At 71.4% G+C, this 55,444-nt stretch carries 59 protein-coding genes (1 of these 59 cut by a window edge); 24 read left to right on the forward strand and 35 right to left on the reverse strand.

Translation table 11 applies throughout. The features are described from left to right. Positions 1–126 precede the first annotated feature (126 nt). Positions 127–1,035, reverse strand: a complete 909-nt coding sequence (gene rpsB, locus AB0N03_RS22335) for a 30S ribosomal protein S2 (protein ID WP_364374805.1) — start codon at positions 1,033–1,035, stop codon at positions 127–129. Positions 1,036–1,619: 584 nt separating this feature from the next. Between rpsB and AB0N03_RS22340 the strand changes: the two genes are divergently transcribed. Beyond that, a complete protein-coding gene (locus AB0N03_RS22340; RefSeq protein ID WP_364374808.1) occupies positions 1,620–2,069 on the forward strand; it encodes a M23 family metallopeptidase in 450 nt (149 codons plus the stop codon). On the opposite strand, the gene AB0N03_RS22345 is transcribed toward AB0N03_RS22340, so the two are convergent. The 17 genes from AB0N03_RS22345 to ffh all read right to left on the reverse strand — a co-directional run bounded on the left by AB0N03_RS22345 (position 2,070) and on the right by ffh (position 17,104). Continuing rightward, the gene (locus AB0N03_RS22345; RefSeq protein ID WP_364374810.1) at positions 2,070–2,918 is read right to left on the reverse strand and encodes a FliA/WhiG family RNA polymerase sigma factor; all 849 of its coding nucleotides are present in this window, start codon (positions 2,916–2,918) and stop codon (positions 2,070–2,072) included. It abuts the gene before it with no gap. Between the two features lie 109 nt (positions 2,919–3,027). Beyond that, on the reverse strand, positions 3,028–4,011 hold the full coding sequence (locus AB0N03_RS22350; RefSeq protein WP_364374813.1) for a tyrosine recombinase XerC: 984 nt from the start codon (positions 4,009–4,011) through the stop codon (positions 3,028–3,030). Between the two features lie 103 nt (positions 4,012–4,114). After that, a complete protein-coding gene (gene dprA, locus AB0N03_RS22355) occupies positions 4,115–5,254 on the reverse strand; it encodes a DNA-processing protein DprA (protein ID WP_364374816.1) in 1,140 nt (379 codons plus the stop codon). A 431-nt stretch (positions 5,255–5,685) separates the two neighbouring features. Further along, entirely contained in the window at positions 5,686–7,197 is a 1,512-nt protein-coding gene (locus AB0N03_RS22360; protein WP_364374819.1) for a YifB family Mg chelatase-like AAA ATPase, read from the reverse strand. Next, positions 7,197–7,574 carry a YraN family protein gene (locus AB0N03_RS22365; RefSeq protein ID WP_364374822.1) on the reverse strand — a complete coding sequence of 126 codons (378 nt, stop codon included), beginning with the start codon at positions 7,572–7,574 and terminating at the stop codon, positions 7,197–7,199. Before AB0N03_RS22365 ends, AB0N03_RS22360 begins: the two co-directional genes overlap by 1 nt. A gap of 354 nt (positions 7,575–7,928) precedes the next feature. Continuing rightward, positions 7,929–8,252 carry a DUF2469 domain-containing protein gene (locus AB0N03_RS22370; protein WP_003096226.1) on the reverse strand — a complete coding sequence of 108 codons (324 nt, stop codon included), beginning with the start codon at positions 8,250–8,252 and terminating at the stop codon, positions 7,929–7,931. Beyond that, entirely contained in the window at positions 8,249–9,091 is an 843-nt protein-coding gene (locus AB0N03_RS22375; protein WP_364375337.1) for a ribonuclease HII, read from the reverse strand. Before AB0N03_RS22375 ends, AB0N03_RS22370 begins: the two co-directional genes overlap by 4 nt. A 91-nt stretch (positions 9,092–9,182) precedes the next feature. Next, on the reverse strand, positions 9,183–10,121 hold the full coding sequence (lepB, locus tag AB0N03_RS22380) for a signal peptidase I (protein ID WP_364374825.1): 939 nt from the start codon (positions 10,119–10,121) through the stop codon (positions 9,183–9,185). A 31-nt stretch (positions 10,122–10,152) separates the two neighbouring features. Then, entirely contained in the window at positions 10,153–10,521 is a 369-nt protein-coding gene (rplS, locus tag AB0N03_RS22385; RefSeq protein WP_086680529.1) for a 50S ribosomal protein L19, read from the reverse strand. Between the two features lie 122 nt (positions 10,522–10,643). Continuing rightward, positions 10,644–11,423, reverse strand: a complete 780-nt coding sequence (trmD, locus tag AB0N03_RS22390; protein ID WP_364374828.1) for a tRNA (guanosine(37)-N1)-methyltransferase TrmD — start codon at positions 11,421–11,423, stop codon at positions 10,644–10,646. 1 nt (position 11,424) lies between these two features. After that, positions 11,425–11,937 carry a ribosome maturation factor RimM gene (rimM, locus tag AB0N03_RS22395; RefSeq protein WP_364374831.1) on the reverse strand — a complete coding sequence of 171 codons (513 nt, stop codon included), beginning with the start codon at positions 11,935–11,937 and terminating at the stop codon, positions 11,425–11,427. Positions 11,938–11,956: 19 nt separating this feature from the next. Further along, on the reverse strand, positions 11,957–12,196 hold the full coding sequence (locus tag AB0N03_RS22400; protein WP_003103110.1) for an RNA-binding protein: 240 nt from the start codon (positions 12,194–12,196) through the stop codon (positions 11,957–11,959). Continuing rightward, a complete protein-coding gene (rpsP, locus tag AB0N03_RS22405; RefSeq protein WP_364374834.1) occupies positions 12,193–12,636 on the reverse strand; it encodes a 30S ribosomal protein S16 in 444 nt (147 codons plus the stop codon). The genes AB0N03_RS22400 and rpsP overlap by 4 nt, the downstream gene beginning before the upstream one ends. Before the next feature lie 183 nt (positions 12,637–12,819). Then, positions 12,820–13,623 (reverse strand): type II CAAX endopeptidase family protein, encoded by an 804-nt coding sequence (locus AB0N03_RS22410; RefSeq protein ID WP_155545315.1) that lies wholly within the window; start codon positions 13,621–13,623, stop codon positions 12,820–12,822. Between the two features lie 102 nt (positions 13,624–13,725). Beyond that, positions 13,726–14,451, reverse strand: a complete 726-nt coding sequence (locus AB0N03_RS22415; protein ID WP_364374837.1) for a type II CAAX endopeptidase family protein — start codon at positions 14,449–14,451, stop codon at positions 13,726–13,728. Positions 14,452–14,495: 44 nt separating this feature from the next. After that, positions 14,496–15,572 (reverse strand): amidohydrolase family protein, encoded by a 1,077-nt coding sequence (locus tag AB0N03_RS22420; protein ID WP_364374840.1) that lies wholly within the window; start codon positions 15,570–15,572, stop codon positions 14,496–14,498. After that, the gene (gene ffh / locus AB0N03_RS22425) at positions 15,569–17,104 is read right to left on the reverse strand and encodes a signal recognition particle protein (protein ID WP_364374843.1); all 1,536 of its coding nucleotides are present in this window, start codon (positions 17,102–17,104) and stop codon (positions 15,569–15,571) included. The genes AB0N03_RS22420 and ffh overlap by 4 nt, the downstream gene beginning before the upstream one ends. A gap of 218 nt (positions 17,105–17,322) precedes the next feature. On the opposite strand from ffh, the gene AB0N03_RS22430 reads away from it, so the two are divergent. Next, positions 17,323–19,113, forward strand: coding sequence for an ABC transporter ATP-binding protein (locus AB0N03_RS22430; RefSeq protein WP_364374846.1), 1,791 nt, complete (start codon positions 17,323–17,325; stop codon positions 19,111–19,113). Positions 19,114–19,123: 10 nt separating this feature from the next. Further along, on the forward strand, positions 19,124–19,588 hold the full coding sequence (locus AB0N03_RS22435) for a MarR family transcriptional regulator (protein WP_364374849.1): 465 nt from the start codon (positions 19,124–19,126) through the stop codon (positions 19,586–19,588). A 279-nt stretch (positions 19,589–19,867) separates the two neighbouring features. Here AB0N03_RS22435 and AB0N03_RS22440 read toward each other — a convergent pair whose 3' ends face one another. Together AB0N03_RS22440 and AB0N03_RS22445 are read right to left on the reverse strand one after the other, a co-directional pair. Continuing rightward, entirely contained in the window at positions 19,868–20,743 is an 876-nt protein-coding gene (locus tag AB0N03_RS22440; RefSeq protein WP_364374851.1) for a Ku protein, read from the reverse strand. Positions 20,744–20,796: 53 nt separating this feature from the next. Next, complete coding sequence (locus AB0N03_RS22445) at positions 20,797–21,156, reverse strand: hypothetical protein (protein ID WP_364374854.1); 360 nt, start codon at positions 21,154–21,156, stop codon at positions 20,797–20,799. A 120-nt stretch (positions 21,157–21,276) separates the two neighbouring features. On the opposite strand from AB0N03_RS22445, the gene AB0N03_RS22450 reads away from it, so the two are divergent. The 6 genes from AB0N03_RS22450 to AB0N03_RS22475 all read left to right on the forward strand — a co-directional run bounded on the left by AB0N03_RS22450 (position 21,277) and on the right by AB0N03_RS22475 (position 27,399). Beyond that, complete coding sequence (locus AB0N03_RS22450; protein WP_364374857.1) at positions 21,277–21,864, forward strand: TetR/AcrR family transcriptional regulator; 588 nt, start codon at positions 21,277–21,279, stop codon at positions 21,862–21,864. Between the two features lie 22 nt (positions 21,865–21,886). Continuing rightward, positions 21,887–22,639, forward strand: a complete 753-nt coding sequence (locus AB0N03_RS22455; RefSeq protein WP_364374860.1) for a glucose 1-dehydrogenase — start codon at positions 21,887–21,889, stop codon at positions 22,637–22,639. Positions 22,640–23,400: 761 nt separating this feature from the next. Further along, the gene (locus AB0N03_RS22460) at positions 23,401–24,705 is read left to right on the forward strand and encodes a GGDEF domain-containing protein (protein ID WP_364374863.1); all 1,305 of its coding nucleotides are present in this window, start codon (positions 23,401–23,403) and stop codon (positions 24,703–24,705) included. A gap of 69 nt (positions 24,706–24,774) precedes the next feature. Then, positions 24,775–25,377 carry a TetR/AcrR family transcriptional regulator gene (locus AB0N03_RS22465; RefSeq protein ID WP_364374866.1) on the forward strand — a complete coding sequence of 201 codons (603 nt, stop codon included), beginning with the start codon at positions 24,775–24,777 and terminating at the stop codon, positions 25,375–25,377. Further along, positions 25,374–26,036, forward strand: a complete 663-nt coding sequence (locus AB0N03_RS22470) for a VC0807 family protein (RefSeq protein ID WP_364374869.1) — start codon at positions 25,374–25,376, stop codon at positions 26,034–26,036. Before AB0N03_RS22465 ends, AB0N03_RS22470 begins: the two co-directional genes overlap by 4 nt. Then, a complete protein-coding gene (locus tag AB0N03_RS22475) occupies positions 26,029–27,399 on the forward strand; it encodes an FAD-dependent oxidoreductase (protein WP_364374872.1) in 1,371 nt (456 codons plus the stop codon). Before AB0N03_RS22470 ends, AB0N03_RS22475 begins: the two co-directional genes overlap by 8 nt. Before the next feature lie 46 nt (positions 27,400–27,445). Here AB0N03_RS22475 and AB0N03_RS22480 read toward each other — a convergent pair whose 3' ends face one another. Genes AB0N03_RS22480 through AB0N03_RS22490 form a run of 3 tightly spaced genes read right to left on the reverse strand, consistent with a single transcriptional unit; the run spans position 27,446 to position 31,496 of the window. Continuing rightward, complete coding sequence (locus AB0N03_RS22480) at positions 27,446–29,761, reverse strand: [protein-PII] uridylyltransferase (RefSeq protein ID WP_364374875.1); 2,316 nt, start codon at positions 29,759–29,761, stop codon at positions 27,446–27,448. 11 nt (positions 29,762–29,772) lie between these two features. Beyond that, a complete protein-coding gene (locus AB0N03_RS22485) occupies positions 29,773–30,111 on the reverse strand; it encodes a P-II family nitrogen regulator (RefSeq protein ID WP_086677886.1) in 339 nt (112 codons plus the stop codon). Then, positions 30,108–31,496, reverse strand: a complete 1,389-nt coding sequence (locus AB0N03_RS22490; RefSeq protein ID WP_364374878.1) for an ammonium transporter — start codon at positions 31,494–31,496, stop codon at positions 30,108–30,110. The genes AB0N03_RS22485 and AB0N03_RS22490 overlap by 4 nt, the downstream gene beginning before the upstream one ends. 174 nt (positions 31,497–31,670) lie before the next feature. On the opposite strand from AB0N03_RS22490, the gene AB0N03_RS22495 reads away from it, so the two are divergent. Then, a complete protein-coding gene (locus AB0N03_RS22495; RefSeq protein WP_364374881.1) occupies positions 31,671–32,522 on the forward strand; it encodes a putative RNA methyltransferase in 852 nt (283 codons plus the stop codon). A 24-nt stretch (positions 32,523–32,546) separates the two neighbouring features. Further along, positions 32,547–33,287 (forward strand): (2Fe-2S)-binding protein, encoded by a 741-nt coding sequence (locus AB0N03_RS22500; protein WP_364374883.1) that lies wholly within the window; start codon positions 32,547–32,549, stop codon positions 33,285–33,287. A gap of 6 nt (positions 33,288–33,293) precedes the next feature. On the opposite strand, the gene AB0N03_RS22505 is transcribed toward AB0N03_RS22500, so the two are convergent. From AB0N03_RS22505 to AB0N03_RS22525, 5 genes are all read right to left on the reverse strand, one after another. Then, a complete protein-coding gene (locus tag AB0N03_RS22505; protein WP_364374886.1) occupies positions 33,294–34,151 on the reverse strand; it encodes a sigma-70 family RNA polymerase sigma factor in 858 nt (285 codons plus the stop codon). A gap of 113 nt (positions 34,152–34,264) precedes the next feature. After that, positions 34,265–34,678: a PPOX class F420-dependent oxidoreductase gene (locus AB0N03_RS22510; RefSeq protein WP_364374889.1), complete on the reverse strand. Its 414-nt coding sequence runs from the start codon at positions 34,676–34,678 to the stop codon at positions 34,265–34,267. A 62-nt stretch (positions 34,679–34,740) separates the two neighbouring features. Then, positions 34,741–35,154, reverse strand: a complete 414-nt coding sequence (locus AB0N03_RS22515) for a VOC family protein (RefSeq protein WP_364375340.1) — start codon at positions 35,152–35,154, stop codon at positions 34,741–34,743. A gap of 20 nt (positions 35,155–35,174) precedes the next feature. Continuing rightward, positions 35,175–36,473 carry a serine hydrolase gene (locus tag AB0N03_RS22520; RefSeq protein WP_364374892.1) on the reverse strand — a complete coding sequence of 433 codons (1,299 nt, stop codon included), beginning with the start codon at positions 36,471–36,473 and terminating at the stop codon, positions 35,175–35,177. A 40-nt stretch (positions 36,474–36,513) separates the two neighbouring features. Continuing rightward, positions 36,514–37,041, reverse strand: coding sequence for a DUF3887 domain-containing protein (locus tag AB0N03_RS22525; RefSeq protein WP_364374895.1), 528 nt, complete (start codon positions 37,039–37,041; stop codon positions 36,514–36,516). A 278-nt stretch (positions 37,042–37,319) separates the two neighbouring features. Between AB0N03_RS22525 and AB0N03_RS22530 the strand changes: the two genes are divergently transcribed. The 4 genes from AB0N03_RS22530 (at position 37,320) to AB0N03_RS22545 (ending at position 40,137) form a co-directional block, all read left to right on the forward strand. Beyond that, positions 37,320–38,606: an O-acetylhomoserine aminocarboxypropyltransferase/cysteine synthase family protein gene (locus tag AB0N03_RS22530; protein ID WP_364374898.1), complete on the forward strand. Its 1,287-nt coding sequence runs from the start codon at positions 37,320–37,322 to the stop codon at positions 38,604–38,606. Then, positions 38,603–39,079, forward strand: coding sequence for a CoA-binding protein (locus tag AB0N03_RS22535; protein WP_364374901.1), 477 nt, complete (start codon positions 38,603–38,605; stop codon positions 39,077–39,079). Before AB0N03_RS22530 ends, AB0N03_RS22535 begins: the two co-directional genes overlap by 4 nt. Before the next feature lie 35 nt (positions 39,080–39,114). Continuing rightward, positions 39,115–39,870 (forward strand): MBL fold metallo-hydrolase, encoded by a 756-nt coding sequence (locus tag AB0N03_RS22540; RefSeq protein ID WP_364374904.1) that lies wholly within the window; start codon positions 39,115–39,117, stop codon positions 39,868–39,870. Between the two features lie 93 nt (positions 39,871–39,963). Continuing rightward, positions 39,964–40,137: a hypothetical protein gene (locus AB0N03_RS22545; RefSeq protein WP_364374907.1), complete on the forward strand. Its 174-nt coding sequence runs from the start codon at positions 39,964–39,966 to the stop codon at positions 40,135–40,137. Positions 40,138–40,227: 90 nt separating this feature from the next. On the opposite strand, the gene alc is transcribed toward AB0N03_RS22545, so the two are convergent. Further along, positions 40,228–41,259 (reverse strand): allantoicase, encoded by a 1,032-nt coding sequence (alc, locus tag AB0N03_RS22550; RefSeq protein WP_364374910.1) that lies wholly within the window; start codon positions 41,257–41,259, stop codon positions 40,228–40,230. A 1-nt stretch (position 41,260) separates the two neighbouring features. Further along, a complete protein-coding gene (gene allB / locus AB0N03_RS22555) occupies positions 41,261–42,589 on the reverse strand; it encodes an allantoinase AllB (protein ID WP_364374913.1) in 1,329 nt (442 codons plus the stop codon). Positions 42,590–42,720: 131 nt separating this feature from the next. Here allB and AB0N03_RS22560 point away from each other — a divergent pair, with 131 nt between their 5' ends. The 6 genes from AB0N03_RS22560 (at position 42,721) to AB0N03_RS22585 (ending at position 47,481) form a co-directional block, all read left to right on the forward strand. After that, entirely contained in the window at positions 42,721–43,230 is a 510-nt protein-coding gene (locus AB0N03_RS22560) for a helix-turn-helix domain-containing protein (protein ID WP_364374916.1), read from the forward strand. 79 nt (positions 43,231–43,309) lie between these two features. Then, positions 43,310–43,789, forward strand: a complete 480-nt coding sequence (uraD, locus tag AB0N03_RS22565; RefSeq protein WP_364374919.1) for a 2-oxo-4-hydroxy-4-carboxy-5-ureidoimidazoline decarboxylase — start codon at positions 43,310–43,312, stop codon at positions 43,787–43,789. Beyond that, the gene (gene uraH, locus AB0N03_RS22570) at positions 43,786–44,103 is read left to right on the forward strand and encodes a hydroxyisourate hydrolase (protein ID WP_364374922.1); all 318 of its coding nucleotides are present in this window, start codon (positions 43,786–43,788) and stop codon (positions 44,101–44,103) included. Before uraD ends, uraH begins: the two co-directional genes overlap by 4 nt. A 3-nt stretch (positions 44,104–44,106) precedes the next feature. After that, positions 44,107–44,988: a factor-independent urate hydroxylase gene (gene pucL, locus AB0N03_RS22575; protein WP_364374925.1), complete on the forward strand. Its 882-nt coding sequence runs from the start codon at positions 44,107–44,109 to the stop codon at positions 44,986–44,988. A gap of 217 nt (positions 44,989–45,205) precedes the next feature. Further along, positions 45,206–45,766, forward strand: coding sequence for a TetR/AcrR family transcriptional regulator (locus AB0N03_RS22580; RefSeq protein WP_364374928.1), 561 nt, complete (start codon positions 45,206–45,208; stop codon positions 45,764–45,766). A 128-nt stretch (positions 45,767–45,894) separates the two neighbouring features. Next, on the forward strand, positions 45,895–47,481 hold the full coding sequence (locus AB0N03_RS22585) for a ricin-type beta-trefoil lectin domain protein (RefSeq protein WP_364374931.1): 1,587 nt from the start codon (positions 45,895–45,897) through the stop codon (positions 47,479–47,481). Here AB0N03_RS22585 and pucD read toward each other — a convergent pair. The 4 genes from pucD to AB0N03_RS22605 are packed head-to-tail and all read right to left on the reverse strand — an operon-like array spanning position 47,468 to position 52,378. Next, entirely contained in the window at positions 47,468–49,723 is a 2,256-nt protein-coding gene (pucD, locus tag AB0N03_RS22590; protein WP_364374934.1) for a xanthine dehydrogenase subunit D, read from the reverse strand. The two genes, AB0N03_RS22585 and pucD, sit on opposite strands and share 14 nt — an antisense overlap. Beyond that, the gene (locus AB0N03_RS22595; RefSeq protein WP_364374937.1) at positions 49,720–51,060 is read right to left on the reverse strand and encodes an 8-oxoguanine deaminase; all 1,341 of its coding nucleotides are present in this window, start codon (positions 51,058–51,060) and stop codon (positions 49,720–49,722) included. Before AB0N03_RS22595 ends, pucD begins: the two co-directional genes overlap by 4 nt. Continuing rightward, complete coding sequence (locus AB0N03_RS22600) at positions 51,057–51,524, reverse strand: (2Fe-2S)-binding protein (protein ID WP_364374940.1); 468 nt, start codon at positions 51,522–51,524, stop codon at positions 51,057–51,059. Before AB0N03_RS22600 ends, AB0N03_RS22595 begins: the two co-directional genes overlap by 4 nt. After that, positions 51,515–52,378 carry an FAD binding domain-containing protein gene (locus AB0N03_RS22605; protein WP_364374943.1) on the reverse strand — a complete coding sequence of 288 codons (864 nt, stop codon included), beginning with the start codon at positions 52,376–52,378 and terminating at the stop codon, positions 51,515–51,517. The genes AB0N03_RS22600 and AB0N03_RS22605 overlap by 10 nt, the downstream gene beginning before the upstream one ends. Positions 52,379–52,502: 124 nt before the next feature. On the opposite strand from AB0N03_RS22605, the gene AB0N03_RS22610 reads away from it, so the two are divergent. Continuing rightward, positions 52,503–53,834 carry a PucR family transcriptional regulator gene (locus AB0N03_RS22610; protein WP_364374945.1) on the forward strand — a complete coding sequence of 444 codons (1,332 nt, stop codon included), beginning with the start codon at positions 52,503–52,505 and terminating at the stop codon, positions 53,832–53,834. 8 nt (positions 53,835–53,842) lie between these two features. Continuing rightward, positions 53,843–54,331, forward strand: a complete 489-nt coding sequence (locus AB0N03_RS22615) for a MarR family transcriptional regulator (RefSeq protein ID WP_364374948.1) — start codon at positions 53,843–53,845, stop codon at positions 54,329–54,331. Here the strand turns inward: AB0N03_RS22615 and AB0N03_RS22620 are convergent. Beyond that, complete coding sequence (locus AB0N03_RS22620) at positions 54,328–54,654, reverse strand: DoxX family protein (RefSeq protein WP_364374951.1); 327 nt, start codon at positions 54,652–54,654, stop codon at positions 54,328–54,330. The two genes, AB0N03_RS22615 and AB0N03_RS22620, sit on opposite strands and share 4 nt — an antisense overlap. Before the next feature lie 56 nt (positions 54,655–54,710). Between AB0N03_RS22620 and AB0N03_RS22625 the strand changes: the two genes are divergently transcribed. Further along, positions 54,711–55,444, forward strand: partial view of a DUF2786 domain-containing protein gene (locus AB0N03_RS22625; RefSeq protein ID WP_364374954.1) — the 5' portion only. It continues 475 nt past the right edge of the window; 734 of the gene's 1,209 nt are visible here — the first part of the coding sequence; it begins with the start codon at positions 54,711–54,713; its stop codon lies off the right edge, out of view.

Here is a 55,444-nt window from a genome sequence, read left to right on the forward strand (position 1 = left end):
GCGATACTGCTCCGGGCCGTTTTATTACCAAATGATCAAAACACCCTCCTTTTCGTTTATTTAAATCCCGGGGGGTACCCCCGCCGGCCGGCGGGGGCCCCCCCCCCCCCCACGGACGCGGTGACATCAGGAGGAGGCGGTGGCCTGCTCGGCGGGAGCCTCGGCGGGCGTCTCGACCGGCGTCTCGACCGGCGTCTCGACCGGAGCCTCGACGGCCGCGGCGGCCTCGGTCGCGTCGGCGGCGGCGGTCTCGGAGCCGGCGAGCAGCTCCTTCTCCCACTCGGCCAGCGGCTCGTCGGTGGCGACACCCGGCTCCGGCTTGGAGTCGGCCGAAGCACCGTTGCGGCTGGAGCGCTGCATGAGACCGGCGGCCGCGGCCTCGGCGACGACCTTGGTCAGCAGCGCGGCCGACCGGATGGCGTCGTCGTTGCCCGGGATCGGGTAGTCGACCTCGTCCGGGTCGCAGTTGGTGTCCAGGATCGCGACGACCGGGATGTTCAGCTTCCGAGCCTCGCCGACGGCGATGTGTTCCTTCTTCGTGTCGACGATCCACACGATGCTCGGCACCTTGGCCATGTCGCGGATACCGCCGAGGGTCTTCTCGAGCTTGTCCTTCTCACGGGTGAGCGTGAGGATCTCGCGCTTGGTGAGACCTTCGAAGCCGCCGGTCTGCTCCCGCGACTCGAGCTCCTTCAGGCGGAGGAGGCGCTTGTGGACGGTCTGGAAGTTGGTCAGCATGCCGCCGAGCCAGCGCTGGTTCACGTAGGGCATGCCCACGCGCGAGGCTTCGGCCGCGATGGCTTCCTGAGCCTGCTTCTTGGTGCCGACGAACATGATCGTGCCACCGTGCGCGACGGTTTCCTTGATGAACTCGAAGGCACGGTCGATGTAGGTCAGCGTCTGCTGCAGGTCGATGATGTAGATGCCGTTGCGCTCGGTGAAGATGTAGCGCTTCATCTTCGGGTTCCACCGACGAGTCTGGTGCCCGAAGTGCACGCCGCTGTCGAGCAGCTGCTTCATGGTGACGACGGCCATTGCCGGAATCAACCTCTTCTGTGTCGTGCGCGCTCGCGGTGGTTCACCGCTGACGCGCTACTCGGTTTTGTCGCTCGCGGCCGGGTGGCCGCTCGCCCTGGTGCCCGTGGCGGTGTCCGGACCCTGAGGAGTGACGAACCCCAGGGACCGCCGGACATCGTGCGACTCGCCGGCACATTTCGGCCGGGGATCGCGCACGTGCACGCGAAGTCAGCCCGCTCACGCGGACCGCGGAAAAGATTCTACCCCCTGCCACCAGCCCCTCCCCCACCGGCGGCCGCGGACGCACGGAGTTGTCCACATCGGGTCCGGTTGTCCACAGATTCAGCTTCGGCTCCCCACGCGGGTCGTCGGTACCGCAGGGTGGAGGGATGGAGTTGATCAGTGGTTTCCGGAGCCGGGCGGCGAGTAGCCGCGTGGCCGTAGTCGTGCTGGTCACGGCCGTTTTCGCGGCCGTTTTCGCGGCGGCACCGGTCGGGGCCTCGGGGCGGGTCCGACCCGAGGATGAGGCCGCGGGGGCGGCAAGACCGGGTGCACCGCCACCCCTGAGGACTACTCCCGCACCCGGCCCCTCACCGCCGCCGGTGGGAGAGTGGGCGGCCGTGCGGCAGGCGCGGTTGTCCTGGCCGCTGTCACCCGTTCCGGTGGTCACGAAGTACTTCGACGCCCCGGAAACGCCCTACGGCGCCGGGCACCGCGGTGTCGACCTCGCCGCCGCTCCCGGGCAGGAGGTGCTGGCGGCCGATGCCGGGGTCGTCGTCTTCGCCGGGCTCGTCGCCGGGCGGCCCATCATCTCCGTCGACCACGACGGCGGCCTGCGCACCACCTACGAGCCCGTCGAGCCGAAGGTGGCCGTCGGCGACCAGGTCTACCGGGGGCAGGTGCTCGGGTACGTCCTCGCCGGGCACCCCGGCTGCGCGATCGCCGCCTGCCTGCACTGGGGCGTGCGGCGAGGCGACGAGTACGTCGATCCCCTCGCCCTGACCGGTGAGATGGGCGAGTTCCGGCTCAAGCCGTGGGGAGGTGGTCCCTGATCAGGCGCCGGTCTGCTCGACCAGCTTGGCGCGCAGCCGCATGACCGCGCGCGTGTGCAGCTGACTGACCCGCGACTCGGTGACGCCGAGGACCTTCCCGATCTCGGCGAGGGTCAGGCTCTCGAAGTAGTAGAGGCTGACCACGATCTTGTCGCGCTCGGTCAGCTGCGCGATGGCCTGCGCGAGCTGGCGGCGGTTGTCCTGGTCGACGAGCACGGCGACCGGGTCGACCGCGTCGTCGTCGGGAATCGTGTCGACCAGCGAGCCGCTGTCCTTGCCCGCGGCCACCAGGTCCTCCAGCGCGACGACGCTGGTGAGCTGCAGCTGGCCGTAGAAGTCGCGCAGGTCGTCGAGGCCGATGCCGAGCTCGGCGGCGAGCTCCGCGTCGGTCGGGGTGCGGTTCAGGCGGGCGCCGAGGCGCTCCATCGCACGCTCGGCCTCCTTGGCCTTGCTGCGGACGGCGCGCGGCACCCAGTCCTGCGAACGGAGGTCGTCGAGGATCGCGCCGCGGATGCGCTGCATCGCGTACGTCTCGAAGCGCAGGCCGCGCTCGGGGTCGAACTTCTCGATCGCGTCGACAAGCCCGAAGATGCCGGACTGCACGAGGTCACCCACGTCGACGTGGGTCGGCAGGCCGGTGCCGACGCGGCCCGCGACGTACTTGACCAGCGGGGCGTAGTGCAGCACGAGCCGATCGCGCGACACCTGGTCCGGGCTGTCGGCGAACTGCCGCCACAGCGCCGCGATCCCGGCGTCGACGTCGTAGCCCGCCCGCGCTTCCGCGGGCACGGCGGCGTCACCGCGAGTGGTCACTCCGGTGGCGTCGGTCACGTGCGGTCCTGCGGTCATTGCACAGTCGTTCTCGGCATGCGGCTCAGTGTCGTCTCCGTGCTCGTGCGGATGCGCGTGCGCCGCCGGGCCCGCTGGTGACGACCCCGGCGAGCTTCCCCTGGCCGCCTCAGGCCCTGGGGTGCGCTCGGTCATGGATCGCTTTCAACCGGTCGACGGTCACATGAGTGTAGAGCTGCGTCGTGGCAAGCGTAGCGTGACCAAGCAGTTCCTGAACGCTCCTGAGATCAGCGCCCCCCTCCAGCAGATGCGTCGCCGCCGAATGGCGCAGGCCGTGGGGTCCCATATCGGCCGCTCCGGGCACCGCCGTGACGGCGTCGTGCACCACTCGCCGCACCGCGCGCGGGTCGAGGCGTTTCCCCCGCACACCGAGGAAAAGTGCGGGTTCGACGCCGTCACCCGCGGTTTCCGCGACGATCTTCGGCCGTCCCTCGGTGATCCAGTCGTCCAGCGCTTCGGCCGCCGGGACGCCGAACGGCACCACCCGTTCCTTGCCACCCTTGCCGAGGACCGTCACGACACGACGGGAGAAATCGGCGCCGCCGACGTCCAACCCGCACAACTCGGACACACGGATGCCCGTGGCGTAGAGCAGCTCGACGATCGCACGATCACGCAGGGCGACAGGATCCCGCTGGGCCGCACCGGCCGCCGATGCCCGCATGACCTCCCCCGCCTGCCCGGCGCGCAGCACCCCGGGCAGAGTGCGGTGCGCCCGCGGGGCGGCGAGCCGCCCGCCCGGGTCGGTCCCGAGGAAGCCGGCGCGGTGCGCCCAGGCGGTGAACGTCCGCGCCGAGGCGGCCCGCCGCGCGAGCGTCGTCCGGCTCGCCCCACCGGACTGCTGGGCGGCGAGCCACGCCCGCAGCCGGCCGAGGTCCAGCTCCGCGAGCGCGCCCCCGCCGTCCACGACGAACCCCAGCAGCGACACCACGTCGCCGACGTAGGCCCGGACGGTGTGCGCGGACAGCCCGCGTTCCAGCCCGAGGTGCCGTTCGTAGCCGGTGACGACGGCCTGGACCGGCTCGGGCAGGGCGGCCCGGAGCGCACGCAGGTCCGGGCGGCGGCCCCGGCCGGAGCGTGATGGCGGCGGCATGGATGTCACGCTGCGCGAACAACCGCCCTCGGTCAAGGATCGCCACGCGGCCCCACCGGACCGGCCGAACACTTTCGACGATTTCGCCCGGAATTCGTGGAGTTCACGCGCTCTTCCTCCGTCGTCGCCACCCCGCTTCCCCGCGGACCGCGAATCCGTCGATCTCCAGCGCGGGCAGCAGAGCCCGCACTTTCCGCAGCGGGAGCCCGGATTCGGTCGCGATTTCGGCGTCCGACCGGTCGGCGCGCACGGCAAGCGCCTCGTACGCCCGCAACGCCTCGGGCCCCAAGCGGTCGGTGGGGCGTTTCGGCCGGGCGGCCGGGTCCTCGGCGACGCCGAAGCGGCCCACGGTCTCGAGGACCTCGTCGACCGTCGAAACGAGTGTCGCCCGGGCGTCGCGGATCAGCTCGTGACAGCCGACGGACATCCCGGACGACACGGGTCCCGGCATCGCCATCACCACCTTGCCGAGGGCGCCGGCGGTGCTCGCGGTGTTGCGCGCGCCGCTGCGCCGTCCCGCTTCGACGACCACGGTGCCCTCGGTGAGGGCGGCGATGAGCCGGTTGCGGACCAGGAAGCGGTGCCGGGCCGGCGGGGTGCCGGGCGGGTACTCGCTGACGACCGCGCCACCATTGCGGACGATCCGGTTCAGCAGCCCGACGTGGCCCGCGGGGTAGCCCGCGTCGACAGCGCAGCCGAGCACGGCCACGGTGACCCCTTCGGCGGCGAGCGCCCCGCGGTGGGCGGCGCCATCGATGCCGTAGGCCGCACCCGAGAAAACCGGGACGCCCCGGGAGGCCAGGCCGTACGACAGTTCGGCGGCGTGGTGCTCGCCGTAATCGGTGGCGGCTCGCGCCCCGACCACGGCGACAGCGCGATCGGCGGCGGTGCCGAGCGCGACATCCCCGGCGACCCAGAGCGCCAGCGGAGGCGCGGCTTCGGGCACACCGCGCTGGACGGCGAGGTCGAGGGCGAGCAGCGGCCAGGCGGGCCATTCGTCATCCTCGGGCACGACCAGCCGGGCACCGGCCGCGGCGGCTCGCGCGAAGTCCTGGTCGACGAGGTCGTACTCGCGGCGCGCTTCGGTCGCCTTGAGCACCTCGGGCGGACAGTCGCCACGGCGGACCCGGGCGGCCGCGTCTATCGGCCCGTGTCGCGCTACGAAGGCGACCAACGCCGGGGCCGGGGGTTCGGCTACGCGCAGGAGGTAGGCACGAGCTAGGCGCAGCTCGTCCGGGCTCATGTCGCCGCCTGCGCGAGACCGCGACTCGCTGGGATTCATGCTGCCTGCAGCCGGGGGTTGCCCGTTGGGATTGATACCGCCACCTGCCGCCGGAAGCGGCTCGCGATGCTCGTCCGGGCTCATGTCGCCGCCTGCGGGAGGCCGCGCCTCGCCGGGATCCCCGCCACCGATAGCCGGGGGTTGCCCGTCGGGACTCACGCCGCCACCCGCGGCCGGAAGCGACCCGCGATGCTCGCTCACGCTCACGCCGCCACCTGCAGAAGGCCGCGCCTCGCCGGGATCCCCGCCACGTGCAGCGGCGCAAGACACTTCAGGACTCATGCCGCCGACCGCAGGGCCTCGCTCGTGGGGACTCACGCCGCCGCCCGCAACAGAAAGCGACTCGCTGGGATTCACGCCGCCATCTGCGACGTGACCTGGCTCGTTCTGGCTCATGCCGCCACCCGCTCACGGAAGGCCAGGGCCGAGCCGACCTGGTCTGTACCGGGGCGTTTCTCGCCGTCCAGGTCAGCCAGGGTCCACGCGATGCGCAGGCAACGGTCTGCTCCCCGGCCGCTCAGGGCTCCGCGGTCCATCGCCCGGTCCAGCAACTGCGTCGCATCCGGTGCGAGGGTGAACTCGCGCCGTAAGGCCGGGCCCGGGACCTCCGAGTTCGATCGCCAGCCGTGGGCCTGCCAACGGTGGGCCGCTCGGTCGCGGGCCTGCAAGACCCGGGTGCGGACCGTCTCCGAGGATTCCGTCGCTCCCGTGTCGTGTGCGTTGATCGCGCTCAAGGGCCGGAGGCGGACTCGGAGGTCGACGCGATCCAGCAGCGGGCCGGACAGCCGGCCGAGGTAGCGGCGGCGGGCTGTCGGCGAGCACACGCAATCGGCTTCCTTCGGGGGTGCGCATGCGCACGGGTTCGTCGCCAGGATCAGCTGGAACCGCGCCGGGTACGTGATCGAGCCTTTGACCCGCGCGATGCGGACCTCGCCCTCCTCGAGGACCGTGCGCAGCGACTCCAGGCGCTGGCCGCCGAACTCGCAGACCTCGTCGAGGAACAGGACGCCGCGGTGGGCTCGGCTGATCGCGCCCGGTGCGGCCAGGCCGCTGCCGCCGCCGATCAACGCCGCCACCGTGATCGAGTGGTGTGGGGCCACGAACGGCGGGACCGTGACCAACGGCGACGACTTCGACAGCGAGCCGTCGACCGAGTGCACCGCCGTCACCTCCAAGGATTCTTCGTGGGACAGGGGCGGTAGCAGGCCGGGCAGACGGCGGGCGAGCATCGTCTTGCCGACGCCCGGTGGGCCGGTCAGCAGGAGGTGGTGCCCGCCCGCCGCCGCGACCTCCAGTGCCCAGCGCGCCTCCGGCTGGCCGACGACGTCGGCGAGGTCGGGAACCGCCGGTGGTGCCGACGACCGCGAGGGTTCCGGCGGCACGAGTTCGGCCTCGTTCTTCAGCCACGCCACCAGGTCGCGAAGGTGGGCCGCGCCCGCGACGTCGATGCCGTCGACCAGTCCCGCTTCGACCAAGGAGTCCGCCGGGACGATGGCTCGTTCGTAGCCGGCCGCGCGCGCCGCCAGCAAGCCGGGGAGAACGCCGCGGACCGGGCGGACGCGGCCGTCGAGCGCGAGCTCACCCAGCAGCACCGTGCCGAGCAACCGCGTCGCCGGGACCGAACCCGTCGCCGCGAGCACGGCGGCCGCGATGCCGAGGTCGTACGCCGAACCGACCTTCGGGAGGTTCGCCGGGGACAGGCCGAGCGTCACCTTGCCGTCCGGCCAAGGCTGGCCGGAGTTGCGGACGGCCGAACGGACGCGGTCCTTGGCTTCGCGCAGCCCGGCGTCGGGGAGGCCGACCAGGGTGACGCGGCTCAGCCCGCCGCCGAGGTCGGCTTCGATCTCGATGACCCGGCCGTCGATGCCGAGCAAGGCGACACTCCAAGCTTTGGCGATGGGCATCAGAACGCCGCCTCGATGTGCTGGACGCGGGGGCGCTTGCCGGGCTCGGCGAGGATCGTCACGACGTCGTAGCGGACCGGGCACCAGCCGATCCGGAACTCGCGCAGCCAGCGTTGGGCGGCCCGGCGCACGCGGCCGGCCTTCTCCTCGGAGACGGTCTCCGACGGCAGGCCGAACTCGGTGCCCGTGCGGGTCTTGACCTCGCAGAAGACGACGCGGGTGCGGTCGGTCAGGATGAGGTCGATCTCGCCTTCGCGGCAGCGCCAGTTGCGGCCCAGCAGGACGAGACCGCGCTCCTGCAGGTGCCGGGCGGCGAAGTCTTCGCCCCACTCGCCCAGGTCGCGGCGGTGTCTTGCGAGCTGGTCGGTGACCGTCATCGTGTTCGCCCCCTCGTCGGCGCACCGGTCACCGAGGCGGTCCCCGGCGATCACGGTGCGTGTGCGTTCGACGATGCCAGGGGGCGGGGCGGCGAAACCAGAGCGAAATCGCCGCTCTGTGGACAACCGGGGGTATGTGGACAACTGGTCCACGGAACACAGCGGAAGGGCCCGAACTGTCGGCCCGCTGTGCTATGGCGGCGGAGCCGAGGCGCGGACAGGGCGAATCATGGGACCGGAGGGCCGACACGCGTGATCAGAAGGTCGACACGCGTGATCGAAGGGTCGACACGGCATGGCGCAAAACGAACCGCGCCGGCTCGTCCAGGACGAACCGGCGCGGGGAAAGACAGCTCAGCCCGAGAACGGGCCGTCTTCGGGCAGCCGGAGGTCCGGCTTGTCGAGCTCCTCGACGTTGACGTCCTTGAACGTGATGACGCGGACGTGCTTGACGAAGCGGGCCGGGCGGTACATGTCCCAGACCCACGCGTCGGACATGCGGACCTCGAAGTACACCTCGCCGCCGCCGTCGCGGACCTGGACGTCGACCGCGTTCGCCAGGTAGAACCGCCGCTCGGTCTCCACCACGTACGAGAACTGGCCGACTATGTCGCGGTACTCGCGGTACAGCGAGAGCTCCATCTCGGTCTCGTACTTCTCGAGATCCTCTGCGCTCATGAAATCCGCGCCCCTCCTCGGGATCGTGCTGCTGCTCCGCCGGCGGAGCGTTCATTGTGACCCACACCCGCGGCCGGGGCATGCAGCGGCAGGCTGAGTTGTGGCTCGAGAGCCTCGTCGAGGACCGCGGCGAGCCCCGCGGCGGACCCGGCCTCCATGGCCTTTTCCAGCGCCGCGTAGGTGAGCACGACCGGTCTGGCGGGCCGCACGCCGTGCTTGATGGCCACCGTCGCGACGTTCGTGTACGACCACCGGTGGACGTCGCTGGGGCCGTGTTCGCGCAGCGCCGCCAGGTGGTCACTGGTGCTGTAACCCTTGTGCACGTCGAAACCGTAGTGCGGGAGGTCGTCGTGGTAGCCCGCCATGATGCGGTCGCGCGTCACCTTCGCCAGCACCGACGCGGCCGCGATGGACGCCACCGAACGGTCGCCCTTGATCACCGCCGTGTTCGGGGCCGTGAGGCCCGGGACCCGGAAGCCGTCGGTGAGGATGTAGCCCGGGGACACGCGCAGCGCCGCCGCGGCGCGCCGCATGCCCTCCAGGTTCATCACCCGGATGCCGTAGAGGTCGACCTCCGCGGTCGGGATGACGATCACCGAGTAGTCGACGGCCCGGGCGAGGACCAGGTCGTAGACCCGGTCGCGCGCCTTGGCCGTCATCAGCTTGGAGTCCGTCAGCTCGGTCAGCTTCGCCGCGTCGCCCTGCTTGAGCACGCAGGCCGCGACCACCAGCGGCCCCGCGCACGCCCCGGCGCCGGCTTCGTCCACACCGGCGACCGGGCCGAGGCCACGGCGGTCGAGCGCGCCCTGCAGACCCCAGAAGAGGTCGCCGCGCACCACGGCCCGCGGCGGCCGGATCGGCTCGGCCGCGGTGAGGGGAACGGGAAGAGTCAAGGCTGGATCACCCGTCTGCCGGCACGGATCGGGGTGGCTAGCGTTTCCGCCCGGCCGCCCGGCGCAGTCCGGACTTGAGCTTGCGCCCGACGAAGAGCGCCGGCCACGCCGCCGCGATGCCGGCCCCGAGCGGTACGCCGCTCTGCCACGCCGGCGCGCCGAGCGCCGCCGGCTGGGCCGCTTCCTGCGGGTTGTGGTCGGTGATCCCGCCCCACCGGCCCGGCGGCAGAACGATGATCCGCGCCTTGCCGATGATGTTGTCCACGGGAACCGCGCCGTTCACGCCGCCGCCGCCCTGGAACCGGGAGTCGTCGGAGTTGTTGCGGTTGTCGCCCATGACCCAGACCGTCCCCGCGGGGACCTTGACCGGCTCGAAGGTGTGCTCCGTCTGGTTGGACGGGTCTTCCCAGTGGACGTACGGCTCGTCGAGCCCCTTGCCGTCCACGACCACCCGGCCCTGCGTGTCGCAGCACTGGACGGTCTGGCCGCCGACCGCGATCACGCGCTTGACGAAGTCGCGCTCGTCCGGCGGGGCGAACCCGACCAGCGAGCCGAGACCGCGCAGGCCCTGGACGACGATGTTGCTCGACTCCTGCGGCGCGATCTCGTTGTTGACCCACGCCGGCGGACCCTTGAACACGATCACGTCGCCCGGCGAGGGCTCGGTGAAGTCGTAGGTGACCCGATCGACGAGGATCCGGTCACCGGTGCACCCGGGACAACCGTGCAGGGTGGCCTCCATGGACCCCGAGGGGATCATGAAGACCTTCGCGAGGAACGTCTGGATCAAGATCGTGAGCACCAGGGCGATCACGAGCAGGATCGGCAGTTCCTTCCAGAACGACCGTTTCTTGGCGGGCTTGGCTCGCCGCCGTCGGGATCCCCCGCGCTCCTCGGAGCGGGACCGCCTCGGCTGGTCCTCCTCGGAGCGATCGGAGTCATCCTCAGGAGCGTTCTGGGACACGGGTTCGGCCACGTCGTCAGGCTACCGGTAACCGGGTTGTGACTCAGTTAGCCGAGGCCGTCTCGCGGTTCTCGCGGCGCTCCTTGATCTTGGCCTTCTTGCCGCGCAGGTCGCGCAGGTAGTACAGCTTCGCGCGCCGCACGTCACCGCGCTTGTGGACCTCGACCTCGGCGATGTTCGGCGAGTGCACCGGGAAGGTGCGCTCCACGCCGACGCCGAAGGAGATCTTGCGGACGGTGAAGGTCTCCCGGATGCCGCCGCCCTGACGGCGGATCACGACGCCCTGGAAGACCTGGTTGCGCTCGCGGTTGCCCTCGATGACGCGGACGTGCACCTTGAGCGTGTCGCCCGGGCGGAAGTCCGGGATGTCGGAACGCAGCGACTGCTTGTCCAGCGCGTCCAGGGTGTTCATCGGTGGTCCGTCCTCGTCTTCGGTATGGCTTGCGTACAGATCCCGGGCGCGCAACGATGCCGCTGCAGGCGACCCGGGGGGCTGATGGTGGGCTTGACTCGTGCCCACGGCACCGGTCAAGTTTACAGACCGGGATCGGGCCGTTCGAACCGGCCCTGAGCCTGCTCGGGGTCCAAGCCCTCCAGGACCCCGCGATCGTGCTTGTCGAGACTACCTTCCGGCAGCCTGGCCAGGAGATCGGGGCGGAGGCGAGCCGTCCGCTCCAGGGCCTGGTCACGCCGCCAGCGGTCGATCAGCGCGTGGTTGCCCGACCGCAGCACGTCCGGCACCGCCAGGTCCCGCCACACCTCCGGGCGGGTGTAGCTGGGCCCTTCGAGCAGGCCGTCGGAGAACGAGTCCTCGGCGGCCGAGCGCGCGTTGCCGAGCACACCGGGCAGCAGCCGGACGACGGCCTCGACGATGACCAGGACCGCCGCCTCGCCGCCGACCAGGACGTAGTCGCCGATCGACACCTCGTCGACCGGCATCCGGCGGGCGGCGTCGTCGACGACCCGCTGGTCGATGCCCTCGTACCGGCCGCAGGCGAAGACCAGGTGCTTCTCCTGCGCGTAGGCGTGCGCGAGCTCCTGGGTGAACGGCCGCCCCGCCGGCGTCGGCACGACGAGCCGCGTCTCCGGCCGGCAGACGTCGTCCAGGGCCGGGCCCCAGATCTGCGGCTTCATCACCATGCCGGGCCCGCCGCCGTACGGCGCGTCGTCCACCGCGCGGTGCACGTCATGGGTCCATTCGCGCAGGTCGTGCACGCCGACCTCGATCAGGCCGCGATCGATCGCCCGGCCCAGCAGCGCGGCGCGCAGCGGGTCGAGGTACTCGGGGAAGATCGTGACGACGTCGATGCGCATCTCAGGCGTCCAGCAGGCCTTCCGGCGGGTCGAGCACGACGCGGCCGCCCGCGACGTCCACCGTGGGGACGATCGCGTGGACGAACGGCACCAGCACCTCACGGCCCTCGACGTCGAGCTCCAGCAGCTCGCCCGCGGGCGAGTGCACGACCTCGACGACCTTGCCGACGACCGTCCCGTCGAGCAGTTCGGCGCGAAGACCGGCCAGCTCGTGGTCGTAGAACTCGTCGGGGTCGGTGGTCGGCGGCAGTGTGTCGGTGTCGGCGAGCAGGAGGGCGCCCCGCAGCATCTCGGCGACGTCGCGCGTGGCGACCTCCTCGAAACGCACCAGCAGCCGCCCGCTGTGTTCGCGGGCGGCTGCGATGGTGAGTTCCCTCTTGCTGCCGTCACGCAGCTTCGTCACGACGGCCGCACCGACGCGGAACCGCTCGGCCGGCGAGTCCGTGCGCACGTCCACGGAGAGCTCCCCGCGGATTCCGTGCGCCTTGGCGATGCGACCGACTACGACGTCCATGATGAGTCCGAAACAGGTATCAACGGTCGGTGTCGACGACGTCCACGCGGACGCCACGGCCACCGATGCCACCCATGACGGTGCGCAGGGCGGTCGCCGTGCGACCACCCCGGCCGATCACCTTGCCGAGGTCGTCGGGGTGCACGTGCACCTCGAGCGTCCGGCCACGGCGCGTGGTCAGCAGCTCGACCCGGACCTCGTCCGGGTTGTCGACGATTCCGCGCACCAGGTGCTCGAGGGAGTCAGCCAGAAAGCTCACTCGGCCTTCTCACCCTCGGTGGCTTCGGCCTTCTCGGCCTCGGCCTTCTTGGGGGCGGACCTCTTCTTCGGCGTGGTGGCCTCGGTGGAGGGCTCCTCGCCGGCGGCGGCCAGTGCCGCGTTGAACAGGTCCTGCTTGGACGGCTTCGGCTCGGCCACCTTCAGGGTGCCCTCGGCGCCCGGCAGGCCCTTGAACTTCTGCCAGTCACCGGTGATCTCGAGCAGGCGCTGGACCGGCTCGGTCGGCAGCGCGCCGACACCCAGCCAGTACTGGGCGCGCTCGGAGACGACCTCGATCAGGCTCGGCTCTTCCTTCGGGTGGTACTTGCCGATCGTCTCGATGGCCTTGCCGTCCCGGCGGGTGCGCGCGTCGGCGACGATGATGCGGTAGTACGGCGCACGGATCTTGCCGAGGCGCTGCAGCTTGATCTTGACGGCCACGGGTGTGGGTACTCCTCGTATCTCTCTGATGCTGGGGTGGGCACTCGCGAGCCGAGTGGGGACACGGACGCGGGCACCCGAAGGTCAGGAGCTTTCGCGCGGTGAGAGGGTCCGGCGGAAGCAAGCAGTGACTCATTCTGCCAGACGGCCCCCGCGCACCCGGAAAGAGGCCTGCGAAGAGGCTCAGAAAGAGGCCACTCCGAGCGCACCGAGCAGGATGGTGAGCGCCGGCAGGAAGTTGTTCACCTGGTGCGCGACGATGCTCGCCGGCAGCCGTCCGGTGACGAGCCGCGCCAGCCCGATCGGCACCGCGATGACCAGCAGCAACGTGGTACGCAGCGGCTCGAGGTGGCTGGCCGCGAACACCGCCGTGCACAGCAGGAACGCCGCGACGCGGCCCCAGCGCTCGCTGCGCCACTGCAGCTGTTCGGCGGCGCCCCAGAGCAGGCCGCGGTAGATGATCTCTTCGCAGATCGGCCCGAGCAGCCACAGGTAGACGAACATCACGATGGCCGCCGAGATCGACATCTTCCGGTCCTCGACCAGCGCGCTGATCGCCGACGTCGCGTTGGCGTTGCCGACCAGCTGCGTCCACAGGTAGGCGCCGAGGGTGGTGAAGACGAGCCCGACGCAGCCGAACCGGAACCCGGTCTTCACGTCGGCCCAGCGCCACTCGATCCGCAGGTCGATCACGGGCCCGTTGCCGCGCACGTAGGTGATCAGCACCGCGACGCCGGCCGCGATCATCGTCGGCAGCATCGTGCCGAGCAGCACGACCCGGATCGGCAGCGGACCGGGGCCGGTGTCCCCGACCAGCACGGACACGAACGCGGCCGAGGACAGCAGCACGGCCTCGACGAGCAGGAAGGCCCCGAAGCCCCACCGGTGCCGCCGTGCGGGCGGCAGGAACGCGGTCGCGGCGGGTTCCTCGGGCTCGGGGAACGGCGCAGCGTCGGGAGCCGGGTCCCGGGGCTGGGAAGTGGTCACGCGTTGCCCTCCGCGATCGTCGGCTCCTGGTGCCGAGCCTAGCCGCCGGAGAGTGATCACACAGTATTCGTCCGACTACTGTCCACGATCTTCGCAACACCCTCAGTGCGCGACGAACAGCAGGACCGCCGGCGGCAGGTTGTTGGCCGCGTGGGCGATCACCCCGGCGCTCACCCGGCCGGACAGGTGCCGGGCCAGCCCGATCGCGATGCCCTGGCCGAAGAGGGCGATGGTGCGGGTCGGCTCGCCGTGGAGCTGGGCGAACACCAGCGAGGTGAGCAGAAGGACCACCCACGGTGGGACCCGGTGGACCGACAGCGCGCTCCACAGCGTGCCGCGGACCAGCAGTTCCTCCGTGATCGGCGCGCCGGCGATGACGATCACCGCGGCGAGCACCAGCCACACGGTGTCGCCGTCGAAGGTGTCGGCGAGGTCGCTCAGCGGGCTGTCGGAGACGTCGTCGGCGCCGTAGACGGCGATCAGCACCAGGTTGAGCCCGTAGCCGACGACCAGCGCGAGCGCGCCGCAGGCGAGGCCGATCCGGACGTCGCGCCAGGTCGGCTTGAGCCCGAAGTCGGCCCGCAAGCCCTCGCCCCAGCGCCACGAACCCACCGCCGGGCCGAGGCCGAGCAGCAGGTTGGGCACGAACGCCAGGAGCAGCAGCGGGCCGATGTCGTGTAGTTCCAGGGGGTCGAACTCGCCGACGTTGCGGTTGACCGCCGCGGCGATGATCAGGTTGATCAGGTAGTAGCCGGCGATCCCCGCGAAGAACGCCACGAAACACCAATGCGCCCCCAGCACGCGCCGTGCGCCGTCGTCGTCCGTCACGGCCCCAACGCTAAAGTGCCGATCCCGCAAGGAAATCAGCGGGGTCACGCGTAGACGACACCGCCGAGCACGATGTGCTCCGGATGCCGCAGGACGCCCAGGTCCTCGCGCGGATCACTCGCGTAGACGAGCAGGTCGGCGGGCGCGCCGTCGGTGATGCCCGGGTGACCGAGCCAGTCGCGGGCGGCCCAGGACGCGCTCGCCAGCGCCGCCTCGCGGGTCATGCCCGCGCGGTGCAGCGCCTCGATCTCGTCGACGAGCCGGCCGTGCTCGACCATGCCACCGGCGTCACTGCCCGCGAAGACGTGTACGCCCGCTTCGATGGCCGTGGCGACCATCTCGCCGACGCCGGCGTGCAGGGCCCGCATGTGGTCCGCGTACGCCGGGTACTTGCCGGCCTTGTCCGCGATGCCCGGGAAGTTCTCGATGTTGATCAGCGTCGGCACCAGCGCGACGTCGTTGCGCGCCAGCTCGCCGAGCTGGTCGGCGCTCAGGCCCGTGCCGTGTTCGAGGCAGTCGATGCCGGCCGCGATCAGCCCGGGCAGCGCGGCTTCGCCGAACACGTGCGCGGTGACGCGGGCACCGTGGTCGTGCGCGACCTTGACGGCTTCGGCGAGGACGTCGTCCGGCCACAGCGGCGCCAGATCGCCCACACCGCGGTCGATCCAGTCGCCGACCAGCTTGACCCAGCCGTCGCCGTCCCCGGCCTGCTCGGCGACCGCGTCCGGCAGCTGCGCCGGGTCGTCCAGCTCGATGCCGAGACCGGGGATGTAGCGCTTGGCCAGCGCGAGGTGCCGGCCGGCGCGGATGATCGTCGGCAGGTCGGCCCGCTCCTGCAGCGGCCGGACGTCGATCGGCAGGCCGCAGTCGCGGATCAGCAGCGTGCCCGCGGCGCGGTCGGCCAGCGCCTGCTCGGTCGCCTCGGCCAGGGAGACGGGCCCGCCGAGGCCGATACCGGGGTGGCAGTGCGCGTCGACCAGGCCGGGCACGAGGAAGACGTCCCGGCCCAGCGTCTCGGCGTCCGGCACCGGCTCGAACGAGATCCGGCCGCCGGTGATCCAGAGGTCCCGGGACTCGCCGCCGGGCAGGACCACCCCGGCGGCGTGGAGCGCGGTGCTCAATTGTCCTTGGGGTTCTTCGGCAGCTTGAACTTCGTCGGGTCGAAGCCCGGGACGTCGTTCATGCCGCCCAGCTGCGACAGGTCGGGCATCCCGCTCGGCATCTGCCCGCCCGGGGGCAGCATCGGCATGCCGCCCGGGAAGCCGCCGCGGACCTTGGGCTGCGTCGGGCCCTTGCCCTTCTTGCCCTTCTTGCCCTTGCGCGTCTTGGAGCCGCCCCCGCCGCCGAAGCCGAACCGGCCGGCCATCTGGGCCATCATCTTGCGGGCCTCGAAGAACCGGTTGACCAGGTCGTTGACCTCGCGGACGGAGACACCGGAGCCGTTGGCGATGCGCAGCCGGCGCGACCCGTTGATCATCTTCGGGTTGTCGCGCTCGGCCGGCGTCATGCCGCGGATGATCGCCTGCAGCTTGTCCAGGTGCTTGTCGTCGACCTGGGCCAGCTGGTCCTTCATCTGCCCGGCGCCCGGGAGCATCCCCAGCAGGTTGCCGATCGGGCCCATCTTGCGGACCGCGAGCATCTGCTCGAGGAAGTCCTCCAGGGTGAGCTGGCCGCTCGACAGCTTCGCCGCGGCCGCCTCGGCCTGGTCCTGGTCGAAGGCCTGCTCGGCCTGCTCGATCAGGGTCAGCACGTCACCCATGCCGAGGATCCGCGACGCCATCCGGTCCGGGTGGAAGGTGTCGAAGTCCTCGAGCTTCTCGCCGTTGGACGCGAAGAGGATCGGCTGGCCGGTGACCTCGCGGACGCTCAGCGCGGCACCACCGCGGGCGTCGCCGTCCAGCTTCGTGAGCACGACGCCGGAGAAGCCGACGCCGTCGCGGAACGCCTCCGCCGTGGTCACGGCGTCCTGGCCGATCATCGCGTCGACGACGAACAGCGTCTCGTCGGGCTGCACGGCGTCGCGGATGTCCGCGGCCTGCTTCATCAGCTCTTCGTCGACACCCAGGCGGCCCGCGGTGTCGACCACGACGACGTCGTGCTGAGCGCGCTTCGCTTCGGCGATGGCCCTGCGCGCGACGTCGACCGGGTCGCCGACGCCGTTGCCCGGCTCGGGAGCGAAGGTGACGACGCCGGCGCGCTCGCCGACGACCTGCAGCTGCGTGACGGCGTTCGGGCGCTGGAGGTCGCAGGCGACCAGCATCGGCGTGTGGCCCTGCTTCTTCAGCCACAACGCGAGCTTGCCGGCGAGAGTCGTCTTGCCGGCGCCCTGGAGGCCGGCGAGCATGATCACGGTGGGCGGCGTCTTGGCCAGGCTGAGCCGGCGCGTCTCGCCGCCGAGGATGCCGACGAGCTCCTCGTTGACGATCTTGATGACCTGCTGCGCGGGGTTGAGCGCCTGGGAGACCTCGGCGCCCTTCGCCCGTTCCTTGATCTTCGCGATGAAGGTCTTGACCACGCCGAGGGCGACGTCGGCCTCCAGCAGCGCGATGCGGATCTCGCGCGCGGTGGCGTCGATGTCGGCGTCGGACAGCTTGCCCTTGCGCGTGAGCGTCTGCAGGGCGGCGGTGAGCCGATCGGACAGGGTGTCGAACACGGGTGTGCACGCTCCAGCTGGGTCGAGAGTGGCGCGCCGGACGAGGCCGGCCCTCCCGAGGGTAGTCGCTCCGGGTCCCCCACCTCACGGGTACGCGAAGGTCGCGCACGCGATTAGTACACAGAGGCGTACTACTTCGCGCACGTGACCAAGGTAAAGATGGCTTTACCTGAGGAAATTGGCTAGCCAGTGTCGCCGGATTCGGTAAACATACGTGTATGACTTCCGCGACCAGACCTCGGCCGTCGCTCGCCGAACCGGCCGCCGACACCGACGAGCCGGTCCCCTTCCGGCGGATCGCCGGCCTGTTCCGCCCGCACCGCGGGCCCCTCGGCGCGCTGTTCGCGCTGATCGTGCTCCAAGCCGGCCTCGGCGTCGTCTCGCCCTTCCTGCTGCGCGAGATCCTCGACGACGCGCTCCCGCACCGCGACACGCTCCTGATCAGCGTCCTGGCCGCGGGGATGATTGCCTGCGCGGTCGGCAGCGGCTCCCTCGGCGTCGCCACGACCGGGCTGTCCAACACGATCGGCCAGCGGGTGATGAACGAGCTGCGCGTCACCGTCTACGGCCACCTGCAGCGGATGTCGCTCGGCTTCTTCACCCGGACGAAGAGCGGCGAAGTGCTCTCGCGGGTGTTCAACGACATCGGCGGCGTCGACAACGTCATCACCACGACCGCCGGGTCGATGGTGCAGAACGCGACCACGACGATCGCCATCACCGTGGCGCTGATCGCGCTGGACTGGCAGCTCGCGGCGCTCTCCCTGATCGTCGTCCCGCTCTTCCTGCTGTTCACGCTCCGGCTGGGCAAGAAGCGCCGGACGCTGGCCCGCGGCCGGACCCGGCGGATGGCCCGGCTGACGACGATGGTCGAGGAGTCCCTGTCGGTCACCGGCGTGCTGCTCGCCAAGACGATGGGCAACGAACGGGCGATGCGCGAGCGGTTCGGCGCCGAATCGCGGGAGATCGCGTCGCTGGAACGCGCGGCGGCGCTGGCCGGACGCTGGCAGCTCGCTTCGCGGGCGATGAGCCTGACCGTGATCCCGGCGCTGGTCTACTGGATCGCCGGGCTGGCCCTGGCGGGCGGCGCGTCCCCGATCTCGCTCGGCACGGTCGTGGCCTTCACCAGCATGCTCAACCGGCTGGTCGCGCCGGCCAGCGCGATGCAGACGATCGGGCAGAACGTGGCGACGTCGAAGGCGCTGTTCGGGCGCATCTTCGAGGTGCTGGACCTGCCGGTGGAGATCAGCGACAAGCCGGGCGCCGGGACGCTCGAGGTGCGCCGGGGCGACGTCTCGATGCGCGAGGTCTCCTTCCGCTACGACGACGAAGGCCCGCTGACGCTGAAGGACATCGACCTCGACGTCCCGGCCGGGACCACGACGGCACTGGTCGGCTCGACCGGCTCGGGCAAGACGACGCTCGCATACCTGGTGGCGCGGCTGTACGAGGTGAGCGACGGGTCCGTCGAGATCGACGGCACGGACATCCGCGACGTGACCCTGGCGTCGCTCGCGGCGGGCGTCGGGATGGTGTCGCAGGAGACCTACCTGTTCCACGACACCGTCCGGGAGAACCTGCGCTTCGCGAAGCCGGACGCGACCGACGACGAGATCGAGGCGGCCGCGAAGGCGGCGCACATCCACGACACCTTGGCCGGGCTGCCCGAGGGGTACGACACCGTCGTCGGCCAGCGCGGCTACCGCTTCTCCGGCGGCGAGAAGCAGCGGATGGCGATCGCGCGGATCCTGCTGCGCAACCCGCCGGTGCTCATCCTCGACGAGGCGACCAGCGCGCTCGACACCCGCACGGAACGCTCGGTGCAGGCCGAGCTCGACCGGCTCGCCGCGGGCCGCACGACGCTGACGATCGCGCACCGGCTGTCCACTGTGGAGCACGCCGACCAGATCGTGGTGCTGCACGAAGGCCGGATCGTCGAACGCGGGACGCACGAAGAGCTGCTGGCGCGCGACGGGCGTTATGCCCGGCTGGTCCGGGGAACCGCCTAACCTTGGGGGCATGCAGCCCGAACCCGACGTCGCTTCGCCCGTCAGCGCGGACCCCGAGCTGGCCGACCTGGCACGGCGGGTCCGCGAGGGCGTCGGGCGGCTGAACTGGCGGATGCGCGCGGAGCGGGACTTGAACGGCCCAGGCCCGGCGGTGCTGGCGGTGCTGAGCCGCCTCTACCGGGCGGGCACGCACACGCCGACCGAGCTGGCCGAGGCGGAACGGCTGCAGCCGCAGTCGCTGACCCGGATCCTGGCGTGGGTGACCGAACGCGAGCTGGTGACGCGCTCGCCGGACCCGGCGGACGGGCGCCGCTCGCTCGTGAGCATCACTCCGGCGGGGCTGGCGGTGCTGCGCGAGTACAGCGTCCGGCGGGAGCGCTGGCTGGCCGGAGCCATCGAAACGACGTTGTCGCCGACCGAACGTCAGCTGCTGAAACTGGCCTCGGACCTGATGCTCCGGGTCGCGGACGCCTGAAAGCCGCCGTGGAGACCCCTCGATCCCTCCACGGCGGCTTTCAAGACACCCCCTTCGTTCGCGCCGCCTCCCCGCGGTGCGACACGGGTTCCGGGCACGGACCGCTCCTCCGTCGGCCCGCCCCGGAACCCTGGTGCCCGGCCGGCTCACCTCCCCAGGGGCCGTCCGGTTCCTCCCCCCTCACCAGCGATCCGGTATCCGCTGGCAGAACGAAGTTTGCCGCGCCGGAGCACCCGGCCAGCAGTGGGAGAACCCTCAATTACCCGTGGGTAGTAATACTCAGCCGGACGTTTTCGTCCGCCGGCGCGTCGCGGCCCGCTTCGCCGTCGTACGCGCTTTCGCCGCCCTCGACGCGGCGACCTTGGCCTTCGCGACGGCCGCGTTGCGCGCGTCCTCGGCTTCGGACGCCGACTCCTGCAAGGCCGCCAGCAACCGCGTGACGCCCTCCGCCTGCTCCGCCGCCGTCGGCTGGACGACCTCGGCGCCGTCGATCTTCGCCTGGACCAACGCCTGGAACGCCTCGCGGTAACGGTCGGGGTAGCGGCCGGGGTCGAACTCGCCGGTCAGCTCCTCGACGAGGTTCACCGCGCGCCGCAGCTCACCGGGCCGGATGTCGACGTCGGCGTGCCGGAACGGGAAGTCGGGCGCGCGCACCTCGTCCGGCCAGAGCATCGTCTCCAGCACGATCACCTGGTCGCGCACGCGCAGCGCGCCGAGGGTCTCGCGGCGGCGCAGCGCGACCGTGACCAGCGCGATCCGCCCGGACTGCTGCAGCGCTTCGCTGAACAGCACGTACGGCTTCGTGCCCGCCGGCTCCGGCTCGAGGTAGTAGCTCTTCGCGAACCAGATCGGATCGACGTCGGCGAGCGGTGCGAAGGCGCGGATGGCGATCGTGCGGCCGGGCATCGGGAGCGACGCGAGCTCGTGGTCGGACAGCAGCACGACATCGCCGCCGGGTACCGCGTAGCCGCGGACCATCTGCTCGGGCGGCACCTCGGCGCCGTCGACCTCGCACACCCGCTTCACCCGGACGCGGCCGCCGTCGGCCTCGTGCACCTGGTGCAGCGGGATCTCGCGGTCCTCGGTCGCGCTGTACGCCTTCACCGGGATGGCGTAACTGCCGAACCCGATCGTGCCCATCCACACCGCGCGCATGCGAGCCACCTCCGCAGCTCCCAGGCTAGCCAGGCGGCCGCGCGCCCCGACAGCTACAAACGGGTGTCAGGCGCGACGGATTCGCTCACACATTCGAACGACGGCGTGACCTCGTCGAGCGCCTCGGCCGCGCAGCGGGCCGCGATGGCCGCCTCTCGGAGCACTTCGGTGACGACCTCGACGTCCAGGGGCGGCGCCGCGGCGAGCGCGTTCGTGCCGCCTTCGACGCGGGCGGCGAGGCCGGCGAGCGCGTGGGAGATGGCTTCCTGACCCGCGACCAGGTGCGCGACGACGTCGGTGAGCTCGGTGGTCGTGGCGCCCGGGCCGCCGCAGCGCAGGCTCGCGGCGAGCTCTTCGGCGCAGGAGCGCAGGTGGGTGGCGACGACCGTGGGCGGCAGCGTCAACTCCTGCATCGCCCACCCCCTCCGCCGGTCAGATCAGTCATCGTGCCACCGCACGCGCCGTCATCGACGGCGACACACCGCCAGTCGCATATTTGACCGACCGTTCTCGATACGGTTAGGATTTCGATCATGTCCCGGGTCAAGGAGTTCGACGTCGACGAAGCCTGCGACGCCGCGCTCGCGCTCTTCCGGCGTCAGGGCTACGAAGCGACGTCGGTCAGCGACCTCGTCACACACCTCGGCGTCGCTAAGGCGAGCCTGTACGCCACCTTCGGCACGAAGCACGACTTCTACGTGACGGCGTTGAAGCGGTACGCCGAGCGGACCGACACACGAGTCATGTCCGAGCTGTCGAAACCGGGCTCGGGCGTGGCCGCGGTGCGACGCCTCCTCGACGGCTACGTGGCGGACATCCTGGGCGAAGACGGGCCCGTCGGCTGTTTCGTCGTCAACGCGGCGATCGAGCTGCTCCCCCGCGATCCGGCGGTCGCCCGGATCGTGGAGCGCAGCTGGGACACCCTCGAAGTCGCCCTGACCATGGCGCTCGAACGCGCCAGGACCCAGGACGAACTCCCCGACGGCAGCGACCCGGCGACGCTCGCCCGGTTCCTGCTCACCGTGCTCCAGGGGCTGCGCGTCCTGGGGAAGGGCACGGACGCGGCGAGCCGGCTGCACGCGGCCGTCTCGCAGGCGATGCGCGTACTCATTCGAGACTGATCAGACCAGAAAGAAGGCAGACATGGGGGCACGGTTCGCAGGCAAGGTCGTCCTGGTGACGGGCGGCGGCTCGGGCATCGGGCTGACGACGGCGAAGGCGTTCGCCGCCGAGGGCGCGACGGTCGTCGTCGCGGGCCGGGACGAGCAGCGGCTCGCGTCCGCAGTGAAGGAGATCGGTGCCGCGGCGAGCGCGGTGACGGTCGACGTGACCGACTCGGCGGACGTGGCGAGGATGGTCGGCACGATCGTCACGAGGCACGGTGGGCTGGACGTCGCGGTCAACAACGCGGGCATCCTCGGGTCGCCGGCACCGGTGGCGGATCTCGACGAGGACGACTTCGGCGCGGTGATCGGCACGAACCTCACCGGCACGTGGCTGTCCTTGAAGCACGAGGTCGCGCACATGCGGGCGCACGGCGGCGGCGCGATCGTCAACATCGCGTCGAACATCGGCGCGCACGGCCGGCTGCCGAACATGGCGGCCTACGCGGCGTCGAAGGCCGCGGTGAGCGCGCTGACCCGCACGGCGGCGCGCGACCACATCGCCGAGGGCATCCGCATCAACGCGGTCAGCCCGGGAGCGACCGCCACGGACATGTCGCTGCGTCCCGGCGAGACGGACGCGGACCGCGCCGTGCGGCTGAAGGACGCGATCCCGCTGGGCCGGGTGGGGGCCACCGCCGAGGTGGCCGCCGCGGTGCTGTGGCTCGCTTCGGACGAAGCGGCCTTCACCGTGGGGCACGACCTGGTGGTCGACGGCGGCGCGACCGCCTGAGCGGCCCCACCCGGGCCCGCGGGCACTGGGGTCGGCCGGAGCTCCTCCGGCGGGAGTTCACGATTCACGGTTGCGCATGGTGACGATTCCCCTCTCCTGCTGGGACGGACTGGCTGCTCGGCGGCTTCAGGACTCGCGGTTGCGCATGGTGACGATTCCCCTCTCCTGCTGGGACGGACTGGCTGCTCGGCGGCTTCAGGACTCGCGGTTGCGCACGGCGCGTCTCCTTCCGGGCGTCGGGACGGGCGGGCGTGGGTTCAGGACTCGCGGTTGCGCACGGTGCTTCTCCTCTCGGGCGTCGGGCTTCGGGCTGCGGCGGCTCAGGACTCTCGGTTGCGCACGGTGCTTCTCCTCTCGGGCGTCGGGCTTCGGGCTGCGGCGGCTCAGGACTCGCGGTTGCGCACGGGACTCTCCTTCCAGGCGCCGGGACGGACGGGGGCGGATTCAGGACTCGCGGTTGCGCACAGGGCTCTCCTTCCAGGCGCCGGGACGGACGGGGGCGGATTCAGGACTCTCGGTTGCGCACAGGGCCCCCCTTTCGCGCGTCGGGACGGGGCGGCGTGGGTTCAGGACTCGCGGTTGCGCACAGCACATCTCCTCTCGAACGGTGCGGCGGGAGTGGTGGCTCAGGATTCGCGGTTGCGCACGAGGGCCTCCCTTCACTGCTCCGATCGTGTGGCAATCGTCGATCGAGATCGCCCGATGTGGTGAAGTGGACGCGGATCGTCGGATCACCCAGGGGAGTTGCACCCGCCTTGAGTATGGACGGCGCCCGTCCGGCCGAACCCCGCGTGGGCCGGATCCGTGGGGCACTGAATCCTGCTCACTGGACCCTCTGGCGCCAGCGCGGATCGCTGATCTTCTACTGCTTCCTCGTCGAGTCCGTGGCGCTCGTGGCCACCGTCTGGACCGCCCTCGCGGTGCCCGTCCACACGTGGGATCTGGTCGTCTTCGGCGTCCTCGCCGTCCTCGGCGTGCTGCAGGCGGAGCTGGGCCGGCAGATCGAGCGCGTCCGGCGGCTGGTGTCCGACACCCCGCACATCAACCTGACGTCGGTCTGGACGTTCGCCGGGGTGCTGCTCCTGCCGCCCGCGCTCGTCACGGCCCTGATCGCTGTCCTCTACCTGCACCTGGCGACGCGCAGCCTCGCGCGGATGAAGCGCGTCCCGCCGTTCCGGACCACGCTGAACGCGACGCTGGTCGTCGTCACCTGCTACTCGGCCGAGTTCGTGCTCGCCCGGCTCGGCGTCGGCGACATGTACGCGGCGCTGACGTCGGGCTGGCGTGGCGTCACGGCCATCGCGCTGGCCGCGGTGACGTACTTCCTGGTCGCGGCAATCACGATCCTCCCGGCGCTGACGATCACGAAGCGCACGATCAAGGCGTTCTTCGGCGGCCTCGGCGACAACCTCCTCGAGGTCGCGACACTCTGCCTGGGCCTGCTCACGGCGTTGACGCTGGCGACGCTGCCCGCGCTCGCCGTCGCGATCGTGCCGCCGCTGCTCGTGCTGCACCGCGCGGTGCTGATCAAGCAGCTGGAGATCGCCGCGACGACCGACGAGAAGACGGGCCTGTTCAACACGACCGGGTGGCATCTGCTCGCTTCGCGCGAACTGGCCCGCGCGCAGCGAAGCTCACGAAGCACGTTCGGCGTGCTGATGATCGACCTGGACTACTTCAAGCTGATCAACGACGAGCACGGTCACCTGGCGGGCGACGCGGTGCTGCGCGCGGTCGCGTCGACGATCAAGAGCGCGGTGCGCGACTACGACTCGGTCGGTCGCTTCGGCGGCGAGGAGTTCGTGGTCCTGCTGCCGGACATCGGCCCGGCGGCGGTGCTGGCGGTCGCCGAGCGCATCCGGTCGGCGATCGAGTCCCTGAAGGTGGACTACGAGGACGGCAGCCACCTCCGCGTCATCGACGCGCTGTCGGCGTCCATCGGCGTGGCGACCTACCCGGACGGCGGCACGGCCGTCGACCGCCTGCTGCAGGCAGCGGACAAGGCCCTGTACCGGGCCAAGGACGCGGGCCGCAACAAGGTCGTCGGCGGCACCGCCACCGCCTGACCCACTCCCCTATTCCTGGCTCTGACCAGGCGGCTTGTCATTTTTGCTTGGCTGAGCTAAATTTTGCTCATGCGAGCAAGAACGTTCACCGAGTCCGGTCGGCGGGCCCAGATCGTGCGGGCGGCGATCGAAGTGATCGCCGAGGAGGGCTTCGCCAAGGCGTCGTTCAGCCGGATCGCGAAGCAGGCGGGCCTGTCGAGCACCGGCATGATCAGCTACCACTTCGCGGGCAAGGACGACCTGCTCGCGGCGTGCGTCAAAGAGATCGAAGAGATCACCGGGGCGTTCATGCAGCCGCGCATCGATGCCGCCGTCGGGCACGTCGCGCAGCTGCGCGCCTTCGTCGAAGCGAACGTCGAGCTCGTCGGCGAGCACCCGGCCGAAGTTCGCGCGCTGATCGACCTGGTGAAGAACGCCGGCTCGCAGAGCGCCGGCGTCAACGGGCGGCTCGCACTGTTCGAAGAGCACTTCCGCACCGGGCGGGCAGCGGGCGCGTTCGGCCCGATCGACGCCCGGATCACGGCCCTCTCCCTCACCTCGGGCCTCGACGCCGTCGTCGCCACGGCGGCCGCGGCCGGGCTGGAACCCACCGAGCTCGCGCGCATCGGCCGTGAGCTCGCCGACCTCTACGTGCGGGCGACCGCACCCGAATCCACTGGGGAACCCGAATGATGATCGACGAAAAACCCGCTCCCGACGCCGGTCTGCGCCGGCTGGTCCGCGCCAACGTGCTGACCGTGGTGTTCGAAGTGCTCGTGCCGATGGCGCTGTTCTACGGCCTGCGCGCCGCCGGCGTGAGCCAGTGGTGGGCGCTGATGGCCGGCGTCCTGGTGGCCGCGCCGTACGTGCTGTGGACGATCGCGCGCAACCGGAAGGTCGACCTCGTCGCCCTGGTGACGCTGAGCGTCATGGTGCTGTCGGTGGTGCTGGGCCTGCTCTCGGACGACCCGCGCACGCTGGTGATCCGCGAAGGGTGGACCGCGGCGCTGGGTGGCGTGTTCGGAGCGTGGATGCTGGTCTCGGTGTTCACCGGCCGGCCGGCGCAGCTGACGCTGGGCCGCACGATCGCCGAGGTCAAGCGCGGCGCCGAAGGGGCGGACGCGTGGGCGGGTCGCTGGGACACCGACGCCCGGTTCCGGCGCGGCCTGCGGATCAACACGGCCGCCTGGGGCGCGGTGCTGCTGGCCGGCGCGGTGCTGCACATCGTGCTCGTCTACACGCTGCCGATCGACCTCATCGCGCTGGTCACCAACGTGGCGTGGTTCGGCGCGCTGGCCCTCCTGATCGTCTGGCACGTCTGGTACCTCCGCAAGGAGAACCTCGATGCCTGACGTCCTCGTGGCGGGCGCCGGGCCCACCGGCCTGCTGACCGCGTTCGAGCTGGAGCGCGCCGGGCTCGACGTGCTGATCGTGGAACGGGACGCCCGGCCCACGACGCAGTCGAAGGCCCTCGGCCTGCAGCCCCGGTCGGTCGAGGTGCTGGCCGACCGCGGCCTGCTCGCCGCGATCGAGCCGCACGTGCAGGCGAAGCTGCCCGCCGGGCACTTCTCCGGCCTCCCGATCGACTACACCGACCTGCCGACGCGCTTCCCGTACCAGCTCGGCGTGGAGCAGGCCCACGTCGCGGCGGCGATCGAGGCGCGGCTGCGCACCCCGGTGCTGCGCGACGCGGCCGTCACCGCCGTGGCGCAGGACGACGACGGCGTCACCGTCACGGCGGGCGGACGTACTCACCGCGCCGGGTGGCTCGTCGCCGCCGACGGCGGGCACAGTGCGGTGCGCACGGTGCTGGGCGCCGCGTTCCCGGGCCGCCCGGCACGGATCTCGCTGGTCGTCGCCGACATCACCCTTTCCGCCAAGCCCGCCGGCCTGGCCGACGCGTGGGCTCTGCCGGCCGGTTCCTCGGGCTACCTGGTTCCGCTGCCGGGCGGTCGCTTCCGCACGATCGTCTTCGGCGAGGAGCAACAGAAGCCCGGCCGCGACGAACCGGTCACCGCCGACGAGGTGCAGCGCGCCCTGACCGCCGCACACGGACCCGGGATCGAGGTGGGCGACGTGCTGTGGGCGTCACGCTTCGGCGACGCGTCCCGGCAGCTGGAGCGCTATCGCCACGGCCGGGTGCTCTTCGCCGGCGACGCCGCGCACATCCACCTGCCCGTCGGCGGCCAAGGGCTCAACCTGGGCCTGCAGGACGCGGTGAACCTCGGCTGGAAGCTGGCCGCGACGGTCCGCGGCACCGCACCGGACGGCCTGCTCGACAGCTACCACGACGAGCGCCACCCGGTCGCCGCCCGTGTGCTGGTCAGCACCCGGGCCCAGGCGGTGCTCGGCGTGCCCGATCCGGACGCGGCGGCCGTGCGGGAGGTCGTCACGGGGCTGCTGGTCGTCCCCGAGGCTCGCCGCGCCGTCGCTTCGGAGCTCTCGGGTCTCGGGGTGACGTACCCGGGGGTGTCCGGTCGCGCCGCGGTTTCGGCCGCACCGGACGGCCGCGCGGTGCTGATCGGGGCGACGCTTCCCGAGGGGTGGGCCGGCCGGGTCGAGACGCGGTCTGGGGCCGAGCCGCGGCTCGTCCGGCCGGATGGCTACGTCGTGTGGTCCGGCGGCCCAGGGCTGGAAGACGCGTTGCGCCGGTGGTTCGGTACGCCCGAGGCCGCGCACGTGGCCGTCGCCGGCATGGCTCACCCGGCGACCTGACCCGGCCGGCGGATCGGTTCACCCCGGCCGGGGTGAACCGATCCGCTCAGGAAGCCGCGGCCACGATCGCCTGCTCCACCTCGCGCCGCCAGCCGGGCTCGATGCGGCCGCCGCGGGGCGTCACCGCGAACGAGTCCACCACCGCGCCACCCAGCGTCGAGACCTTCGCCCAGCGGACCTCCGCGTCGCAGCGGCGCAGGGCACCCGCGACCCGGAACAGCAGGCCGATCCGGTCGGCGGCACGCAGTTCGAGGACGACGGTGTCGGGTCCGCTCGTCTCGTCGTCGAACCAGAGGACCTTCGGCGCGACCGGGGCCGCGTCCGACGAGCCGTAGTCGCGTTCCTTCGCGGCCAGGCGCTGGGTCAGCGGGAGGGTGCCGGCGACCGCGCGGGCGAACTGCTCGCGCAGCAGCGTCGCGTCCGGCAGCGAGCCGAACTTCGGCGACGCCGTGAACACGCCGGCGCGCCCGCCGTCGTGGCCGCGCAGGATCGCCGAGTGCACCTCCAGGGAGTTCAGCGCCAGCACACCCGCCGCCGGCGCCAACAGCTCCGCGCGGGCCGGCACGGCCAGCAGGACCGTGACGACCTTGCCGTGCGCGCTGATCCGGATCTCACCCGTGCCCGAAGCCACGGCCTGGGCGACGAGCTCGCGCTGTTCGTCGTCCATCGGCTCGGGCGCGGTGAACCCCTTGCCGCGCAACACTTCTTCGCAACCCGTGACGAGCTCGGCGAGCAGCCGCGCCTTCCAGTCCGTCCAGACACCGGGGCCGGTGGCCAGCGAGTCCGCCTGCGTGAGCGCGTGCAGCAGCTCGACCAGGACGATGTCGCCGTCCAGGGTTTTCACCACCCGCGTGACCGTCTCCGGCTCGCTGATGTCGCGGCGCGTCGCGGTGTGCGGCAGCAGGAGGTGGTGGCGGACCATCGCCGACACCGTCGCCGCGTCCGCCGGGCTCAGCCCCAGGCGCGTCGCGACCTGAGCGGAGATCTTGGCGCCCAGCTCCGAGTGGTCGGCGTCGCGGCCCTTGCCGATGTCGTGCAGCAGCGCGCCGATCAAAAGCAGGTCCGGCCGCGACACCGTGGTGGTCAGCTTGGCGGCCTCGACGCAGGTGCGGACGAGGTGCCGGTCGACCGTCCACTGGTGCACCGGCGAGCGCGGCGGCAGGTCGCGGACCGCGCCCCACTCGGGGAACAGCCGGGCCCACAGCCCGGTCCGGTCGAGCGCCTCGACCGCGTCGACCAGGCCCTCCCCCGCGCCGAGCAGCTCGACCAGGGCGTTCAACGCCTCGGGCGGCCACGGCGCCCGCAGTTCCGGCGCCGATTCAGCCAGCGCCTTGAGCGTGCCGAGCGCGATGGGCTTTCCCGTGCGCGCCGACGCGGCCGCGACCCGCAGCAGCAGCGCCGGATCCTTGGCCGGGACGGCGTCGCGGGCCAGCGCGACCTCGTTCCCGTGCAGGACGACGTTCTCGGCGAGCGGCGTCCGCGCCGGGCGCCGTCCGAACCGCGGCTTCGGTTGCTCCACAGTGGACCGGAGGGCGACGTCGAGCGCGTACGCGATCGTGCGTCCCGCACCGGAAAGCTTGCGTGCCAAGGTGAAGCGATCACCGAAGCCGAGCTCGGAGGCCACCAGCTCGGCCTCCGGCGCGGACAGGACGTCGCGTTCGCGCCGGATCTCGCGCCGCAGCTCGGTGCGGACGTCGAGCAGGAGCTCCTTGGCCTCCAGGAGCTCTTCGCCGGGGCGCGCGGTGAGCTGCGCCGCGGCCAGGGCTTCCAGGACGGCGAAGTCCCGCAGCCCGCCCCGCCCGTGCTTGAGGTCGGGTTCGGCGGACTGCGCGATCTCGCCGCTGCGGGTCCAGCGCTGCCGGACCGACGCCGTCATGTCCGGGATCTGCTTGCGCGCGGTGCGGCGCCACTGGTCGCGCGCCGCGGAAACCAGGCGGCCGGTCAGCTCGGCGTCCCCGGAGAGGTGCCGGGCGTCGAGCAGGCCCATGGCCGTGCGAAGGTCCTCCGAGGCGACCTTCAGTGCTTCGCCGGGCGTGCGGACCGAGTGGTCGAGCCCGATTTTCGCGTCCCACAAGGGATACCAGAGCGCGTCCGCGATCTCGGCGATGCCGCTGGTGCCGTTGTGCACCAGCAGCAGGTCGAGATCGGAGAACGGCACCAGCTCCCGGCGGCCGAGCCCGCCCACGGCGACCAGCGCGACACCCGCTTCCGCGGTGTCGACGCCGGCCGCCGAGGCTCCCCTGCCCAGCCAGAACTCGTAGAGGTCGACCAGGGCCGCCCGCAGTGCGGACGCCCCCAGCCTCCCGTGCCTGCCCTCGAGCAAACGCTCGGTGGCCTTGACCAGTTCGCCCCCGTCGGCCATGTCCCGGTCGCCTATAGCGCGTCCGTGCCGCGCTCGCCGGTCCGTACCCGGATGACCGTCTCGACCGGGGTCACCCACACCTTGCCGTCGCCGATCTTGCCGGTGTGCGCGGCCGTCGTGATGGCCTCGAGGACCTTCTCGACGTTGGTGTCGTCGGTGACGACCTCGATCTTCAGCTTGGCCACGAAGTCCACCGAGTACTCGGCGCCGCGGTAGACCTCGGTGTGGCCCTTCTGCCGGCCGTAGCCCTGGACCTCGCTGACCGTCATGCCCAGCACGCCCAGCTGCTCCAGCGCGGAGCGGACGTCGTCGAGCGTGAACGGCTTGACAATCGCCGTGATGAGCTTCATGCCTTGCTCCCCTCGAGTTTCGCGGTGCCGGTGGCGGACTTGACCGGGATGGTCGTCGGGTGACCGAGGCCACCGCCCGTCCCGGTGAAGTCGTACGCGCTTTCCGCGTGCTGCGCCTCGTCGATGCCGCTGACCTCGTCCTCGGTGCTGACCCGGAAACCGCCCGCCTTCTTGATCGCGAAGCCGATGATGAAGGTCAGGACGAAGGAGTACACGAGCACCGCGCCCGCGGCCGCCGCCTGACGACCCAGCTGGGTGAACCCACCGCCGTAGAAGAGGCCGTCGGCGCCGAGCGCGTTGACGCTCGTCGTGCCGAAGAAGCCGATCAGCAGCGTGCCGACGATGCCGCCGACCAAGTGGACGCCCACGACGTCGAGCGAGTCGTCGAAGCCGAACTTGAACTTGAGCGAGATGGCCAGCGCGCAGAGGACGCCGGCGATGAGGCCGATCGCGATGGCCCCGAGCGGGCTCACGAAACCACACGCCGGGGTGATCGCGACCAGGCCGGCGACCGCGCCGGAGGCCGCGCCGAGCGTGGTCGGCTTGCCGAACTTGAGCTGCTCGACGACCAGCCAACCGAGGACGGCGGCGGCGGTGGCGACGGTGGTGTTGGTGAACGCGACGGCGGCGAGGTCGTTGGCGGCCAGCGCCGAACCGGCGTTGAACCCGTACCAGCCGAACCACAGCAGGCTCGCGCCGAGCAGGACGAACGGCACGTTGTGCGGACGGCCGGTGTCCTTCGGCCAGCCCTTGCGCTTGCCGAGCACGATCGCCAGGGCGAGGCCCGCGGCACCGGCGTTGATGTGGACCGCGGTACCACCGGCGAAGTCGAGCGCCTTGAGGTTGTTGGCGATCCAGCCGCCGACCGAGTTCTCACCGATGAAGCCGTTGAACGAGAACACCCAGTGCGCGACCGGGAAGTACACGATCGTCACCCAGATGACGACGAACAGCGTCCAGCCCCAGAACTTCGCCCGGTCGGCGATGGCGCCGGAGATCAGCGCGGGCGTGATGATGGCGAACATCAGCTGGAACATGACGAACGCGAGCACCGGTAGCGCGTCGGTGCCGGGCCAGGCCACGGCGGGCGACGAGTCGGTGGCGGCGACCGCGAAGCCGGCGAGCTTCCCGAAGGTGTTCTCCAAGCCGGCGAAGTGGAAGTTACCGACCAGGCCGCCGAAGGCGTCGTCGCCGAACGACATCGAGAAGCCGTACAGGGCCCAGAGCACCCCCACCACGGCCAGCGCGATGAAGTTCATCATCAGCATGTTCAAGACGCTCTTCGCGCGGACCATGCCGCCGTAGAAGAACGCCAATCCTGGGGTCATGAGCATGACCAGCGCGGCGCTGGCCAATACCCATGCGGTGTCTCCTGCGTTCAGCACATCGTCCTCCCGTGCCCTGGGTGTCCTGCGAAGGCAGTTTTGGCTCGCGGTGTTTCACGAGGCGGCGCGAGAGGTTTCACCCGCGTGAACTGTCCGTGCCCGGTTGTTACGGCCAGGTTTCCCGGGACGTGTCCTGGAGTGTCCGGTTGCGTTACGTCGTGGTCGAATATCCCCATGACCTCGCGTGACCACGGGAATGACCCACTGCCACCCCGGGTCGTGGAGGCGTTGCGCTGTTCGGTGTGCGGCACGCCGCTGGAGGCCGTCGATCGCACGCTGCGTTGCTCGACCGGCCACTCGTTCGATCTAGCCCGGCAGGGTTACGTGAACCTGTTGCACGCGCGAATCCCGGCCGGCACGGCGGACACGGCACCGATGGTCGCGGCCCGCGCGGACTTCCTGGCGTCGGGCGCGTACCGGCCGCTCGCGGACGAGCTGGCCCGCGCGTGCGCGGAGGCCGACGGTCTCGTGATCGACGCCGGCGCCGGGACGGGCTACTACCTGGCGCACGTCCTGGAGGCGGCTCCTGCCGCATACGGCCTGGCGTTGGACGTTTCCGCGGTGGCGTTGCGACGCGCGGCCCGCGCCCACGCGCGCCTGGGTGCGGCGGTGTGGAACCTGTGGGAGCCGTGGCCGGTGGGTGACGAGGTGGCCTCGGCGGTGCTGAACGTCTTCGCGCCGCGCAACGGGCCGGAGTTCCACCGCGTCCTGCGGCCCGGCGGGCTGCTGACGGTGGCGTCCCCGGCGCCGGACCACCTCGGTGAGCTGGGCGACCTGGTGCTGTCGGTGGACGAGCGCAAGGAGGAGCGCCTGGACGGCACTCTCGGCGAGTACTTCGCCCGCACGGGACGGACGGAGGTCCGCCGGACGGCGCAGCTGACCCCGCGGCAGATCCGCCAGGCGGTGGAGATGGGTCCGACGGCTTTTCACCTGGACCGCGGTGACCGTCGTTCCCGCCTGGACGCGGTGACGGAGACCCAGCCGGTGACGGTGTCGTTCACGGTTTCGACCTATCGGCGGCTGTGAAGGCGTTCTGGAAGGCTGGGTGACGTGAAGCCCGACTGGATGGCGCCCGCGACCCTGCTCGCGGACGCGGAGTGGGTCCGCGCCCGCATCGGCGGCGCGGCCAAGCTCTACGGCTGCGCCCGGCCGGAGGTGCTCGGCACGATCTGGTGGTACTCACTTTCCTCGGTTCTGGTGGCCCCGGCGCTGGAGAGCCTGGTCGCCGCGACGGAGGGCGCCCCCGACCCAGTACCGGCCGGCCGAGCGAAGCGCTCAGCGAGCGGACCGACCGTGGGCTCGGCACCGGCTGCCCCGCCGGCCGCCGAGCGGTCAGCGGGGCCCGCGCTGGTTGACCCGTCGCTCGACGCCATGGAGATCGACCTCCTCGCCGACGGCCGGTTCCTCGGCGCCCGGTCCACCCGGGCCCTCGCCGGCGGGCTGCCCGAACTGGGCGCCGCGTTCGGCGGGGCGCTCGGGGCCGCCATCACGACGATCGCCGCCGTCACCGGCGCTCGTGCGCGCGCCCTCGGCGCGATCGCCACCGACTCGATCGGCAACCGGCTGCTGTGGACGCCCGACCCGGAGCGCGCGATGGCCCTGGCCGAGCCGCTCGTGGCGGCGATCGGGCTGGACCTGCCGAGGCCCCGTTTCCAGCGGGTCGGCCGGACGCCTGCCGTGCGTCGCGCGTCCTGCTGCCTGATCTACGAGGTCGGCAACCCGAAGTGCGTGAGCTGCCCGCGTCAGACGCCGGCCGAGCGCGAAGCGCGGCTTCGCGCTGCCCTCGGCTGACGCGCGTCAGCCGAGGACCGACAGCTCCAGCCCGCGCAGCCGCTCCGGGTCGGCGATGACCTCGATGCCGGTGATCCGGTCGCCGTCCACCTGGAACGCCAAGACGACCGACAGCCGCCCCTCGCGCACCCACAGCAGCCCGGGCGAGCCGTCGACGAGGGCCAGCTCGCTGGCCCGGGCCCGCTCGGACGCGAGTACCGCACCCTTGCGCACGTTCTCGACGCCGCGCAGCACGACCGGCGCCGGGCTCGGGCCGACGAACCGGTCCGCGCGCAGCACCACGTCCGGGTCCAGGAGCGCGAGCAACGCTTCGAAGTCGCCACCACGCGACGCGGCCAGGAACGCCTCGACGACCTTGCGCCGCCGGGGCAGGCCCGCGTCCGCCGCGGTGCCGCCCTTGACCCTCCGCCGGGCACGGCTCGCGAGCTGCCGGGCCGCGGCCGGCGTCTTGTCGATCATCGGCGCGATCTCGTCGAACGGCACGGCGAACATGTCGTGCAGCACGAACGCGACCCGCTCGGCCGGCGCCAGCGCGTCGAGCACCACCAGCAGCGCCAGCCCGACCGAGTCGGCCAGCTCGGCTTCCTGCTCGGGGTCGCGGCGGTCCTCGCCCTGCTCGGGCCGGCCGTCCAGGGGTTCCTCGCGGTGGTTGCGGCGCGTCCGGAGCATCGACAGGCACACCCGCGCGACGACGGTCGTCAGCCACGCGCCGACGTTCTCGACCTCACCCGTGTCGGTGCGGTCGAACCGCAGCCAGGCCTCCTGGAGCGCGTCGTCGGCCTCGCTCGCCGAACCGAGCATCCGGTAGGCGACCGCCCGCAGCCGCGCCCGCTCCTGCTCGAACCGCTCGGTCAGCGTGTCCACCGTGTCCCGTTCCTTCCGCGTCGCAGTCGTAGCAGTAGACCCCGCGACGGCGGCCGATGTGACGAGAACGCGCGACGCCGCCGGTGATCTCGGTCATCCAGGCGTCCGATCAGCTACCCATGAACCACCTTCCTCGGCTCGTACCACGCCTCGCCCGCGGGCTCCCCCGCCATGTTCCAGCTCCACGAGACCCGCGGGGTGATCCGGGAGTACAGCCCCGGCCCGACCGGCCCGGTCCGTTCGACGGGCTCGTCCGCGTCGCCGTACACGCGGATCGCGCGGGCGACGAACGGCTGCAACGACACCAGGTCGTCCACCACCAGGGCGACCTTCCGGCGGCCGGCGGCGACGTTCCGGAACTTGCGAGTCGCCGCCACCGCCGCGCCGACGCCACCGACCCAGAAGTGTTCGCCGTCGAACTCGAACGCGAGCGGGACGACGTCCGGCTGCTCCCCCGCTCCGAGCGTCGCCACCCGGGCAAGCGGCTGCGAACGCAGGTAGTCGATCTCTTCGGCGGTGAAAGTCATGAGCACTCCTTCGTGATCCGGATCCACCTCCTACACGAACTCGAGGCACCCGGATCGACAGCTCAGAGCACGCAGAACTCGTTGCCCTCCGGATCCGCCATCAAGACGTGGTCGGGGCGCCCGTTCCACTCGTCTTCGTACAGCACCGTCGCGCCCGCCGCGGTGAGGCGGGCGACCGCTTCGACGACCCGCTCCCAGCGCGTCTCCCACGGGACCTCCCGGCCGCCGCCGGCCTGGAGGTCCAGGTGGAGGCGGTTCTTCGCGACCTTGCCCTCGGGCACCTTGAGCAAGCTCAGGCTCGGCAGCACGCCTTCCGGATCGCTCAGGTAGGCGCCGTCGCCCCATTCCTCCTCGGGCACGCCCTGGTGCGCGAACCAGGCTTCCCAGGTGGCGAACCCGGCGGGTGGCGGCCGCTCGATGTAGCCGAGGGCCACCGCCCAGAACCTCGCCAGCGCGCGAGGTTCCGCGCAGTCCATCGTCAGGGTCCACCGCACCGTCACGGACGAAGCGTAGCCGCGAGAAGCGCCACCGCGCCCTTCGCGACGGCGATTCCCCGGGCCGCCACGTGGTTTTCGTTCAGTGGCGCGACCAGGTCCGACACCATGACGCTGGTGACCAGCGACCGACCGTCCGCGGTGCGCGCCAGGTAGTTCAAGGTCAGCACGCCGGGTTCGCTGCCGCCCTTGAACCAGACCTCCGGGAACTTCACCCGGTCGAGTCCCAGGCCACCGTCGTTCAGCGACAGCGCGTGCCCGATCTCCGGCTGGTTCTCCTTCTGCAGCCCCGAGAACGCGCGGCAGATGTCGCCCGGTGAACCGAACCACTCGATGTCGTCGATCTTCTCGGGCGTCTGCCAGCCTTGGAGACCGGTGAGCGGGAGGCGTTCCAGCCCGGCCACCGCCGCGGTACGCGCCCAGCGTGGCAGCGCCAGGTAGGCATCCGCGCGAGCCGGGTACTGCGTGGCCTTGAGCTCGAACATCGCCTTCGTGGTCAAGAACGGGATGTTCGCCGACGGCCGCTGGTTGCCGAACGCGGTGACCTGCCGTTGCACGGCGTCCCGGCCGAGCCGGTGGATCAGGTGGTCGGTCGCCGTGTTGTCGCTGATCGAGATCATCTTGTCCGCGTATTCGGACAGCGGGAGCCGCGTGCCGGCCGGCTCGTTCTGCAGCACCCCGGACGGCAGGCTCTTCCAGTCGTCGCGGATCGCCACCGGCTCGCTCCAGGACGCCTTGTGCTCGGCGACCGCCTTGCCGAGCGCGCCCAGGACGTAGAGCTTGAAGGCCGAGCCGAGCGGCCGCTGCACGTCCTCGCGCACGCCGTGCACGTCCCGGCAGCGCCCGTCCGGGAGGATCTCCGACGCGCCGAACGACACGCGGGCGCCGAGCGCCGCGAGCTGCGCGTCGACCTCCGGCCAGGACGCCGGGACCGGGTCGTCCGGGCTCGCCTTGAGCCCGTCGATCAGCCCGGCCTGGTCGACGTGGAGGTCGAGCAGGTAGTCGTCGGCGGGGCCGTGGACCGCCGCCTCGACATGGTCCGGTGCCTCGGTGACGATCCGTTTCAGCTCGATCGGGCCGAGCTGCGCGAGCGCGCCGTTAACGCCCGCCGTACCGCCCACGGCGGTCAGCAGGACCTGGGCGACGTGCTCGCGCACCTCGGTGTCGGACACCGGGACGCGCCCGGTCGCGTCGGCCACCCACTCGAGCTGGTGCGTCGCGGTGGGCACCTCGGCGGCCTGGGCCGCCGGAGCCACCAGCGGCGCCAGGACCACGAGCACTCCCGCTATCGCCGTCTTCATCGTTCCCCCTGAGTTTCCATCGTTCCCCCTGATGTCACCGCTACTGTTCGGGCGGCCGGATCCACAGCCCGGCCACCTGGCCGTCTTCGCGATAGGTCACCAGCACGGTCCGCTCGCCGGCCTCGAACGCCAGCGGCATGTGGACGACCGTGTAGTCGCCCGTGGACCGCGCATACGGCTCCCCCATCCCCTCGTACTGCCCGACCGAACCGGCCACCTGGGCCCAGGCCAGCCGCAGCTCGTCCTCGCCGACCGCGGCCTGCATGCGGTCGTCGAAGTCCCGGCGCACGTCGTGCCACTGACAGCCGACGAGCTCCGCCACGAGCCCCTCGGCGCGGTGGATCGCGTCGGGCAGCTTCAGCTCCGCCATGGACGCTCCCGTCGCCGGGTCGACCGGCCGGCCGAACCGCTGGAAGGCGGCCTGCCGGCTGGTGCCCAGCAGGTCGCCGAGCTCCTGCCAGGTGTGCCCGGCCGTCCTGGCCGCGTCCACGGCGCCCCGCAGTGTCGCTTCGGCGTCACGGACTTTCCGCAATGCCTCGCCCACCGCGGCCAAAGGTCCTCCGGGCACAACGTCAAGAGTGGATTGACGCGGCCGGGTTGTCAAGTCATTCTTTACGTGCGCCCGCTGCCGACGGGCTGCGCTCCGACACGTGGCGTCGCAGTACTGGCGGTTTCGCCCAGCTCCCCGCCGAGGTGGCAGCGGCTTGCCACAAGCGGCACATTTCATGCTTTCGAGTGTAGCGCACGGAATTTCAAATCGTGCTACGCTCGGCAGCACGAAATGGTCCTGCCCACCACCTGAGAGGCGTGGCCATCCGAAGGGGAGGACAGTTACGGTGAGAACCGATGAGTGAACGCACCTGGGGCTTCCGCACCCGAGCACTGCACGCGGGCGGAACTCCTGATCCGGCGACCGGCGCGCGGGCCGTGCCGATCTACCAGACCACGAGCTTCGTCTTCGAGGACGCCGCCGACGCGGCGAACCTCTTCGCGCTGCAGAAATACGGCAACATCTACAGCCGCATCGGGAACCCGACCGTGGCCGCGTTCGAGGAGCGGATCGCCAGCCTCGAGGGCGCCATCGGCGGCGTTGCCACCGCCAGCGGGCAGGCCGCGGAGTTCCTCACCTTCAGCGCGCTCACCGAAGCGGGCGATCACATCGTGTCGGCGAGCGGCCTCTACGGCGGCACGGTCACCCAGCTGACCGGCACGCTCAGGCGGTTCGGCGTGGAGACGACGTTCGTCAGCGGCGGCATCGACGACTACGCGGCCGCGATCACCGGCCGGACCCGGCTGCTCTACACCGAAGTGATCGGCAACCCCCGTGGCGGCATCGCCGACCTCGCGGCGCTGGCGGATCTCGCACACGCCCACGACATCCCGCTGGTGGTGGACGCGACGCTGGCAACGCCGTACCTGTGCCGCCCGATCGAGCACGGCGCCGACATCGTGCTGCACTCGGCGACGAAGTTCCTCGGCGGTCACGGGACGACGCTCGGCGGGGTCGTCGTCGAGTCCGGGAAGTTCGACTGGGGCAACGGGAAGTTCCCGCGGATGACCGAGACCGTGGAGAGCTACGGCGGCCTGAGGTACTGGGAGAACTTCGGCGAATACGCGTTCTGCACCCGGCTGCGCGCCGAGCAGCTGCGGGACATCGGCGCGGTCCTGTCGCCACACTCGGCTTTCCTGCTGTTGCAAGGGGTCGAGACGCTCCCGCAGCGGATGGATGCGCACGTGGCCAACGCCCGGGCGGTCGCCGAGTACCTCGAAGCCGACCCACGCGTGGCGTGGGTGTCGTACGCCGGGCTGCCCGCCCACCCACACCACGAACTGGCGAAGAAGTACCTGCCCGCCGGGCCGGGCGCGGTGTTCTCGTTCGGTATCGACGGTGGCCGCGCGGCGGGCGAGAAGTTCGTCGAGTCGGTGGAGCTGCTCTCGCACTTGGCGAACGTCGGAGACGCGCGGACGCTCGTGATCCACCCGGCGTCGACCACGCACGCGCAACTGTCGGAGGACCAGCTCGCGGCCGCGGGCGTCGGGCCCGATCTGATCCGGCTGTCGATCGGCCTGGAGGACCTCGACGACATCCTCTGGGATCTCGACCAGGCCCTGGGGAAGGCGGTGGCCGGATGACGCATGCGGTGGGAGCCGTCGAGCGGCGGGCGATCCTCGGCCGGACGAAGTCGGTAACGCTGGTCGGTGCGTCCGCCAACCCGGCGCGGCCCAGCTACTTCGTAGCGACGTACCTGCTGTCGTCGACGCGCTACGAGGTCAACTTCGTCAACCCGCGGCTGGACACGCTGTTCGGAAAACCGGTGTACGCCTCGCTCAAGGACGTACCGGAAAAACCGGATCTGGTGAGCGTGTTCCGGAAGCACGACGACCTGCCTCAGGTGGCCGAAGAGGTGATCGACGCCGGCGCGCGGACGCTGTGGCTGCAGCTCGGGTTGTGGCACGAACCGGTGGCCGACCGGGCACGGGACGCCGGGCTGGACGTCGTGATGAACCGGTGCGTGAAGATCGACCACGCACGCTTCGCGGGCGGGCTCCATCTGGCCGGGTTCAACACCGGCGTGATCAGCTCCCGGAGGCAGTCGGCACCCTAGGGAAGAGAACGTCCGTTCCCGCTGTTGGCCGGGGTATGACCGAGAACCTGGGGATCACCTTGTCGGGCGGCCCGACCGCACTCCTGGAGCTGGGCGGCGTCCGGCTGCTCACCGACCCGACCTTCGACGCGCCCGGTGATCACTCGATCGGCAACCGGGTGCTGGTCAAGACCGAGGACTCGGTGCTGACCGAAGACGCGGTCGGCGTGGTGGACGCCGTGCTGCTGTCCCACGACCAGCACCCCGACAACCTGGACGACCGGGGCCGCGCCTACCTCGGGACGGTGCCGCTGACGCTGGTCACGCCCAGCGGGGCCGAGCGGCTGGGCGGGACCGCGCGGGGCCTGCGGCCGTGGGAGGAGACGCGCGTCGGAGCGCTGACGGTCACCGCCGTCCCGGCGCTGCACGGGCCGGAGGGTGCCGAGCCGACGACCGGCGAGGTCACCGGGTTCGTGCTCAGCGGCGACGGCCTGCCGACGGTGTACGTGAGCGGGGACAACGCGTCGGTCGAGCTGGTGCGGGAGATCGCGTCGCGGTTCCGCGTCGATGTCGCGGTGCTGTTCGCCGGCGCCGCCCGGACGGCGCTCTTCGACGGCGCTCCCCTGACGCTGACCAGTGCGAACGCCGCCGAAGCGGCGAAGGTGCTCGGGGTGGCGACGGTGGTGCCGCTGCACTTCCGCGGCTGGCAGCACTTCAGCGAAGGTCCGGACGCGCTCCGGAAGGAGTTCGCGGCGGCCGGCCTCACCGACCGGCTCGTGCTGCTCGAGCCGGGAGAGCGCGCGGAGGTCTGACGCCGGCTGGACCGCGGGCAGGGAGATCGCGTTCGGCGATGGCTCCTCCCGGGCGCGCAGTTGTTCGACTCGCGCCCGTGAGAGGCTGGCGGCATGGCCAAACCGACCCCGCTGCAGTTCCGGAACATCCTCGTCGCCGTGCTGGCGGCGGCGGCCTTCGTCTGGAGCGTCGCGGCCGGGCTGGAGTGGTGGGTGAGCGCGATCATCGGCTGCGCCTGCGTGCTGTCGCTGGCGTCCGCCTACCTCAACCGGCCGAACGCCGGCTGATCGCGCGAGCCGCAGGCAAGCAGGCGGCCCGCGAGCTGATCGCGAGCCGCCGGTCGAGGCGTCAGCAGAAGACCGATGGCTCGCGCAGCCTCACCGCGTCTTGGAGAAACGGGCCTTCAGGTTCGTCCGGCCCGCTTCGGTGAGCCGGCCGAACAGGCGCAGCCTGGCCAGCCCGCCGTCCGGGTAGATGTCCAGGCGGGCCTCCGTGACCTCCGGGCCCTCCTTCAGCGCGAACCGGTGGCGGGTGTCCGGCTGCAAGCGGGTCTTCGGCAACAGCGTGACCCACTCGCCGTACGTGTCGCGGCCGCTGACCGACGCCCAGCCGGGCGCGTTGCCCTTGAGGTTGCTCGTGTCCAGCTCGGCGAACCGGACGATGCCCGCGCCGGCCAAGCGGAGGGTCACCCAGTCGTTGCCGTCGTCGCGGCGGCGGGCCGTCTCCCAACCTTCCGCCTGATGCGCCGCCAGTCCGGGCGAAAGCAGGTTGTTCGGCGACGAATAGAACTTGTTGCTGCACCCCGTGACCAGGGCGCCGTTCTCCAGGGCCGCCAGGTCGAGCGCGTCCGGATCCAGCAACTCCGGGTCCGGGATCGGGGCGCCGTGCACGCGCAGGCGAGCGACTCCGCCGTCGGGGTGCTGGGTCAGCCGCACGTGCGTGTACCGGCGCGAACCGATGACCGCGTAGAAGTTCTCCGTGTGCCCGGCCGCCGGAGCGTGGTCGACCAGGACGTCCCAGTCCGCCGACGCCAGCTCCGCCGCGCTCGGGTAGCCCGGCACCGACACCGCCTCGACCGAGACGAACGGGGGGTAGTTGCCCTTGAAGAACGCCGTGTCGACGACGACGCCGGTGACCGTGCCGGCCAGGCCGAGGCGGACAACGGCCTGGTCGTCACCCGGCTCGCGGTGGCGGCGGGTCTCCCAGCCGTCGTAGACCTGGCCCTTCGGGCCGAACGTCTCGGCGCGGTGCGCCGGCGTCCACGGGTTGACGAGGTTCTCCTTCTCGGCGAACAGCTCGTCGGTCGCCCACATCACCGTCCCGCCGAAGCGGCGTGACGCGAGGTCGGGTAGTTCTGTCCACTCAGGACGGTCAGCACGGTCGGCGCGGTCGGACAAGGCAGCCTCCATTTCAGCAGTCCCCCCGGGTCAGCAACGCGCCGCGTGGCGCGTCGCCGGTGATTTCGGTGCCTCGCAACCAGGTCGAGCGCACGACGCCGGCGAGCGGCCGCCGGTCGTACGCGCTGACCGGGTTGCGGTGCTTCAGTTTCGCGACGTCGACCACGAACGCCTCCTCCGGCGCGAACACGCAGAAGTCGGCGTCGTAGCCCACCGCGAGGTGCCCCTTGCGGCGCATCCCGGCCTGCGCGGCCGGGCGCTCGGCCATCCAGCGGACGACGTCGGTGAGCGCGAATCCGCGTTGGCGCGCCTGCGTCCAAATCGCCGGCAGCCCCAGCTGCAAGCTCGAGATCCCGCCCCAGGCGAGCCCGAAATCGCCGCTGTCGAAGCGTTTCAGCTCCGGCGTGCACGGCGAATGGTCGCTGACGACGGTGTCGATCACGCCGTCGGCGAGCCCCTGCCACAGCAACTCGCGGTTGGCCGCTTCCCGGATCGGCGGGCAGCACTTGAACTGCGTCGCGCCGTCGCGGATCTCCTCGGCGATGAAGCTGAGGTAGTGCGGGCAGGTCTCGGCCGTCAGCGCCACCCCGTCGCGGCGTGCCGCAGCGACCAGCGGCAGGGCCTCCGCCGAAGACAGGTGCAGGATGTGCGCGCGGGCGTCGTTGCGGCGGGCCGCCTCGATGACGTGCGTGATGGCGAGGTTCTCGGCCGCGCGCGGCCGAGACTGCAGAAAGTCGACATAGCGACCTCCGTGCGGCTCGGGTGCCTCGTCGATCTCGTGCGCGTCCTCGGCGTGGACGATCATCAGCGCGTCGAGAGAACTCAGCTCCCGCAACGCTTCGTCGAGTCCCGCCGGGTCGAGCGGCGGGAACTCGTCGACACCCGAATGCAGCAGGAAGCACTTGAAGCCGAACACGCCAGCCTCGTGCAGTCCGCGCAGATCTCCGACGTTGCCGGGGATCGCGCCGCCCCAGAAACCGACGTCCACGTGCACGCGGCCGGTCGCCGCCGTGCGCTTGACCTCCAGGGCCGCGACGTCGACCGTCGGCGGCAGGCTGTTGAGCGGCATGTCCACGATCGTGGTCACCCCGCCCGCGGCGGCCGCGCGGGTCGCCGTCTCGAAGCCCTCCCACTCGGCGCGGCCGGGATCGTTGACGTGGACGTGCGTGTCGACGAGTCCCGGCAGCAGCACGACGTCGTCGCCCAGGTCGAGCTCGCGGTCGCCGGACAGCGCGGCGCCGCCGGGTTCGACCGCGATGATCCGGCCGTCGTCGATGCCGACGGTCGCCGGAACCTCGCCCTCGGCCGTGACGGCCCGGGCCGCGCGCACCACAAGATCCATCCGAAAACCCTTCTCCGGGAGGAATGAACCACCGCCGATTTCACAGTACGGAAAGACGGTTTCGCACAACGACAGTAACCACGGCGCGCGCCGCTCGTCAACGAGGGACGCGGCGCGTTACGGTCATCCTCGTGCGGCTTGAAGCGGAGTTCACGAGCGAACCGTTCCACGGCGAGGGTGCGCCGCCCGAGCACGCGCTCGCCGCGCGGGACGCCGCCGCGGAAGCGGGGCTGGAGACGGACTTCGGGCCGTTCGGGACGCTCGCGCGGGGCGAGGCCAAGGCACTTTTCGAGGCACTCCCGGCGATCGCGAAGGCGGCGCTGGAAGGTGGCGCCACGCAGGTCACCCTGCAGGTGCGCCGAGCCGATCCGCAGAACGACGCACCCGCCGGCGCGAAGCCCGCACCTGGCGGCACCGCACCGGTCGAGCTGACCGACGCCCTCGCCCGGCTCATCGCCGATGTCGAACGCGAAGTGGGCGCCAAGCTCGGCGATCTCGACCGGCCCGGCAAGCAGCGCGCCGTCCGGTTGCTGCGCGAACGCGGCGCCTTCGGCCTGCGGAAATCCGTCTCCTCGGTGGCCGACGCGCTGGGTGTCACGCGGTTCACCGTCTACAACTACCTCAACCGAGAAGCCGACTGACCAGCGGTTTCAACAAAATGTTGACGGAACTCCGACGTCGACGTACGGTCAGCGGGACGCCACTCACGAGGAGTTCCCCGTGCCGCTCACCCTCACCGACTTCAACGCCGCCGACGCCGATGACGTGCGTCCGGCGCTGACCGCCTGTCTCGCCGTCCCCCGCTGGGTGGACGCGATGCTCGAACGCCGGCCGTACGCGAACCGGGATGCCCTGCAGGCCGCCGCCGAGCTCCCGTTGAGTACCGACGAGATCCGGCAGGCCATGGCCGCGCACCCCCGGATCGGGGAAAAGCCGCACCGGCAAGGCACCGAGGGCGACTGGTCCCGGAGTGAACAGTCCGGTGTGGACAATGCCGGCGCCTTCGCCGCCGCGAACGCCGAGTACGAAGCCAAGTTCGGGCACGTCTACCTCGTCTGCGCCAGCGGTCGCGGTGGTGACGAACTGCTGAAGATCCTGCGCGAACGGCTGGACAACGACCCGGCGACCGAACTGGCCGTCGCCGGGCGGGAACTGCTCAAGATCGCCGAACTCCGACTCGCGAAAGCGGTGACCGCGTGAGCCTCGTGACCACCCACGTCCTCGACACGGCGACCGGGCGCCCCGCGAAGGGGATCGCCGTCCGGTTCGAGACCGCCGAGGGAAAGCCGATCGCCGAAGGGCGCACCGACGACGACGGCCGCATCCGCGACCTCGGCCCCGAAACCCTGGACCCCGGCGTCTACCGGCTGGTCTTCGACACCGGCGCCCACCTGGGCCCGGACGCCTTCTTCCCGGAGGTGGCGCTCACCTTCCGGATTTCCGACGGCACCGCGCACCACCACGTGCCGCTCCTGCTCAGCCCGTTCGCCTATTCGACCTACCGAGGGAGCTGAACCGTGGCCATCACCCTGGGCCCCAACCAGTACGGCAAGGCGGAGGTCCGCCTGGTGACGGTGCGCCGCGACGGCCCCGTGCACCACCTGAAGGACCTCACCGTGTCGACGTCGCTGCGCGGCGAGCTCGCCGCGACGCACCTCACCGGCGACAACGCGGGCGTGCTCGCGACCGACACGCAGAAGAACACTGTGTACGCCTTCGCGAAGGAGGCGCCGGTCGGCGAGATCGAGGACTTCGCGCTGCGCCTGGCACGGCACTTCACCGGCACGCAGGGCAACATCACCGGCGCGCGGATCAAGGTCGACGAGCACGGCTGGGACCGGATCGCCGTCGGCGGCGGGCCGCACGACCACGCGTTCAGCCGCTCGGGCGACGAACGCCGCACCACTGCCGTCTCGATTCGGGACGGCCGGGCGTGGATCGTGTCCGGCATCGACGGCCTGACCCTGCTCAAGTCGACCGGTTCGGAGTTCCACGGCTTCCCGCGCGACCAGTACACAACGCTCGCCGAGACCGACGACCGGATCCTCGCCACCGCCGTCACGGCGAAGTGGCGCTACCAGGGCGAGGACATCGACTGGGCCGAAAGCCACCGCGAGATCCGGCGCGTGATGCTGGAGACCTTCGCGACGAAGCACAGCCTTTCGCTGCAGCAGACGCTGTACGCGATGGGCTCGGCCGTGCTGGAAGCGCGGCCGGAGGTGGCCGAGGTGCGGCTGTCGCTGCCGAACAAGCACCACTTCCTGGTGGACCTGAGCCCGTTCGGGCTGAAGAACGACAACGAGGTGTTCTACGCGGCGGACCGGCCGTACGGGCTGATCGAGGGCACGATCCTGCGCGACGACGCCGAGGACCCGGGCCCGGCCTGGGACATCCACTAGCAGCGCCCCGACGAAGCGCCCCCAACGCAGCCCCCGCCCTCTCCGGGGGTCCGGCCCCGCACCCAGTGTATCGGGGGTGGCTGACGGAACCCGCGAAAAGCCGTGTTCGGCGCCCGCTTGTCCACATCACGGGCCGGGTGTGGACAAGGCCGGAGTCGGTAGAACGCTCTAGTGAGCGCGTATCCTCGACTCCGTGGCAGGGACCAAAGAACGCATCATGGCCGCCGGCGCGGAACTGTTCAGGCGCAACGGCTACAGCGGCACCGGGCTCAAACAGATCGTCAGCGAGGCGAATGCTCCCTTCGGGTCGCTCTACCACTTCTTTCCCGGTGGCAAGGAGCAGCTCGGCCAGGAGGTCATTCGCACCTCCGGGCTCGCCTACATCCAGCTCTTCGACCTCTTCATCGCGCCCGCGCCCGATCTCGTCAGCGGGGTCGAGGCCTTCTTCGCCGCCGGGATCGCGACGCTCGAAGCCACCGATTACGTCGAAGGCTGCCCGATCGCGACCGTTGCCCTGGAGGTCGCCGCCACCAACGAGCCGCTGCGGCAGGCCACCGCCGAGGTCTTCACCGCCTGGATCGACGCCGGGACCGAGAAGTTCGGCAAGTTCGGGCTGACCCCCAACAATGCCCGGACCCTGACCATCACCGCCGTCAACAACCTCGAAGGCGCCTTCGTTCTCTGCCGAGCGCTGCGGGACACCGAGGCCATGGCCGTCGCGGGGGCCGCGACCGTTGACGTCGCCCGGCGATTGCTTCAAGAAAACACGCAACTTTAGTCGGGAATCCAACAAGAATACTCAAAATGGCGCTTGACCGCGCAGCATCCGACACGGATGCTGCGCTGTGCTGAGCAAGAACAGTGGTCTAGTCCTCCTGCCTACACCGTCGTCCGGTTGGAGCCGCCATGCGCCGAGTCCTCGCCGTCCTCGCCACCGCCATCGCCGCCGCCGGGCTCGTGAGCCCACCCGCCGACGCCCTGGAGAACGGGCTCGCGAGAACCCCGCCGATGGGCTGGAACACCTGGAACACCTTCGAGTGCAACATCAACGAAACCCTGGTCAAGCAGACCACCGACCTCATGGTCAGCTCCGGGATGCGCGACCGCGGCTACACCTACGTCAACCTCGACGACTGCTGGATGACACGCAACCGTGACGCCGCCGGCCACCTCGTCGCCGACCCGGCGAAGTTCCCCAGCGGCCTCAAGGCCCTCGGCGACTACATCCACGCACGCGGGATGAAGTTCGGGATCTACGAGAGTGCCGGCACCGAAACCTGCCAGCACTACCCCGGCAGCCTCGGCCACGAGCAGACCGACGCGAACAGCTTCGCGAGCTGGGGCGTCGACTACCTCAAGTACGACAACTGCGGCAGCCCGGCCGGCGAAACCCAGCAGGACTACGTCCGCCGCTACTCCGCGATGCGCGACGCCCTCAAGGCCACCGGCCGCCCGATCGCCTACAGCATCTGCGAATGGGGCAACTTCTCCCCGTCGACCTGGGCGCCGGACGTCGGCAACCTGTGGCGCACCACCGGCGACATCACCAACAACTGGGGCAGCATCGACTCGATCTACCGCCAGAACGTCGGCCTCGCCTCCGCCGCGAAGCCCGGCGCCTGGAACGACCCGGACATGCTCGAGGTCGGCGACGGCATGGACTTCCAGGAGGACCGCGCCCACTTCACGCTCTGGGCCGCGATGGCCGCGCCCCTGATCGCGGGCGCCGACCTCCGCAGCGCCGGCGTCGCCACCTTCTCGACCTACCTCAACTCGGACGTCATCGCCGTCGACCAGGACCCGCTCGGCAAGCAGGCGACCCGCATCGCCACCGGAAACGGCGTCGACGTCCTCAAGAAGCCGCTCCAAAACGGCGACGTCGCCGTCGTGCTGTTCAACGAAAACGGCACGACCAAAACCGTCTCCACGACGGCCGCCGCGGCCGGGCTGCCCGCCGCGGCGAACTACCGGCTGACCAACCTGTGGTCGAAGGAACTGACCACCAGCACCGGCACGATCAGCGCGAACGTCCCGTCGCACAGCACCGTCATCTACCGCGTGAAAGCCAATGCGAGCGGCAGCAGCGTCGGCACCGCCCAGCCGCTGCAGGGCGCGTCGTCGGCACGCTGCATCGACATCAACGGCAACGTCACCACGCCCGGCACCAAGGTCGACATCTGGGACTGCGACGGCGGCGCGAACCAGTCCTGGACGTTCACGAGCGCCGGTGAGCTGCGGGCCAACGGCCTCTGCCTGGACGCGAACGACGGCGGGACGGCGGCCGGCACCAAGCTGATCGTCTGGACCTGCCACGGCGGCACGAACCAGCAGTTCAAGCTCAACGCCGACGGCTCGATCACCGGCACGCAGTCCGGCCTCTGCGTCGACGTCACCGGCGGCGACAAGCCCGCCGGCAACGTCAACGGCGTCCAGCTCGAACTCTGGGGCTGCAACGACGACGCCAACCAGAACTGGCAGCTCAAGTCCCCGTGAGGTGCTCCGGCCGCACCGGGACGCGCGGGAGCGCGAGCCCGGTCGCGGCGCGGATCGCCGCCACGATCGCCGGGGTCGACGAGATCGTCGGCGGCTCTCCCACCCCGCGCAGGCCGTACGGCGCGTGCGGGTCGGCGTTCTCCAGGACGTCGATGCTCATCGGCGGCATGTCCAGGACCGTTGGGATCAGGTAGTCGGTGAAGGAGGGGTTCCGGATCTTCCCGCCGGAAGTCTGGATCTCCTCCATCACCGCGAGCCCGAGCCCCTGCGCGGAACCGCCCTGGATCTGGCCGAGCACCGCTTGGGGGTTCAGCGCCTTGCCGACGTCCTGGGCGCAGTCCAGCGCGACCACCTTGACCAGGCCCAGCTCGGTGTCGACGTCCACGACCGCCCGGTGCGCGGCGAACGCGTACTGCACGTGCGCGGTGCCCTGCCCGGTTTCCGGATCGAGCGGGGTGGTCGGCCGGTGCCGCCACTCCACCGTTTCGTCGTAGACGTCGTCGCCGAGGACGTCCACCAGGTCGGCGAGCACCTGGCCGTCGCCCGCGACGAGCTTGCCACCGACGATGCGCGCCTTCCGGTCGAACCGGGAAAGCAGCCGCGCCCGCACCGCCGCGCTGGCGGCCTGGACGGCACCGCCGGTCACGTACGTCTGCCTTGACGCCGACGTCGAGCCGCCGTTGCCGATCGAGGTGTCCATCGGCAGGACCGTCACCTGCTCGACGCCCAGCTCGGTCCGCACGATCTGCTGCATGATCGTCACGAGCCCCTGGCCGACTTCGCAGGCCGCGGTGTGCACGGTCGCCGCCGGTTCACCGCCGACCAGCTGCAGGCGCACCCGGGCCGTCGAGTAGTCGTCGAAGCCCTCGGAGAAGCAGACGTTCTTGATCCCGACGGCGTACCCGACCCCGCGCACGACGCCTTCACCGTGCGTCGTGTTCGACACTCCGCCCGGCATGTGCCGCAGGTCGAACGGCCGTTCCGGCGGCATCGGCTTGTCCCGCACCAGCCCCAGCAGCTCCGCGACCGGAGCTGCGGAGTCGACGGCCTGGCCGGTCGGCATCAGGTCGCCTTCGCTCATGGCGTTGCGGACGCGGATCTCGACCGGGTCCAGCCCGCAAGCCGAGGCGAGCTTGTCCATCTGCGACTCGTAGCCGAAGGCCGCTTGCACCGCGCCGAACCCGCGCATCGCGCCGCACGGCGGGTTGTTCGTGTAGGTGCCCCAGCAGTCGACCGACGCGCTGTCCACTTTGTACGGTCCGACCCCCAGAGTGGCCGCGTTCGCGACGACCGCCCCCGTCGACGACGCGTACGCGCCGCCGTCCAAGAACAGCCGCGTCCGCACGTACACGAGACGGCCGTCGCGCGTGGCGCCGTGCTCGTAGTACATCTTCGCCGGGTGCCGGTGGACGTGACCGTAGAAGGACTCTTCGCGGTTGTAGACCATCTTCACCGGCTTGCCGGTGTGCAAGGCCAGCAAGCACGCGTGCACCTGCATCGACAGGTCCTCGCGGCCGCCGAACGCCCCGCCGACGCCGCCGAGGGTCAGCCGTACCTTCTCCACCGGCAGGCCCAGCGCGGCGACGATCTGCTGCTGGTCGACGTGCAGCCACTGCGTCGCGACGTACAGGTCGACGCCGCCTTCGGTGTCCGGCACCGCGAGTCCCGACTCCGGGCCGAGGAACGCCTGGTCCTGCATGCCGACCTCGTAGACGCCCGAAACGACGACGTCGGCCGAGACGTTCTGAGCACCGTGGCGGATCTTCACGTGCCGCACGACGTTCCCACCGGAGTGCAGCGAAGGCCCCTCGCCCGCGACAGCCGCTTCGGAGTCCGTCACCGGAGAAAGCTCTTCGTAGGAAACGACGATCCGCTTCATCGCGCGACGCGCGGTCTCCGGGTGGTCGGCCGCGACCAAGGCGACCGGCTCCCCTTGGTACCGCACGACGTCGGACGCGAGGACCGGCTGGTCGGAGTGCTCCAGGCCGTACCGGTTGACGCCGGGGACGTCCTCGTGGGTCAGCACCGCGTAGACGCCGGGCACGGTCAGGGCGTCGGTGATGTCGATCGCCGTGATCCGCGCGTACGGGTGCGGGCTGCGCAGGGTCACGCCCCACACCATGTCTTCGTGCCACAGGTCCGAGGAATAGGCGAACTCGCCGCGGACCTTGACCGTGCCGTCCGGACGACGCGGCGAAGTGCCGACGCCGTTCACGGTCTGGGTGCTGACGGTGGTGGTCATCGATCCTCCCGCAGTCTGGCGCTCGCGGTGGCCAGCTCGCCGCCGATGGCGGACTCGTCGGCTTCGCGCAGCGTGCCGTCTTCGACGACGGCCTTGCCGCCGACGAACAGCCGGCGCACCGGCGGCGTGGTGCCGAGCACCAGCGCCGCGACCGGATCGGTGATCCCGGCGTAGTTCAGGCCGGTCAGGTCCCAGACAGCGAGGTCGGCGAGCTTGCCGGGTTCGATCGAGCCCAGGTCGTCGGCCCGGCCGAGGCAGCGGGCGCCGCCCATGGTGCCCATCCACAACGCCTCACGCGTGGTCAGCCCGCGCGGGCCGCCGCGCTGGCGGGCCTGCAGCAACGCCTGGTGCAGCTCCTCGCCCAGGCCGCCGGACTCGTTGGACGCGGCCCCGTCGGCGCCGAGGCCCACCGGAACACCCGCGTCGAGCAGGTCGCGGACCGGGGCGATGCCCGCGCCGATCCGGCCGTTGGACGTCGGGCAGTGCGCCGAGCCGGTGCCGGTGGCGCCGAAGCGGCGGATCGCCTCGGGCGCGAGGTGGATGGTGTGCGCGAGCCAGACGTCGTCGGCGAGCCACCCGAGCTTGTCGGCGTACTCGGCGGGCGTGCAGCCGACCTCGGCGAGGCACTGCTTCTCCTCGTCGAGGGTCTCGGCGAGGTGGGTGTGCAGGCGGACGCTTTTACGCCTCGCCAGCTCGGCCGCGCCGGACATCAGCCGCTCGGTGACCGAGAACGGCGAACACGGGCCCACGGCGATCTGCAGGTGCGCTTCCGGCGCGGCGTCGTGGAAGCGGTCGATCGCCGCTTCGGTGCCGGTCAGCGCCTCCTCGGTCGACTCGACGAGATTGTCCGGCGGCAGCCCGCCGTCGGACTCGCCGCGGTCCATCGACCCGCGCACGACGTGCAGCCGGACGCCGATCCGCTGCCGGGCCGCGGCCAGCGCGGCGACCTGGTCGCCGCCGTCGCGCGGGAAGACGTAGTGGTGGTCGGCGACGGTCGTGCACCCGGTCAGGGCGAGCCGGGCCATCCCGGCTGTGGCGGCGGCGTGCGTGATCTCCGCGTCGAGGCGACCCCAGACCGGGTAGAGCGCGACCAGCCACTCGAAGAGCGTGTGGTCGGCGGCCATCCCGCGGGTCGCCCACTGGTAGAGGTGGTGGTGGGTGTTGATCAGGCCGGGCGTGACCAGGCAGCCCGACGCGTCGACGCGCTCGTCGAACTCGCCCGTGTAGATGCCTTCGCCGACTTCGGCGATCCGGTCGTTCTCGACGACCACGTGCCCGCGAGCGTATTCCTCACCGCTGACCGTCGCGATCGCGCCGCCGGAGATGAGCGTCCTCACGCGACACCACCCTTCGCGACCGCGCGCACGGCGTCGAGGATCTTCTCGTAGCCGGTGCAGCGGCACAGGTTGCCGGCCAGGGCTTCGCGGATCTCCTCGTCGGACGGATCGGGCACCCGGTTCAGCAGGTCGTGCGCGGCGACGACCAGGCCCGGCGTGCAGAAGCCGCACTGGACCGCGCCCTGGTCCACAAAGGACTGCTGGACGGGGTCGAGCGTGTCGCCGTCGGCCAGTCCTTCGACGGTGCGGACCACGCGGCCCTCGGCCTGCCCGGCCGCGACCAGGCAGGCGCACACCGGGACCTCGTCGAGGTAGACCGTGCAGGAGCCGCATTCGCCCTGCTCACAAGCGTTCTTCGAGCCCGGCAGGCCGAGCCGCTCCCGCAGCACGTAGAGCAGGCTTTCGCCCTCCCAGACGTCGTCCGCCTGCCGTTGCTCGCCGTTGATCCTGACATTCAGGCGCATACGCGCTCCCCCGTCCGGTGGTCGTCCCAAGCCCAAGTCAACGTACGCCGCGCGAGTACCGCCAGCGCGTGCTTCCGATACGCGGCGCTGCCTCGGACGTCGTCGATCGGCGACGTCGCTTCGGCCACCAGCTCACCGAAGCGGCGCTTCAGCGAGTCCGGCAACGCGTCCGGCGAGCCCCACGGAAGCTCGGCGACGAGGAACTCCTCCGCGGCGCGGGCGTGGCGCGGGGTCGGCGCGGCGGACCCGATCGCGGCGCCCACCCGGCCGTCGCGCAGGGACAACGCGAACGAGCAGACCGCGATGACCATGGCGTTGCGCGTCCCGACCTTGGCGAACTGCTGCGGCCCGGCGTGCGCGGGCAGGTGGACGGCGGTGATCAGCTCGTCCGGGTCGAGGGCGTGCCGTTTCACGCCGACGTAGAACTCCTCCGCGCGGAGGAGCCGGGTCCCCCGCACGGAGGCCGCCTCGATCCGCGCGTCCAGGGCCAGCAGCACCGGGTGGGTGTCGCCGGCGGGCGACGCGGCGCCGAGGTTGCCGCCGACGGTGCCGCGGTTGCGGATCTGGGGCGAGCCGACCGTGCGCGACGCCATGGCCAGCGCCGGGAGCGATGCACCCAGTTCGGCGATGACGCGGGAGTACGGGACGCCGGCGCCGAGCCGGACCGTGCCGTCCGATGTGGACCACTCCGTCAGCTCGCCGACCGTGGTCAGGTCCAGCAGGGCGTCCGGGCGCCGGTGGTCGAAGTTCAGCTCGACCATGACGTCGGTGCCGCCGGCGATCGGCACGGCGCCAGGCCGCTCGGCCTTGAGGGCCAGGGCCTCGGCGAGCGTCTCGGGACGCAGGAACTCCACGGTCGTTGCTCCTTCGTGAGGGCGATAGACCAGTAGACGCCCAACCGGGAGCGGGCGGCAACGGCACGGGCCATGAAACGCACAGGAGCGAAACCCGGGACGTTTGTGCTTTCCTACAAGCCTGATGACGACCGTGAAAACTCTGCTGGGCCTGCCGGGGCTGCGGCTGCGCCCGCGGGCCGGGGCCGACCTGCTCGACCGGCCCGTGACGCGCATCTACGTCACGGAACTGCCCGACCCGGGGCGGTACCTTTCGGCCGGTGAGCTGGTGCTTTCCGGTCTGCTCTGGTGGCGGCGCCCGGGCGACGCCGAGCCGTTCGTGGCCGCGCTGGCGCGGGCGGGTGCGGCGGCGCTGGCCGCCTCGGGCGCCGATTCCGGCGGCATCCCGGGTGACGTCGTCGAGGCCTGCGAGCGGCACCGGATCCCGCTGCTGGAAGTGCCGGCGGACCTGTCGTTCTCGGTGATCACCGAGCAGGTGGTGCTCGCGCTCGCGGCCGCGTCCGAGAGCGCGCGCAAACGTTTGCAGGCCGCCGCCGACGCGCCCGTGGAGACGTTGCTCGAGAGCGCGGCGGCGGAGCTCGGGCTGCCGTGCTGGGTGCTGTCGGGCCTCGGCCGGGTGGTCGCCGGGACGTCCGCGCTGCCGACCCCGGCGCCGGACGTCGTCCGCCGGTACGCGGCCAAGGAGCCCGGGTCGCTGACGGTCGTCCCGGTCGAGGGACGCCACGCCGTGCCGTGGCTGATCGCCGTCGGCGGGCCGCTGAGCACCGCACAGGCGGAACTGGCCGAAGAGCTCGCCGGGCTCGTCGGCGTCACGCGGGCGCGGACGGCCGCCCCCGAAGCCGAGTTGCCCGCCGAAGCGCGCGTCGTCGCGTTGCGGACCGAAGGCAGCGACGAGAGCCGGGACGTCCTGCGGGAGCTGCTGCCGGACGGGCTCCTGCTCGAGTCCACCGGGGACACTTCCTTCGCGGCGACCGCCCGGCAACCCTCTTCGGCCGAATTGTCCACTGTGGAACCTCTGCTGCGGGCCAAGCGCATTTCTTGCGGTGTAAGCGATCCCGGGCCCCGCGCCGAGGCGTGGGAATCGGCCCGGTACGCGCTGGAGGTGGCGGCCCGGCGCCCGGGCCGCGTCTCGGTGGTCCCGGCCGGCGAGGTCGACGTGCACCAGCTGCTGGTGGCCGGCGCCCCGGACGGGCTGCGCGCGGCCCTTCGCCGCCGGGTGCTCGGGCCGTTGCTCGACTACGACGCCGAGCAGCACACGGACCTGGTGCACACGGTGCGGGTCTTCCTGGAGTGCTCGGGCTCGCCGACGCGGGCGGCGAAGGCGCTGCACGTCCACGTCAACACGCTGCGCTACCGCATCGGCCGCGCGGGCGAGCTGCTCGGCGCGGACCTGACCGAGTTCACCGACCAGCTCGACGTCTACCTCGCGCTGCGCGCCGGCGACCAAGCGGGATGATGGGCGGCGTGGAACCCGAAATCACTTCGGCCCGGCAGGCGGGGTACGACCCGCGCGTGCTGGCCTTCGGGCGGCTGCAGGGCGCGGCGAACCGGCTCGAGTACCTGCTCGGGCGAGCCCTCGAGCGCGAATGCGGGATCACGCACCTGATGTACGAGGTGCTGCTGATCGTGGCCCGCGCCGGTACCGGCGGGTTGACCATGCGCTCGATCGCGCAGGAGCAGGTCCTCACGACGGGTGGGGCGACCCGGCTCGTCGACCGGATGGAATCGCTCGGCCTGGTGACGCGGACGGCGTCCCCGCGCGACCGGCGCGTCCAGCTCGTGCGGCTGACTTCGCTGGGCGAAGAGACCACAGTGCGGGCGAGCCGGCTGCACGTCGAGAACATCGAGCAGCTGTTCTTCCGGCCGTTGCCCCCGGAGCACCGCGAGCGGTTCGCCGACGATCTGCGGACGTTGAGCCACTTCGCGCGGAACGCCCTTCCGCGGCTGCGTTAGAGCAACGTCGCCGCGGCCAGCCCGAGGAAGAGCAGCGGGGCGGCGCCGGTGGCGAACTTGCGGGCTTTGACGTGCGCGACGATGGCGCCGACGTAGAAGAGGACCAGGCCGATCGCCGCGGCGACGCCGAGGGGCTCGACGCCGAGCAGGCCGAGGAGCAGGCCGGCGGCGCCGGCGAGCTTGAGGCTGCCCAGCATGGGGAGCCAGCTCGGCGGGACGTCGACGGCTTTCGACGTGGCCAGGACGAAGGGGGCCTTGACCAGGTCGGCGACGCCGATTCCGGCGTTCAGGACGATCACGGTGATGATGACGGCGGTGTGCATGCCTTCCCGACGGGGCGGCCACCGGGAAGGTGACCGGGCTGCGGCACACTCGCCCCGTGGGCAAGCAGAAGCGACGCGTCCCGGCCGAAGAGATCCAGCGGCCCCGGACCGCCGAGGAGTTCGGCGACACCCTGCTGGCTGCCGCCTCCGAGACCGCGCGGGAAATCCGCGGCGCGGCCAAGGCGTGGGCGAAGCGGCTGACGCCGGATCTCGAACTGCCGGCCGAGGCCGCCGAAGGTGCCCGCCGGGCCGGGCAGCACGTGATCGCCCGGGTCTGCCGGGGCGGCTGGCTGCCCGAGGACGTCGACCAGGCGGCCCGGCGGCGAGTCGACGAGTTCGCCCGGTCCTTCGCGCTCGACACCCTGGCCGCGTACGTCGGGCAGTTCGAAACCGTGCACCCGGACTGGCGGGACCGGCTTCGCGAGGTGGGCGCCGGCCGCTGGTGGACGGAGTCCGAGCCGCACCTGACGCAGTGGGCGGCGAAGCACATCCTGACCCCGGCCGAGGCGCTGACCTCCGTCATCGAAGCCCTGGGCTTCCTGATGACCTTGCCGAACCTGACGCGAGTCCTGCCCCCGCCGGGAGCCGCGACGCCGGATCGCCCGGCGCACCACGCCGTGGACGAGAAGAAGCTGGGCCGGGTCCGCGCGCTGCTGGCGAAGGCCGAGTCGAGCTCGTTCCCGGAGGAGGCCGAAGCCCTTTCGGCGAAGGCGCAGGAGCTGATGACCCGCTACGCCTTCGACCGCGTGCTGGTCGAGGCCGGCGAGGCCGGGCCCGAGGTGCCCGCGTC

It is taken from the genome of Amycolatopsis sp. NPDC051061, assembly GCF_040682935.1.
Lineage (GTDB): Bacteria > Actinomycetota > Actinomycetes > Mycobacteriales > Pseudonocardiaceae > Amycolatopsis.

What these genes read in the sequence shown, in the direction of transcription:
- AB0N03_RS22580 (WP_364374928.1), top strand. Translation starts at nt 45,206, where the DNA reads ATGGCCGCCGGCGCGGAACTGTTCAGGCGCAACGGCTACAGCGGCACC.
- AB0N03_RS22535 (WP_364374901.1), top strand. Translation starts at nt 38,603, where the DNA reads ATGACGCATGCGGTGGGAGCCGTCGAGCGGCGGGCGATCCTCGGCCGG.
- AB0N03_RS22540 (WP_364374904.1), top strand. Translation starts at nt 39,115, where the DNA reads ATGACCGAGAACCTGGGGATCACCTTGTCGGGCGGCCCGACCGCACTC.
- AB0N03_RS22620 (WP_364374951.1), bottom strand. Translation starts at nt 54,654, where the DNA reads ATGCACACCGCCGTCATCATCACCGTGATCGTCCTGAACGCCGGAATC.
- AB0N03_RS22430 (WP_364374846.1), top strand. Translation starts at nt 17,323, where the DNA reads ATGACTTCCGCGACCAGACCTCGGCCGTCGCTCGCCGAACCGGCCGCC.
- AB0N03_RS22510 (WP_364374889.1), bottom strand. Translation starts at nt 34,678, where the DNA reads ATGACTTTCACCGCCGAAGAGATCGACTACCTGCGTTCGCAGCCGCTT.
- allB (WP_364374913.1), bottom strand. Translation starts at nt 42,589, where the DNA reads ATGGATCTTGTGGTGCGCGCGGCCCGGGCCGTCACGGCCGAGGGCGAG.
- AB0N03_RS22465 (WP_364374866.1), top strand. Translation starts at nt 24,775, where the DNA reads ATGCGAGCAAGAACGTTCACCGAGTCCGGTCGGCGGGCCCAGATCGTG.
- rpsB (WP_364374805.1), bottom strand. Translation starts at nt 1,035, where the DNA reads ATGGCCGTCGTCACCATGAAGCAGCTGCTCGACAGCGGCGTGCACTTC.
- AB0N03_RS22365 (WP_364374822.1), bottom strand. Translation starts at nt 7,574, where the DNA reads ATGACGGTCACCGACCAGCTCGCAAGACACCGCCGCGACCTGGGCGAG.
- rplS (WP_086680529.1), bottom strand. Translation starts at nt 10,521, where the DNA reads ATGAACACCCTGGACGCGCTGGACAAGCAGTCGCTGCGTTCCGACATC.
- AB0N03_RS22530 (WP_364374898.1), top strand. Translation starts at nt 37,320, where the DNA reads ATGAGTGAACGCACCTGGGGCTTCCGCACCCGAGCACTGCACGCGGGC.
- rimM (WP_364374831.1), bottom strand. Translation starts at nt 11,937, where the DNA reads ATGGACGTCGTAGTCGGTCGCATCGCCAAGGCGCACGGAATCCGCGGG.
- AB0N03_RS22520 (WP_364374892.1), bottom strand. Translation starts at nt 36,473, where the DNA reads ATGAAGACGGCGATAGCGGGAGTGCTCGTGGTCCTGGCGCCGCTGGTG.
- AB0N03_RS22450 (WP_364374857.1), top strand. Translation starts at nt 21,277, where the DNA reads ATGTCCCGGGTCAAGGAGTTCGACGTCGACGAAGCCTGCGACGCCGCG.
- AB0N03_RS22600 (WP_364374940.1), bottom strand. Translation starts at nt 51,524, where the DNA reads ATGCGCCTGAATGTCAGGATCAACGGCGAGCAACGGCAGGCGGACGAC.
- AB0N03_RS22360 (WP_364374819.1), bottom strand. Translation starts at nt 7,197, where the DNA reads ATGCCCATCGCCAAAGCTTGGAGTGTCGCCTTGCTCGGCATCGACGGC.
- AB0N03_RS22440 (WP_364374851.1), bottom strand. Translation starts at nt 20,743, where the DNA reads ATGCGCGCGGTGTGGATGGGCACGATCGGGTTCGGCAGTTACGCCATC.
- AB0N03_RS22370 (WP_003096226.1), bottom strand. Translation starts at nt 8,252, where the DNA reads ATGAGCGCAGAGGATCTCGAGAAGTACGAGACCGAGATGGAGCTCTCG.
- AB0N03_RS22485 (WP_086677886.1), bottom strand. Translation starts at nt 30,111, where the DNA reads ATGAAGCTCATCACGGCGATTGTCAAGCCGTTCACGCTCGACGACGTC.
- AB0N03_RS22345 (WP_364374810.1), bottom strand. Translation starts at nt 2,918, where the DNA reads ATGACCGCAGGACCGCACGTGACCGACGCCACCGGAGTGACCACTCGC.
- AB0N03_RS22495 (WP_364374881.1), top strand. Translation starts at nt 31,671, where the DNA reads ATGACCTCGCGTGACCACGGGAATGACCCACTGCCACCCCGGGTCGTG.
- AB0N03_RS22455 (WP_364374860.1), top strand. Translation starts at nt 21,887, where the DNA reads ATGGGGGCACGGTTCGCAGGCAAGGTCGTCCTGGTGACGGGCGGCGGC.
- AB0N03_RS22475 (WP_364374872.1), top strand. Translation starts at nt 26,029, where the DNA reads ATGCCTGACGTCCTCGTGGCGGGCGCCGGGCCCACCGGCCTGCTGACC.
- AB0N03_RS22460 (WP_364374863.1), top strand. Translation starts at nt 23,401, where the DNA reads ATGGACGGCGCCCGTCCGGCCGAACCCCGCGTGGGCCGGATCCGTGGG.
- AB0N03_RS22515 (WP_364375340.1), bottom strand. Translation starts at nt 35,154, where the DNA reads ATGGACTGCGCGGAACCTCGCGCGCTGGCGAGGTTCTGGGCGGTGGCC.
- AB0N03_RS22610 (WP_364374945.1), top strand. Translation starts at nt 52,503, where the DNA reads ATGACGACCGTGAAAACTCTGCTGGGCCTGCCGGGGCTGCGGCTGCGC.
- AB0N03_RS22585 (WP_364374931.1), top strand. Translation starts at nt 45,895, where the DNA reads ATGCGCCGAGTCCTCGCCGTCCTCGCCACCGCCATCGCCGCCGCCGGG.
- pucD (WP_364374934.1), bottom strand. Translation starts at nt 49,723, where the DNA reads ATGACCACCACCGTCAGCACCCAGACCGTGAACGGCGTCGGCACTTCG.
- AB0N03_RS22480 (WP_364374875.1), bottom strand. Translation starts at nt 29,761, where the DNA reads ATGGCCGACGGGGGCGAACTGGTCAAGGCCACCGAGCGTTTGCTCGAG.
- dprA (WP_364374816.1), bottom strand. Translation starts at nt 5,254, where the DNA reads ATGAGCCCGGACGAGCTGCGCCTAGCTCGTGCCTACCTCCTGCGCGTA.
- AB0N03_RS22435 (WP_364374849.1), top strand. Translation starts at nt 19,124, where the DNA reads ATGCAGCCCGAACCCGACGTCGCTTCGCCCGTCAGCGCGGACCCCGAG.
- trmD (WP_364374828.1), bottom strand. Translation starts at nt 11,423, where the DNA reads ATGCGCATCGACGTCGTCACGATCTTCCCCGAGTACCTCGACCCGCTG.
- alc (WP_364374910.1), bottom strand. Translation starts at nt 41,259, where the DNA reads ATGGAGGCTGCCTTGTCCGACCGCGCCGACCGTGCTGACCGTCCTGAG.
- AB0N03_RS22445 (WP_364374854.1), bottom strand. Translation starts at nt 21,156, where the DNA reads ATGCAGGAGTTGACGCTGCCGCCCACGGTCGTCGCCACCCACCTGCGC.
- AB0N03_RS22545 (WP_364374907.1), top strand. Translation starts at nt 39,964, where the DNA reads ATGGCCAAACCGACCCCGCTGCAGTTCCGGAACATCCTCGTCGCCGTG.
- AB0N03_RS22350 (WP_364374813.1), bottom strand. Translation starts at nt 4,011, where the DNA reads ATGCCGCCGCCATCACGCTCCGGCCGGGGCCGCCGCCCGGACCTGCGT.
- AB0N03_RS22470 (WP_364374869.1), top strand. Translation starts at nt 25,374, where the DNA reads ATGATGATCGACGAAAAACCCGCTCCCGACGCCGGTCTGCGCCGGCTG.